56 protein-coding genes and 1 pseudogene are annotated in these 56,076 nt (G+C 71.5%); 39 read left to right on the top strand and 18 right to left on the bottom strand.

All coding sequences use genetic code 11. The annotated features are described in order from the left end of the window. The first annotated feature begins 417 nt into the window (after positions 1-417). Positions 418-843, top strand: a complete 426-nt coding sequence (locus tag I8N67_RS19750) for a hypothetical protein (RefSeq protein WP_200304474.1) — start codon at positions 418-420, stop codon at positions 841-843. A gap of 144 nt (positions 844-987) precedes the next feature. On the opposite strand, the gene I8N67_RS19755 is transcribed toward I8N67_RS19750, so the two are convergent. The 4 genes from I8N67_RS19755 to I8N67_RS19770 all read right to left on the bottom strand — a co-directional run bounded on the left by I8N67_RS19755 (position 988) and on the right by I8N67_RS19770 (position 5,801). Next, positions 988-1,728 carry a Clp protease N-terminal domain-containing protein gene (locus I8N67_RS19755; protein WP_200304475.1) on the bottom strand — a complete coding sequence of 247 codons (741 nt, stop codon included), beginning with the start codon at positions 1,726-1,728 and terminating at the stop codon, positions 988-990. A gap of 68 nt (positions 1,729-1,796) precedes the next feature. Next, positions 1,797-2,438 (bottom strand): LysE family translocator, encoded by a 642-nt coding sequence (locus tag I8N67_RS19760; protein WP_200304476.1) that lies wholly within the window; start codon positions 2,436-2,438, stop codon positions 1,797-1,799. Between the two features lie 304 nt (positions 2,439-2,742). Then, entirely contained in the window at positions 2,743-4,947 is a 2,205-nt protein-coding gene (locus I8N67_RS19765) for an FtsX-like permease family protein (protein WP_200304477.1), read from the bottom strand. Continuing rightward, complete coding sequence (locus I8N67_RS19770) at positions 4,941-5,801, bottom strand: ABC transporter ATP-binding protein (protein WP_234045965.1); 861 nt, start codon at positions 5,799-5,801, stop codon at positions 4,941-4,943. The genes I8N67_RS19765 and I8N67_RS19770 overlap by 7 nt, the downstream gene beginning before the upstream one ends. A 128-nt stretch (positions 5,802-5,929) precedes the next feature. On the opposite strand from I8N67_RS19770, the gene I8N67_RS19775 reads away from it, so the two are divergent. Next, complete coding sequence (locus I8N67_RS19775; protein WP_200304478.1) at positions 5,930-7,117, top strand: DUF2786 domain-containing protein; 1,188 nt, start codon at positions 5,930-5,932, stop codon at positions 7,115-7,117. Positions 7,118-7,171: 54 nt separating this feature from the next. On the opposite strand, the gene I8N67_RS19780 is transcribed toward I8N67_RS19775, so the two are convergent. From I8N67_RS19780 to rpmB, 4 genes are all read right to left on the bottom strand, one after another. Next, positions 7,172-7,738: a DUF4232 domain-containing protein gene (locus I8N67_RS19780; protein ID WP_200304479.1), complete on the bottom strand. Its 567-nt coding sequence runs from the start codon at positions 7,736-7,738 to the stop codon at positions 7,172-7,174. A 101-nt stretch (positions 7,739-7,839) separates the two neighbouring features. Next, the gene (locus I8N67_RS19785; RefSeq protein ID WP_200304480.1) at positions 7,840-8,364 is read right to left on the bottom strand and encodes a hypothetical protein; all 525 of its coding nucleotides are present in this window, start codon (positions 8,362-8,364) and stop codon (positions 7,840-7,842) included. A 242-nt stretch (positions 8,365-8,606) separates the two neighbouring features. After that, on the bottom strand, positions 8,607-8,912 hold the full coding sequence (gene rpsN / locus I8N67_RS19790) for a 30S ribosomal protein S14 (protein ID WP_200304481.1): 306 nt from the start codon (positions 8,910-8,912) through the stop codon (positions 8,607-8,609). A gap of 16 nt (positions 8,913-8,928) precedes the next feature. Then, a complete protein-coding gene (gene rpmB / locus I8N67_RS19795) occupies positions 8,929-9,165 on the bottom strand; it encodes a 50S ribosomal protein L28 (protein WP_200304482.1) in 237 nt (78 codons plus the stop codon). Between the two features lie 62 nt (positions 9,166-9,227). Between rpmB and rpmG the strand changes: the two genes are divergently transcribed. The 5 genes from rpmG (at position 9,228) to I8N67_RS19820 (ending at position 11,834) form a co-directional block, all read left to right on the top strand. After that, positions 9,228-9,392 (top strand): 50S ribosomal protein L33, encoded by a 165-nt coding sequence (rpmG, locus tag I8N67_RS19800; RefSeq protein WP_200304483.1) that lies wholly within the window; start codon positions 9,228-9,230, stop codon positions 9,390-9,392. Between the two features lie 7 nt (positions 9,393-9,399). Then, positions 9,400-9,657 (top strand): type B 50S ribosomal protein L31, encoded by a 258-nt coding sequence (locus I8N67_RS19805; RefSeq protein ID WP_200304484.1) that lies wholly within the window; start codon positions 9,400-9,402, stop codon positions 9,655-9,657. A gap of 5 nt (positions 9,658-9,662) precedes the next feature. Continuing rightward, on the top strand, positions 9,663-10,913 hold the full coding sequence (locus I8N67_RS19810) for a GTP-binding protein (protein ID WP_200304485.1): 1,251 nt from the start codon (positions 9,663-9,665) through the stop codon (positions 10,911-10,913). A gap of 6 nt (positions 10,914-10,919) precedes the next feature. Then, positions 10,920-11,153, top strand: a complete 234-nt coding sequence (rpsR, locus tag I8N67_RS19815; protein ID WP_200304486.1) for a 30S ribosomal protein S18 — start codon at positions 10,920-10,922, stop codon at positions 11,151-11,153. A gap of 414 nt (positions 11,154-11,567) precedes the next feature. Next, positions 11,568-11,834: a DUF397 domain-containing protein gene (locus tag I8N67_RS19820; protein WP_200304487.1), complete on the top strand. Its 267-nt coding sequence runs from the start codon at positions 11,568-11,570 to the stop codon at positions 11,832-11,834. A 105-nt stretch (positions 11,835-11,939) separates the two neighbouring features. Here the strand turns inward: I8N67_RS19820 and I8N67_RS19825 are convergent, their stop codons facing one another. Then, a complete protein-coding gene (locus I8N67_RS19825; protein WP_200304488.1) occupies positions 11,940-12,455 on the bottom strand; it encodes an ATP-binding protein in 516 nt (171 codons plus the stop codon). Between the two features lie 313 nt (positions 12,456-12,768). Between I8N67_RS19825 and I8N67_RS19830 the strand changes: the two genes are divergently transcribed. The 7 genes from I8N67_RS19830 (at position 12,769) to I8N67_RS19860 (ending at position 18,412) form a co-directional block, all read left to right on the top strand. Continuing rightward, a complete protein-coding gene (locus tag I8N67_RS19830; RefSeq protein ID WP_200304545.1) occupies positions 12,769-13,605 on the top strand; it encodes a Sco1979 family transcriptional regulator in 837 nt (278 codons plus the stop codon). 157 nt (positions 13,606-13,762) lie between these two features. Continuing rightward, positions 13,763-15,223 carry an aldehyde dehydrogenase family protein gene (locus I8N67_RS19835; protein WP_200304489.1) on the top strand — a complete coding sequence of 487 codons (1,461 nt, stop codon included), beginning with the start codon at positions 13,763-13,765 and terminating at the stop codon, positions 15,221-15,223. 61 nt (positions 15,224-15,284) lie between these two features. Further along, positions 15,285-15,548 (top strand): type II toxin-antitoxin system prevent-host-death family antitoxin, encoded by a 264-nt coding sequence (locus I8N67_RS19840; protein ID WP_200304490.1) that lies wholly within the window; start codon positions 15,285-15,287, stop codon positions 15,546-15,548. Next, entirely contained in the window at positions 15,545-15,796 is a 252-nt protein-coding gene (locus tag I8N67_RS19845; RefSeq protein ID WP_200304491.1) for a type II toxin-antitoxin system RelE/ParE family toxin, read from the top strand. The genes I8N67_RS19840 and I8N67_RS19845 overlap by 4 nt, the downstream gene beginning before the upstream one ends. Before the next feature lie 107 nt (positions 15,797-15,903). After that, positions 15,904-16,545, top strand: a complete 642-nt coding sequence (locus I8N67_RS19850) for a PadR family transcriptional regulator (protein ID WP_200304492.1) — start codon at positions 15,904-15,906, stop codon at positions 16,543-16,545. A 98-nt stretch (positions 16,546-16,643) separates the two neighbouring features. Further along, positions 16,644-17,654, top strand: coding sequence for an ATP-binding cassette domain-containing protein (locus tag I8N67_RS19855; protein ID WP_200304493.1), 1,011 nt, complete (start codon positions 16,644-16,646; stop codon positions 17,652-17,654). Continuing rightward, a complete protein-coding gene (locus tag I8N67_RS19860) occupies positions 17,651-18,412 on the top strand; it encodes an ABC transporter permease (RefSeq protein WP_200304494.1) in 762 nt (253 codons plus the stop codon). The genes I8N67_RS19855 and I8N67_RS19860 overlap by 4 nt, the downstream gene beginning before the upstream one ends. A gap of 143 nt (positions 18,413-18,555) precedes the next feature. Here I8N67_RS19860 and gad read toward each other — a convergent pair whose 3' ends face one another. Continuing rightward, complete coding sequence (gad, locus tag I8N67_RS19865) at positions 18,556-19,995, bottom strand: glutamate decarboxylase (RefSeq protein WP_200304495.1); 1,440 nt, start codon at positions 19,993-19,995, stop codon at positions 18,556-18,558. Positions 19,996-20,135: 140 nt separating this feature from the next. On the opposite strand from gad, the gene I8N67_RS19870 reads away from it, so the two are divergent. Then, positions 20,136-20,897: a MerR family transcriptional regulator gene (locus I8N67_RS19870; RefSeq protein ID WP_200304496.1), complete on the top strand. Its 762-nt coding sequence runs from the start codon at positions 20,136-20,138 to the stop codon at positions 20,895-20,897. A gap of 160 nt (positions 20,898-21,057) precedes the next feature. Then, positions 21,058-21,942 (top strand): DedA family protein, encoded by an 885-nt coding sequence (locus I8N67_RS19875; protein ID WP_200304497.1) that lies wholly within the window; start codon positions 21,058-21,060, stop codon positions 21,940-21,942. A 51-nt stretch (positions 21,943-21,993) separates the two neighbouring features. On the opposite strand, the gene I8N67_RS19880 is transcribed toward I8N67_RS19875, so the two are convergent. Both I8N67_RS19880 and I8N67_RS19885 read right to left on the bottom strand, forming a co-directional pair. Further along, positions 21,994-23,706, bottom strand: coding sequence for a threonine/serine exporter family protein (locus I8N67_RS19880; protein WP_200304498.1), 1,713 nt, complete (start codon positions 23,704-23,706; stop codon positions 21,994-21,996). Positions 23,707-23,862: 156 nt separating this feature from the next. Beyond that, entirely contained in the window at positions 23,863-24,354 is a 492-nt protein-coding gene (locus I8N67_RS19885; protein WP_200304546.1) for an inorganic diphosphatase, read from the bottom strand. Positions 24,355-24,433: 79 nt separating this feature from the next. Between I8N67_RS19885 and dacB the strand changes: the two genes are divergently transcribed. From dacB to I8N67_RS19940, 11 genes are all read left to right on the top strand, one after another. Beyond that, positions 24,434-26,059: a D-alanyl-D-alanine carboxypeptidase/D-alanyl-D-alanine endopeptidase gene (dacB, locus tag I8N67_RS19890; protein ID WP_200304499.1), complete on the top strand. Its 1,626-nt coding sequence runs from the start codon at positions 24,434-24,436 to the stop codon at positions 26,057-26,059. A 275-nt stretch (positions 26,060-26,334) separates the two neighbouring features. Further along, positions 26,335-27,459 carry an Rv3626c family coenzyme F420 biosynthesis-associated protein gene (locus I8N67_RS19895; protein ID WP_200304500.1) on the top strand — a complete coding sequence of 375 codons (1,125 nt, stop codon included), beginning with the start codon at positions 26,335-26,337 and terminating at the stop codon, positions 27,457-27,459. 194 nt (positions 27,460-27,653) lie between these two features. Next, positions 27,654-28,805: a tRNA lysidine(34) synthetase TilS gene (gene tilS, locus I8N67_RS19900; RefSeq protein WP_200304501.1), complete on the top strand. Its 1,152-nt coding sequence runs from the start codon at positions 27,654-27,656 to the stop codon at positions 28,803-28,805. Positions 28,806-28,897: 92 nt separating this feature from the next. Beyond that, positions 28,898-29,458 carry a hypoxanthine phosphoribosyltransferase gene (gene hpt, locus I8N67_RS19905; RefSeq protein WP_200304547.1) on the top strand — a complete coding sequence of 187 codons (561 nt, stop codon included), beginning with the start codon at positions 28,898-28,900 and terminating at the stop codon, positions 29,456-29,458. Positions 29,459-29,681: 223 nt separating this feature from the next. Then, entirely contained in the window at positions 29,682-31,697 is a 2,016-nt protein-coding gene (ftsH, locus tag I8N67_RS19910) for an ATP-dependent zinc metalloprotease FtsH (RefSeq protein ID WP_200304502.1), read from the top strand. Positions 31,698-31,878: 181 nt separating this feature from the next. Next, positions 31,879-32,484 carry a GTP cyclohydrolase I FolE gene (gene folE, locus I8N67_RS19915; protein ID WP_200304503.1) on the top strand — a complete coding sequence of 202 codons (606 nt, stop codon included), beginning with the start codon at positions 31,879-31,881 and terminating at the stop codon, positions 32,482-32,484. 63 nt (positions 32,485-32,547) lie between these two features. After that, a complete protein-coding gene (gene folP / locus I8N67_RS19920; RefSeq protein ID WP_200304504.1) occupies positions 32,548-33,414 on the top strand; it encodes a dihydropteroate synthase in 867 nt (288 codons plus the stop codon). Beyond that, positions 33,411-33,914: a nuclear transport factor 2 family protein gene (locus I8N67_RS19925; protein ID WP_200304505.1), complete on the top strand. Its 504-nt coding sequence runs from the start codon at positions 33,411-33,413 to the stop codon at positions 33,912-33,914. Before folP ends, I8N67_RS19925 begins: the two co-directional genes overlap by 4 nt. A gap of 278 nt (positions 33,915-34,192) precedes the next feature. After that, positions 34,193-34,552, top strand: a complete 360-nt coding sequence (folB, locus tag I8N67_RS19930) for a dihydroneopterin aldolase (protein WP_200304506.1) — start codon at positions 34,193-34,195, stop codon at positions 34,550-34,552. Then, positions 34,549-35,160, top strand: a complete 612-nt coding sequence (folK, locus tag I8N67_RS19935; protein ID WP_200304507.1) for a 2-amino-4-hydroxy-6-hydroxymethyldihydropteridine diphosphokinase — start codon at positions 34,549-34,551, stop codon at positions 35,158-35,160. The genes folB and folK overlap by 4 nt, the downstream gene beginning before the upstream one ends. A gap of 106 nt (positions 35,161-35,266) precedes the next feature. Next, positions 35,267-35,752: a DUF3180 domain-containing protein gene (locus I8N67_RS19940; protein WP_200304508.1), complete on the top strand. Its 486-nt coding sequence runs from the start codon at positions 35,267-35,269 to the stop codon at positions 35,750-35,752. A 57-nt stretch (positions 35,753-35,809) separates the two neighbouring features. Here the strand turns inward: I8N67_RS19940 and I8N67_RS19945 are convergent, their stop codons facing one another. Then, entirely contained in the window at positions 35,810-37,669 is a 1,860-nt protein-coding gene (locus tag I8N67_RS19945; RefSeq protein WP_200304509.1) for a phosphatidylglycerol lysyltransferase domain-containing protein, read from the bottom strand. Between the two features lie 209 nt (positions 37,670-37,878). Between I8N67_RS19945 and I8N67_RS19950 the strand changes: the two genes are divergently transcribed. Continuing rightward, positions 37,879-39,003: an alpha/beta hydrolase gene (locus I8N67_RS19950; protein ID WP_200304510.1), complete on the top strand. Its 1,125-nt coding sequence runs from the start codon at positions 37,879-37,881 to the stop codon at positions 39,001-39,003. Between the two features lie 279 nt (positions 39,004-39,282). Further along, positions 39,283-40,869: a hypothetical protein gene (locus I8N67_RS19955; protein WP_200304511.1), complete on the top strand. Its 1,587-nt coding sequence runs from the start codon at positions 39,283-39,285 to the stop codon at positions 40,867-40,869. Positions 40,870-40,915: 46 nt separating this feature from the next. On the opposite strand, the gene I8N67_RS19960 is transcribed toward I8N67_RS19955, so the two are convergent. Beyond that, the gene (locus I8N67_RS19960; RefSeq protein ID WP_200304548.1) at positions 40,916-42,244 is read right to left on the bottom strand and encodes a PH domain-containing protein; all 1,329 of its coding nucleotides are present in this window, start codon (positions 42,242-42,244) and stop codon (positions 40,916-40,918) included. 170 nt (positions 42,245-42,414) lie between these two features. Beyond that, on the bottom strand, positions 42,415-42,921 hold the full coding sequence (locus I8N67_RS19965) for a PH domain-containing protein (protein WP_200304512.1): 507 nt from the start codon (positions 42,919-42,921) through the stop codon (positions 42,415-42,417). Positions 42,922-42,952: 31 nt separating this feature from the next. Between I8N67_RS19965 and I8N67_RS19970 the strand changes: the two genes are divergently transcribed. Then, positions 42,953-44,113 (top strand): NADH-quinone oxidoreductase subunit D, encoded by a 1,161-nt coding sequence (locus I8N67_RS19970; protein ID WP_200304513.1) that lies wholly within the window; start codon positions 42,953-42,955, stop codon positions 44,111-44,113. A gap of 44 nt (positions 44,114-44,157) precedes the next feature. Here I8N67_RS19970 and I8N67_RS19975 read toward each other — a convergent pair whose 3' ends face one another. Next, positions 44,158-45,201, bottom strand: a complete 1,044-nt coding sequence (locus I8N67_RS19975) for an SAM-dependent methyltransferase (RefSeq protein ID WP_200304514.1) — start codon at positions 45,199-45,201, stop codon at positions 44,158-44,160. Positions 45,202-45,339: 138 nt separating this feature from the next. On the opposite strand from I8N67_RS19975, the gene I8N67_RS19980 reads away from it, so the two are divergent. Together I8N67_RS19980 and I8N67_RS19985 are read left to right on the top strand one after the other, a co-directional pair. Continuing rightward, positions 45,340-46,542: a sensor histidine kinase gene (locus I8N67_RS19980; protein WP_200304515.1), complete on the top strand. Its 1,203-nt coding sequence runs from the start codon at positions 45,340-45,342 to the stop codon at positions 46,540-46,542. 62 nt (positions 46,543-46,604) lie between these two features. Beyond that, complete coding sequence (locus I8N67_RS19985) at positions 46,605-47,276, top strand: response regulator (protein WP_200304516.1); 672 nt, start codon at positions 46,605-46,607, stop codon at positions 47,274-47,276. A 27-nt stretch (positions 47,277-47,303) separates the two neighbouring features. Here I8N67_RS19985 and I8N67_RS19990 read toward each other — a convergent pair. Together I8N67_RS19990 and I8N67_RS19995 are read right to left on the bottom strand one after the other, a co-directional pair. Next, a pseudogene (locus tag I8N67_RS19990) lies at positions 47,304-47,841 on the bottom strand (ArsR/SmtB family transcription factor); the annotation flags it as partial. 156 nt (positions 47,842-47,997) lie between these two features. Further along, entirely contained in the window at positions 47,998-49,242 is a 1,245-nt protein-coding gene (locus I8N67_RS19995; RefSeq protein WP_200304517.1) for a threonine aldolase family protein, read from the bottom strand. A gap of 208 nt (positions 49,243-49,450) precedes the next feature. Here I8N67_RS19995 and I8N67_RS20000 point away from each other — a divergent pair, with 208 nt between their 5' ends. The 7 genes from I8N67_RS20000 (at position 49,451) to I8N67_RS20030 (ending at position 55,991) form a co-directional block, all read left to right on the top strand. Then, positions 49,451-50,407 carry a Rossmann-like and DUF2520 domain-containing protein gene (locus I8N67_RS20000; RefSeq protein ID WP_200304518.1) on the top strand — a complete coding sequence of 319 codons (957 nt, stop codon included), beginning with the start codon at positions 49,451-49,453 and terminating at the stop codon, positions 50,405-50,407. Then, positions 50,404-51,396 carry a pantoate--beta-alanine ligase gene (gene panC, locus I8N67_RS20005; protein WP_200304519.1) on the top strand — a complete coding sequence of 331 codons (993 nt, stop codon included), beginning with the start codon at positions 50,404-50,406 and terminating at the stop codon, positions 51,394-51,396. Before I8N67_RS20000 ends, panC begins: the two co-directional genes overlap by 4 nt. A gap of 11 nt (positions 51,397-51,407) precedes the next feature. Beyond that, the gene (locus tag I8N67_RS20010) at positions 51,408-53,162 is read left to right on the top strand and encodes an L-aspartate oxidase (protein WP_200304549.1); all 1,755 of its coding nucleotides are present in this window, start codon (positions 51,408-51,410) and stop codon (positions 53,160-53,162) included. 5 nt (positions 53,163-53,167) lie between these two features. Beyond that, positions 53,168-54,163, top strand: a complete 996-nt coding sequence (nadC, locus tag I8N67_RS20015) for a carboxylating nicotinate-nucleotide diphosphorylase (RefSeq protein WP_200304520.1) — start codon at positions 53,168-53,170, stop codon at positions 54,161-54,163. A 14-nt stretch (positions 54,164-54,177) separates the two neighbouring features. Continuing rightward, positions 54,178-54,975, top strand: a complete 798-nt coding sequence (locus tag I8N67_RS20020) for a type III pantothenate kinase (RefSeq protein ID WP_200304521.1) — start codon at positions 54,178-54,180, stop codon at positions 54,973-54,975. 172 nt (positions 54,976-55,147) lie between these two features. Continuing rightward, a complete protein-coding gene (locus tag I8N67_RS20025; protein WP_200304550.1) occupies positions 55,148-55,786 on the top strand; it encodes a hypothetical protein in 639 nt (212 codons plus the stop codon). Positions 55,787-55,805: 19 nt separating this feature from the next. Continuing rightward, positions 55,806-55,991 (top strand): hypothetical protein, encoded by a 186-nt coding sequence (locus I8N67_RS20030; RefSeq protein ID WP_200304522.1) that lies wholly within the window; start codon positions 55,806-55,808, stop codon positions 55,989-55,991. Positions 55,992-56,076 lie beyond the last annotated feature (85 nt).

The raw sequence follows: 56,076 nt of genomic DNA on the forward strand, positions 1-56,076 counted from the left end.
GCTCTTGAACGCACTCCAGCGACAGCAGTTCCAGACCCTTCCACCTACTGCCTCCACAGCGCCTTCTGCTCCCTCCCTCCCTCCCTCCTTCCCTCCCTCCCTACATTCTGACGCAGCCCCGCCAGACCACGGCGATGGTTGGTTGGTTGGCACGGCTGCAGGAACTCACGGTGGTGTTCACTGTCCAGAAGTCAGCCCACGTCGTCCTCACGGAGGCGGGTTGCCAGATCTCGGACCGCCGCCGGTCTCGGGCTGTCCGAGACCGGCGGCGGTCCGATACCACGTGCCCTCGGCGCGTCTGACGGTCGCCCCGGGGGCGGAACAGATCCGCATAAACGGTCTTCCGAACCTGTGCGGCGTAGCCCTACGATCGGCCCATGACGTCACATCGGGCGGATGCCTCGTAGACCCCCGCGCGTGCTGAGGGCCACCGTGCCCGATGGGCAGAGCGATGGTGCGGTGAGCACATTGCTCATCAGCGCGTGCCCTGGGCCGCCGGCGTGTACCGCCGTGCACACGTACCTCTTCGTCGATGGCCTCGACTGGGTGGCGCGCAGCGACAGCAGGATGGCCGGCCTCGGCCCGAGGCAACTGCTCCGCCCGGGCGGACCGCTTTATCCGATGGATACGCCGTGCACGGTGGAGGTGGCGGCTCAGGAGCAGCCCGAGCCAGGGCCGGACAGGCTGACCGTCCGGATCCGGCTCCGGGGCGAGACGGTCATCTGGTCCGACCTGATGTACCCCGGCTTCGATGGCGGGGCCATCGAAGAGGTTCGCTTCCATCTGGAGCAGTACCTGGGCGAAGTCGAGCGAGCGTACGCGGCGTTGAAGGACCACCTCTGATCGCCGACGAGCTGCCATCGGTCGACCTTATTGATCGCCCTGCGGCCGCGGAGGCCGAGCCGGAGACGTCCGCGACCGCGCCGCGCCGCGCCCGCAGGCTTTCGGCCGAGGGCGACACCGCGAGGTGCGGTGAGTGCCTTTAACTCACTGGCCCTGCCCCTGACCCTGCCCCTCCACCACTGCCCGCAACGCCTCCGCCACGTTCGCCTCCGTGGCCTCCTTCGTCACGCCCAGGTCGCTGAGCACGCCCTTGCCGTTCTCGAACTCCAGGAGGGCGAGGAGGATGTGTTCGGTGCCGATGTAGTTGTGGCCGAGGCGGAGGGCCTCGCGGAAGGTGAGTTCGAGGACCTTCTTGGCGTCGGGGCCGTAGGGGATGAGTTCGGGGACCTCGTCGGCGGCCGGGGGGAGGAGGGCCGTCGCGGCGGCGCGAGCCGCCTCGGGGGAGACGCCCTGGGCGACGATCGCCTTGGCCCCGAGCCCCTCCGGCTCGGCGAGGAGCCCGAGGACGAGGTGGGCGGGGAGCCCCTCGGTGTTGCCGGCGGCCTTGCCCTCGTTGTGCGCGGCCGTGACCACGTTCCGCGCGCGTGGGGTGAAGCGGCTGAACCCCTGGCTGGGGTCGAGGTCCACGTCGGCCTTCGGCACGAACCGCTTCTGTGCGGCCTGCCGCGTCACCCCCATGCTCTTGCCGATGTCCGTCCAGGACGCGCCCGAACGCCGGGCCTGGTCCACGAAGTGGCCGATCAGATGGTCGGCCACGTCGCCGAGGTGGTCCGCGGCGATCACCGCGTCCTGGAGCTGGTCGAGTGGTTCCGGGTGGACCTTCTTGATGGCGTCGATGAGGTCGTCGAGACGGATGGAAGCCGAGGCTCGCGGGTTCGTCGTCATGCGTCAACCTTAGGTTGACACTCCAGGACTGTCAACCTTGAGTTGACAGTCGCCTTCGGTGTGCGGCCTCACTTCGGCGCCACCGCCAACCGCACCGCCAGCCCCGCGAACACCGTCCCGGTGAAGATATTCAGCCCCCGCGCCACCCGCCGGCTCCGGCGCAGCATCCGCGCGAGGCGGCCGGCGGCGAGCCCGACCGCGCCGTCCCACAGGAACCCCATCACCACGAGGGTGCAGCCGAGCAGCAGGAGTTGGCCCGACACATGCCCGCGGGAGGGGTCCACGAACTGCGGCAGGAACGCCACGTTGAAGAGGATCACCTTCGGGTTGAGGAGATTGGTGACCGCGCCCTGCCAGAACGCCCGCCGCAGACTCGCGCCCCCCAGGCCGCCCGCTGTCGCCCCCGGCTCGTCCCCCGGCACCGACCGGTCCCGGAACGCCTTCACCGCGAGGTACAGCAGATACGCCGCCCCCAGCCACCGCAGCACGTAGTAGAGGACCGGCAACGACTCGAACAGCGCCGACAGGCCCAGCGTCGCCGCCACCGTGTGCACCAGCATGGCGCTCGCCACCCCCGCCGCGGCCATCACCCCGACCACCGGCCCGCCCCGCCCGCCGACGGCCACGATGAACATCATGTCGGGCCCCGGCGTCACACAGAGAGCGAAGGCCGCGACGAGAAACGCTGCGTAGAGAGATGCATCAACCATGCGCCCATGCTTGGCAGTCCCAGCGGCAAAGGGCGACCCAATTTCCCACCCGCACACACCGGGGGGCGCGCAGCGCTCCACCAGGCGCGGGGAACTGCGCGCCCAGCCGCGAACTCACCCGCACCCGCCTCACCACAGTTCCCTCTCCCCCGGACGGCGCCCCCACAGCAGACGACGCCTTCACGGCCACCGCCGCCGAGCACCCCGCCGCTTTTAAGGGGCGCGGGGAACTGCGCGACCAGCCACGACCCCACCCGCACCCGCCTCACCACAGCACCTCCCACCCCGGACGCCGCCCCCCACCTCACCGCCGAACCGCACCCCCACCAACCGCCCCCACCGCAACAACCCCACACACCAAGGCACACCCCCCGACGACACCCCACGGCACCTCAACCCCCACCGGCGCCGACAACACCCCCAACGCCCCCGCCACCCCCGCCAAATTCACCGCGGTCACCCCCACCCCCAACAGCACACCCACCACAACCCCCACCAACCCCTCGCCCACCACAACCACCAGCACCTGCCTCCGCGTCGCCCCCGCGAGCCGCAGAGTCCGCAGCTCCCCGCCCCGCGCAGCCGTGTCCATCAGCAGCGTCCCGGCCAGCGAGATCCCCGCGTACACGAGGGCGATCCCCAGCACCACGAGGAACCCGAGCCGGGTCTCGGCCCCGGTGCCCGGCCGGTTCGCGGCCAGCCACTCCTCAGCCGTGCGGACCTGGACCTCCCCGCCACCGCCCCGAACCTTCCCGCCACCGCCCCGAACCTTCCCGCCACCGCCCCGACCTGCCCCGCCACCGCCCCGCAGCGCCGCCGCGACCACTCCCGGGTCGACCCCAGGCCCCACCCGCACCTCGACCCGGTCCACGACGCCGCCCCCGGCGTTCGCGGCGGTCACATACGCCCCGTTGTCCCCGGTCCCCCGCGCGAGCACCGCCACGATCCGCAGCCGTACCGGACGCCCGTCCCCGAGCCACACCTGCACGGACCGCCCCACCTCATGCCGCTCCCACTCCTCGTTCACGACGATCGAACGGTCGTCGAGATCCCGTACGTCACCGGCGACCACCGGCAGCCGCGACACCGACGCGAAGGCCCCCACATCCGTCACCGCCCGCGCGTCGGACCGCACGAGCGCGCTCCCCTCCTCCTTCACATACACAGCGGTGGAGGCGGACCCGGCCACGGTCGCCCCGACGATCCCCGCGCCGACGCCGGCGACAGCCCCCGGCGCGCCCCCCGTCACCACGAAGTCCGCCCGAGTCCGCGCCCCCACCTCCGCCCCCTTCGCCTCAGCCACCGTCCCCGCCGCCCCCAGCAGCGACCCGGCCAGCGCGACCGTCACCAGCACCGGGGCCGCGACGGCGGCGGTACGGCGTACGGACGTGGCCGCGTTCTCGCGGATCAGCAGGCCGCAGGCCCCGGGCAGAGCCGCTCCGGTCAGCCGTACGAGCGGACGGACGAGCAGAGGGGCGAGCGCGGCCACCGCCGTGATCAGGAGCATCGGCTGAGTCGTGTACGTCTTCCGCTTCAACAGCTCCGCCGGATCCGTCCCCAACTTCCAGGCCAGCAGCCCGAATCCGCCCGCCAGCAGGGCGAAACCGATCACCCGGCGCGAACGCGGCAGCACCCCCGTGTCCACGGACGCCTCCCGCAACGCCTCGACCGGCCCGATCCGGCCGGCCCGCCGCGCCGCCGCCCAGGCTCCCGCGAACGCCACCGACACACCCGTCCAGAAGGCCACGTGGTACGGCCACAGCACACCGCCCGGCACCGCGAACCAGCTCGGCGCCATCCCGCCGGCCACCAACTCCCGTACCAGCAGCGGCGCCCCGTACGCCCCCAGCGCACACCCCGCCGCCGAGGCCACGACCCCGACCGCCGCGGCCTCCCCGAGCAGCAGCCGCCGTACCTGCCCGGGCGTCGCGCCCGCCATCCGCAGCAGCCCGAACTCCCTTCTCCGCAGGGCCACCACGAAGGCGAACGTCGACGCCGTCACGAAGACCGACACGAACGCGGTGACCCCGGCCGCCGTCCCCAGCAGCGAGTTGACGGCGACGAGCGCCTCCTCGTCCCGCTCGTACGCGGGGTCCACGCGCCGCCGGTCGTCCCCCGTCAGCACCCGCGCCCGGCCGCCGACCACCGCCCGCACATCCGCGACGGCGGCGTCCACCCCGACCGCGTCCATGCCAGGGGTCCCATCCATCCGCACCGGCCCCAGTTCCCGCAGCTCCGCCACCAACCCGTCGTCCACAGGGTGTGGACGCGCCAGCTTCTTCGACACCCGGGCCGTGCCCGGCCCCCGCCGCACCTCCACCGTGAGCGTGTCCAGGCCCGCGACCACGACGGGGGAGGAGGCGAAGCGCTCCGGCGCACGCGCGGGCGGGTCGAGGGACGCGGCGAGCCCGAGCCCCATGGCCGCCATCACCCCGACCCCCAGCGCCACGGCGACGAACGAGCCGAGCAGCGCGGCCCACCGCGTACGCAACGACGACAAGGTCAGCACGTCACACCCCCGACCACCGCGTCGTCGCCCGCCCCCGCGGCGGCCGACTCCAGCCCCGCCATATGCGCGGCCACGCCCTCCGCCGACGGCCGGGCCAGCTCCCCGCTCACCCGCCCGTCGACGAGGAACACCACCCGATCCGCGTACGACGCGGCCACCGGGTCGTGTGTGACCATGACCGTGGTCTGCCCTTCCCGGTCGACCAACTCCCGTAGCAGGCACAGCACTTCACGGATGGTCGTGGTGTCCAGCGCCCCCGTCGGCTCGTCGCCGAACAGGACCGCCGGGCGGGTGATCAACGCCCGTGCCAGCGCGACCCGTTGCTGCTGCCCGCCGGACAGCTGGTCCGGCCGGTGCCCGGCCCGCTCGGCCAGCCCCACCCGGGCGAGCGACTCACGCACCGCCGCCCGGGAGGGCCGCCGGCGAGCGAGCCGCAGCGGCAGGGCGACGTTCTGCGCGGCGGTCAGGGCGGGGAGGAGGTTGAAGGCCTGGAAAACGAAGCCGATCCGCTCCCGGCGCAGCAGCGTCAGCCGCCGCTCGCTCAGCCCGGCCAGCTCCACCCCGTCGACGCGCACCGTCCCGCCCGACGGCCGGTCCAGCCCCGCCGCACACTGCAACAGCGTCGACTTCCCCGACCCCGACGGCCCCATCACCGCCGTGAACGTCCCGGCCCCGAAGGCGAGGTCCACCCCGTCGAGGGCGACGACCTCCCCGTACGACCGCCGCAGAGCCCGTACGCGTACGGCCGCGACCCCCGCGCCCCGCGCACCACCCCTCGCGCCCCGTGCACCACCCTCCGTGCCCGCCGGTTCCGCCCCAGCCGCGTTCATCTGCGCTGTCTCTGTCGTGGTCATGCCCCCAGCGAACCGTCCACGGCCCGCCCGCACACGACCACTGAAGGGCGTCCTCGGGGTATGCCCAGCCCTACCTCCGCACCCCCACCCCGGACCCACCCACACCCCGCCATGACACGATCGAACACGTGAGTACGACCAGCACGGTGGACCGCGCCTTCGAGACGGCCCTCTACGCCGACACCGACGCCGCCCTCGACACCGGCGCCTCGCTGCTCGCCGCCGACCCGGCGGCGGACGCGGAACTGGCCCGGTGCGGGCGGGAGTTCGTCGCCGGGGCCTGGCGGCGCGGCTGGCAGCCCGCCGACGTCGTACGGTTCGTGCGGCGTGAGCTGGAGGACGCCCACGTACGCCTGCTCGCGCGGCTCGTCGTGGACGAGGACGCGGCCGGGGACGGGCAGTCACCGCATCCGCGCTGGGCCGCCCAGCTCGACGAGGTCAGGGAGCTCGCCGAGCAGCCCGCCCGCACGGACCGCTTCACGCACGCCACCACCGCCCTGGAGCTGTACCGGCTGCTCCTGCGCCTGCCCTCCCTCGAACCGCTGGACCGCCCGCAGGCAACCGGCGCGAGCGCCTCGCACCACCCCGAGTCGCGCATGCTCACCCGTATCCGCGCGCTCCTCGCCAAGGCGGAGGCCACCGAGTACCCGGAGGAGGCGGAGGCGCTCAGCGCGAAGGCGCAGGAGCTGATGGCCCGGCACAGCATCGACGAGGCGCTGATCGCGGCGCGGGGCCACGGCAAGGACGCTCCCGGCGCCTGCCGGATCGGCGTCGACGCGCCGTACGAGACGGCCAAGGCGGTACTGCTCGACGCCGTGGCCCGCGCCAACCGCTGCGAGGCCGTCTGGAACGAGACCCTCGGTTTTTCCACGGTCGTCGGTTTCGAGGCCGACCTGGAGGCGGTCGAGCTGCTGTACACCTCGCTCCTCGTCCAGGCCACCACCGCGATGACCAAGGCGGAGGCCGCCCAGCGCAAGGGCGGCCGCAAGCGGACCAAGACCTTCCGGCAGTCCTTCCTGGCCGCCTACGCCCACCGCATCGGCGACCGGCTGGCGGCGGTCGCCGAGGCCCAGATCGCGGAGGCGGAGGCCGAAGCCGGGACGGCGGGCGGCCAAGGGGCGGGCGGGGCCCCCGAACCGGACCTCCTGCCCGTTCTCGCCGCCCGCGGCGTCGCCGTCCGCGACCAGTTCACCCGTATGTTCCCCGACACCGTCACCACCCGCGTCCGGGGTGTCACCGACGCTGCCGGATGGCAGCAGGGCCGCGAGGCGGCGGACCGGGCCCAGGTCAGGGCGCGGCCCCGGCTGCCGTCCTGACCCGGCGGCCGTGAGCCCCTGTGCTGCTGAGTCAGTGGCCCAACAGCCGTAACCTCAGTCGCCCACCGGCAGGAACGGCCCCACCGTCGCCTCCAACGTGCTCTCGGACTTCACCGCGACCTCGGGGTCGGGCCAGTCGAAGCTCTTGACCTCGCTGTCCCCGGGCAGCGTGAACTTCAGCTTGTCCACCTCGGCGCTCTTCACCGCGTCCCCGGCGACCCCGCGTACGTACGAGATGGTGAACGTCACCGCCTGGCCGTCCGCCAGCGTCACTTCGGTGTCCTCGGACACGCCCTCCTGCGGCTGGAGCGACCAGGACAGGTTGTCGGCGAACAGGTCGACCCTGGCGGTCCCCTTCAGCGTGCAGGCGGCCCCGCTCTTGTTGGTGACGGTGACCGGTACGGCCCCCTCGTCACCGGCGGCCGGCGCGGCACTGCTCGGCCCGACCTCGAAGCCGGCCCCCGCGGCCGTACAGGCGCCACCCTTCCCGCTCTCGGCGGTGGCCGTGGCAGTGGCGGTCTCACCACCGTCACCCCCGTCACCCCCGTCGTCACCGCCACAGGCGGTCAGCGTGAGGGCCGCGAGAAGGGCGGCGGCGGTGGCGATCGAAGCGGTGCGCATGGAGGGTCCCCGGGAGTTCGTGGCCGCTGTCGCGGCCATGCTGGAGGGTGTACGGACGGGCCGCGGAACCCGGAGGTTCCGCGGCCCGCGCAACACATGATCTACGACCCGGCGCTGACCGTCGGCAGATCCGTCGGCAGCCCCGACGGCAGCGACCCCTCCGCCTTCTGGAACGTCTCCTCGCCCACGCTGCCCTCCCACGTGATCGTGAGGGACTTGGCGCTGACGGAGTCGACCATGCCCTCGGTGCGGTCGTCGCTGCCGTCCTGGCACTTGAGGGCGATCATCTGCATGTTCGCCTCGTCGGAGACCTTGCCGCTGCACACCGAGGTGCCCACGAAGACGGCGACCTCCTCGCCGTTGACGAACAGGGCGACGGCCTTGCCGCCGGTCGTGGCCAGCCAGTTGCCCTGGAGCTCGGTCTTGGCGCCGGAGGAGTCCCCGGAGCCGCCGCTGTCCGCCGTGTCCGTCGGCGTCGGGGCGGCCGACGACTCCTTGGCCTCGGAGCCGGTGTCGTCACTGCTGCACCCGGTCAGCACGAGCGCGGCCGCCAGCCCGGCCGCCGCGGCCGCGACGCGCACGCGCCGACCGGCCGAGGACGCCCTGGTCACAGTCCTAGCCGTCATCGCCGTAGTCACGTGGAGGTCTCCCAAAGGTGTGGCCGGATCCGGTCGCCGCAGCGACAGCGGCAAGCTACCAGCAGTGCCTCTGCGGCAGATGGCCGGGAACTGGCCGGGAACTGTGAGAGCTACCGGAAAGGGGAGGGCTACCCGCGAACGGCGAGGGCCACCCGGGAACGGGGACGGCCACCCGCGAACGGCAAGGGCCACCCCCGAACGGTGATAGCTCCCCGGGAAACTCGTGAGAGCTACCAGGACGACTTGCGCACCCCCGGCAGGAACCCGGCGTGCGCCTGTTCCCTGAGGCTCACCCGGGACAGCCCGAACGTCCGGAAGTAACCGCGCGGCCGCCCGTCCACCTGGTCCCGGTTGCGTACGCGGGTCGCGCTGGCGTCGCGCGGCTGCCGGCCCAACTCCCGCCGGGCGGCGACGCGTTCGGCATCCGTCGAGGACGGCCGCCGGATGATCTCCTTCAGCTCGGCCCGCCGCTCGGCGTACCGGGCGACGATCTCCTGCCGCTTGTCGTTCTTCGCGATCTTGCTCTTCTTCGCCATCGGTTCCTCAGTCCCCTCAGACCTTGACGCCACGCGCGCGGATCCGCGCGACGGCGGCCTCGACGCCGATGACATCCACGGTCTTGATCCCCTTCGTGCTCAGCCGGAGGCGCACATGACGGTTCTCGCTCGCCAGCCAGTAGCGCTTGGACTGGATGTTCGGGTCGAAGCGGCGGGATGTGCGCCGGTGGGAGTGCGAGATGCGGTTGCCGAAGCCGGGCCGGGCGCCGGTCAGCATGCAGTGGGCGGACAAGGGTGATGCACCTCTCTCTGCTCAATAATGCAAATGGAAGTCATTTTCAGTAAGGTATCAGCATGGCACGCAACGAACTCCGGCCGGTCATCAAACTCCGGTCCACGGCCGGCACCGGCTTCACCTACGTCACCCGTAAGAACCGCCGGAACGACCCGGACCGGCTGACGCTGCGCAAGTTCGACCCGAAGGCCGGACGCCACGTCGACTTCCGAGAGGAGCGCTGATCCAGCGATGAAGAAGGACACCCACCCGTCGTACGGGCCCGTCGTCTTCCGTGACCGCGCCGCGAACCACACCTTCCTCACCCGCTCGACCATGACGAGCGAGAAGACGATCGAGTGGGAGGACGGCAACACGTACCCCGTGGTCGACGTCGAGATCTCGAACGTCAGCCACCCCTTCTACACGGGCACCGCACGAGTGCTGGACACGGCGGGGCGCGTGGAGAAGTTCGAGAAGCGCTACGGCGCCGGGAAGAAGCGGGGCTGACCGACGTGACCCAGCTGTCTGTCGCGATCGTCGGCGGCCTGCACGCCGACGCCCGGCGGGCCGCCGTCGAGGCGCTGCTCGCCGGGGTCCCGGGCAGCGTCGCGCTGCACCACGACCTGTCGACCGCCGCCGACGGTCCGGACGCCAAGGTCGTCCGGACCGTACGGGACGCGGCGGGCCTCATCTCCACCGGTGAGACCCCGCTCGTCAACGACTGCGCCTGCTGCGCCCTGCGCGAGGACCTCGTCCCCGAGCTGGAGCGCCTCGCCGACGCGGGCCTCACCCGGCTCGCCGTGGTCGAGCTCTGGGACTCGGTCGAACCCAAGGCGATGGCCGAGGTGGTCGCCGCGAGCGGCCTCCGCCTCACCTCGGTCATCACCGCCGTCGACCCCGCCCTCCTCCTCCCCTACCTCGGCAACGGCGACGACCTCGCCGACGGCGGCCTCGCCGCCGCCACCACCGACCAGCGCACCGTCGCCGACACCTTCGCCCGCCAGCTGGAGTACGCCCCGATCCTGGCGATCCTTGACTCGGAGGAGGCGGACGAGGAGGACCGCGCACTCCTGGCCCAACTCCACCCGACGGCAAGGAGGGTGCCGATCGGTGGCCGGTGGCGTGCCCCTGAAGTGGCCGGAGGCCCTGAAAGTGGCGCGGGGAACTGCGCGACCAGCCACCACGCACGCGCACTCGACGACGCACCGCAACCCCTACGGCGCTCCCCGGCCCTGCTCGCCGCAGCGCTCGCCGGTTTCGATGTGGACGCGGCAGCCGCCGCCCAGCACCCCGCCTGCGCCCTCCTCCCCACCGACGCCGACGAATCCGGCGTCACCACCCTCGTCTGGCACCGCCACCGCCCCTTCCACCCCGAGCGCCTGTACGACGCGCTCGAAGACCTCTGCTGCGCGGCCGCCCGCAGCCGGGGCCGCTTCTGGCTCGCCGAGCGCCCCGACACCCTGCTGCACTGGGACGCCGCCGGCGGCGCCCTGTGCGTGGAGTCGGCCGGCCCCTGGCTCGCCTCGCTCCCGGACGCCGCCTGGGACCTGGTCCCCCCGGTACGCAGGGCCGCCGCCGCCCTCGACTGGCACCCGGAACACGGCGACCGCTGCCAGCACCTGGTCTTCACCTCCCCGGGCCTGGACCGCCACGGACTCGAAGAGCTCCTGGAGTCCTGCCTGCTCACCGACGCCGAGTACGCCGCCGGGCGCGCCGCCTGGGAAAGGCTGCCGCGCCCCTTCGACACCTTCCTGGAGGTCTGAACCACCATGGCCCGCAAGCCGGAGCGCAAGCCCGCCAAGCCCCGCCCCAACCCCCTGGACCAGGCCAAGATCACCTACGTCGACTACAAGGACACCGAGCTGCTGCGGCGGTTCATCTCCGACCGGGGCAAGATCCGCAGCCGTCGGGTCACCCGCGTCACCGCCCAGCAGCAGCGACAGCTCGCCCGCGCCATCAAGAACGCCCGCGAGATGGCGCTCCTGCCGTACGCCTCAAGGTGACGGCACCCCGCTGACACCCCGCTGAGCACCGCCCCCCACCCCGCCCCGGGGAGGTCCACGACCTCCCCGGGGCCATCCGTTTCCCGCCATCCTGCGGACGGCGGCCCCGTCGCCGTGAACCTCGCGGACCCCCGCCCCGTACGGAGGGATGTGACGACATGAACCGCGGACGGCATGCACCACGCACCACGAACCGCCTGAACCACGGATGGAACGGCACCGCCCCCTCATACGTCTCTCCAGTGCTGTAACCACAGGAACACCCCGCGTGCACGTGCATCTGCCCGTGCAGAGGAAGGTGCATCCGCTCGCGCATCAGCACGTGAACGGAGCTATGATCCGGGGCAGTTGACCACTGCATCAATGGCCACACCAGAGCCAATGCACACCAATGCACCACCCGGGGAGCGACCTGTGGACCACGACGTGTACGGCGTGGATGACGTGTACAACGGCATGGCCGCGACGGAGCTGACGACGCTCCACGCGGTGGCCTGGCAGAAGAGTCGGCACAGCAACTCGCAGGGAAACTGCGTGGAGTTCGCGCGACTGCCCGGCGGTGAGGTGGCGGTACGGAACTCCCGCTTCCCCGACGGCCCGGCGCTCGTCTACACCCGCGCCGAGATCGAGGCGATGCTCCTGGGCATCAAGGACGGCGAGTTCGACCACCTGATCGGATAACGCACCGGGCAGCCCCGCCGGTCGGCGGGGTCCCGCCCCGGTCACACGTGAAGCGACATGGTGCGACACGCGTAGAACCGCGGCGCCGAAAAGCGCCGCGGTTCTTCAGTTGGCCGACGGACAGCCCCGCCCCGGCGTCACCTGGAACAGCGCCCACACCACCTTGCCGCTGAGCGCGCCGCCCAGCGGATGCCAGCCCCAGCTGTCCGCGAACGAGTCGACCAGGAAGAGCCCGCGCCCCGACTCCGCGGCGAAGTCGTCCGAGTCGCCCGCGACCGGACTGTCATGGCTGGGGTCGCGCACCGCGCACACCAGCCGCTCGGTCCAGCGCATCAAGTGCAGCCGTACGGGCGGGTCCTGGGCCGGGCGGAGTCCGTTGCCGGGGGACAGGCCGTGCCGCAGGGCGTTGGTGACGAGTTCCGAGACCACGAGACAGACGTCGTCGAAGCAGTCGCTCATCCGCCACTGGTCGAGCGTGCCCGTGGTGAACTGTCTCGCCTCACGCACCGCTTCGTAGCGGGGCGGCAGCGCGCAGGACGCGGCACTGGACACGGTCGCGGGATCAAGTGGCGGAAGTCCCTGCCGTAAGGGTTCGAGCATGGTCGATCCATTCGTCCCCATGCGAGGCACTCCCGGGTGTTCGCGGTCGTTGCGATGCAGCGGTGGCGCGGGACCATGGTTTCTGATGCGTACGGCAGATGCAAGGGCAGATGCACGTGCACGCGCCCGAATTGGACCCGCCGGTACCGCTTCCTGGACATTTCTTCTTCACCCCATTCCCACGTCCCCCGCGCCCCACCCGTCCCGGATGTTGAACAGTTTCCCTTTCTGTAACCGGACGAGTGCGGATCGGAGTGGTTTAGTGGCAGACTGCGGCCCTTGAAGAAGTTGGGGAGGCTGGACGAACGTGGGCGCCGGTGAATCGAGCGGGTCGGTGGTGAGGCGGATGCTGCTGGGCTCGCATCTCAGGCGGCTGCGCGAGGCGCAGGGGATCACGAGGGAGAAGGCCGGGTACTCGATCCGGTCCTCCGAGTCGAAGATCAGCCGAATGGAACTCGGCCGGGTCAGCTTCAAGACCCGTGACGTGGAGGACCTGTTGACCCTCTACGGAGTCACCGACGAGTCCGAGCGCACCTCGCTGCTCTCCCTGGCGAAGGAAGCGAACGTCGCCGGCTGGTGGCACAGCTACTCGGACGTCCTGCCCAGCTGGTTCCCCACCTACGTCGGCCTCGAAGCCGCGGCCCACTTCATCCGCTCGTACGAAGTCCAGTTCGTGCACGGCCTGTTGCAGACCGAGGCGTACGCCCACGCGGTCGTCGCCCGGGGGATGAAGAGCGCGACCGACGCCGAGATCGACAAGCGGGTGGCCGTACGGATGGAGCGCCAGAAGTATCTGGTCTCCGAGAACGCCCCCGAGTTCCACTGCGTCCTCGACGAGGCCGCGCTGCGCAGGCCTTACGGGGGCCGGGAAGTGATGCGGAATCAGCTCCAGCATCTGATAGACGTCTCGGAGCGCCCGAACGTACAGCTCCAGGTCATGCCGTTCAGCTTCGGCGGACACTCCGGCGAGAGCGGCGCCTTCACGGTGCTGAGCTTCCCCGAGACCGACCTCTCCGACGTCGTCTATCTCGAACAACTCACCAGCGCGCTCTACTTGGACAAGGGTGAGGACGTCGCCCAGTACGAGCGGGCGATCAAGCAGCTCCAGGACGACAGCCCGTCCGCGGCCGAGAGCCGGGATCTGCTGCGAGGGCTGCTCCAGCTGTCCTGAGTGTCCGCGGCTGTCCCGGGGGCGGCGTCCCTCCTTTGGGACCCTTCCCTTCCTGAGAGTCTTCACAGAGTCTCCCGAGTACTCTCCAACTCCCTTTACTCGTCAGTACGATGACGTGTGATCAATCATTGATCGATGCCGACTGATTGAGGATCACATGTCGTCCTACTTCACCGATCTGGCCCAGCAGTACATCGGTGGCGAGTGGCGCCCGGGCACTGGCTCCTGGGACATCATCGACTTCAACCCGTACGACGACGAGAAGCTCGCGTCGATCACGATCGCCACGGTCGACGAGGTGGACGAGGCCTACCGGGCCGCCCGGGCCGCCCAGAAGGAATGGGCCGAGGCCAACGCGTACGGGCGTCGCGCGGTCTTCGAGAGGGCGCTGCGGGTCATCGAGGAGCGCGAGCAGGAGATCACCGAGGTGATCATCGCCGAGCTCGGCGGTACGCGGCTGAAGGCGGGCTTCGAGCTGCACCTCGCCAAGGAGTTCCTGCGCGAATCGGTTCAGCTGGCGCTGCGCCCCGAGGGCAGAATCCTTCCTTCGCCGATCGACGGCAAGGAGAACCGCCTCTACCGGGTGCCGGTCGGTGTGGTGGGCGTCATCAGCCCCTTCAACTTCCCGTTCCTGCTCTCCATCAAGTCGGTCGCCCCGGCCCTCGCCCTCGGCAACGGCGTGGTGCTGAAGCCGCACCAGAGCGCCCCCGTCACGGGTGGCACGCTGGTCGCGAAGATATTCGAGGAGGCGGGCCTGCCGGGCGGTCTGCTCAACGTCGTCGTCACCGACATCGCGGAGATCGGCGACGCCTTCATCGAGCACCCGATCCCCAAGGTCATCTCCTTCACCGGCTCCGACAGGGTCGGCCGCCATGTCGCCACGATCGCCGCCCAGAACTTCAAGCGCACGATCCTCGAACTGGGTGGCAACAGCGCGCTGGTGGTCCTGGACGACGCGGACATCGACTACGCCGTCGACGCGGCCGTCTTCTCGCGCTACGTCCACCAGGGCCAGGTCTGCATGGCCGCCAACCGCGTTCTCGTGGACCGCTCGATCCAGGCCGAGTTCACCGAGAAGTTCGTGGCGAAGGTGAAGACGCTGAAGGTCGGCGACCCGCGCGACCCGCAGACGGTCATCGGCCCGGTCATCAACTCCTCCCAGGCCGACTCCCTCACCGGCGTCGTCGAGCAGGCCCTCGCGGAGGGCGCGACGGCGCTCGTCCACGGCAGCAGGACCGACAACCTGGTCGAGCCGTCCGTCCTCACCGGCCTCCCCGCCGGCTCCGCCCTCCTCCGGCAGGAGGTCTTCGGCCCGGTCGTCTTCCTCCTCCCCTTCGACAGCGAGGAGGAGGCCGTCCGCCTCGTCAACGACACCCCGTACGGCCTCAGCGGCGCCGTCCACACCGGGGACGTCGAGCGCGGTGTCGCCTTCGCCAAGCAGATCGAGACCGGCATGTTCCACGTCAACGACAGCACCGTCCACGACGAGCCCCTCGTCCCCTTCGGCGGCGAGAAGCACTCCGGCATCGGCCGCCTCAACGGCGAGATGACGGTGGACGCGTTCACCACCCAGAAGTGGATCTCGGTCCAGCACAAGCGGAGCTTCTTCCCGTTCTGACGGTCGCGGGTTCGGGACGGTACGGGTTTGGCAGACATGCGTCTAGGCGCACAGTAGAGGCATGTCTGCTACGTATCCCATCGCGGAGGCGCGGGGCAAGCTCGGGGAACTCGCCCGCCGGGCCGCCCAGCACGAGCACATCACCCTGACTGATCGCGGGGTTCCGGCCGCTGTCCTCATCTCCCCCGCCGAGCTGGAGGACCTTCAGGACGCTCTCGCCCTCGCCCGACTGGAGCGTGACCGCGCTCTCGGTCGCGCCGAGACTCCGCTACCGCATGACGAGGCCCGCCGCGCGCTGCTCGAAGCGGCGGGGAGGAGTGAGTGACCTGGCAGGTGTTGTGGGAACCGGCGGCTCTCAACTCGGCTGCCGGACACCTCAAGGGCGATCCGAACAGTGTCGACACGCTCCTGCGAGCCGCTGACCGGCTCGCCCAGGACGAGCGCCCCGAGGGTTCGCATGCTTGGGGCGCGGAGCATCGGCGCTCGCACCGTGCTCCCTGGCGCATCCTGTGCCGCATCGATCCGCAGACGCGCACACTCCATATCGAACACGTCGGCCGCACGGCCGCCTGACTTGACCGCGATCCTGGTCGGCGATCCTGGTCCGACGGCGTTCGAGCCAGTGGTGAACGGGCCGGGTGCGGGCCGGGGCTGATCCGCGCGGGTTCTACGCTGGCCCCATGTCAGCGATCCGTCTTCTCGTGCTCGGCGCCGTGCGCCAGCACGGGCGGGCCCACGGCTACCAGGTGCGCAACGACCTGGAGTACTGGGGCGCGCACGAGTGGTCCAACGCCAAGCCCGGCTCGATCTACCACGCCCTGAAGCAGATGGCGAAACAGGGGCTGCTGCTCGCGCACGAGACCGCCCCCTCCACCGCCGGCGGCCCCCCTCGCACCGAGTACGAGATCACCGAGGCCGGCACCGAGGAGTACCTCAAACTGCTGCGCGAGTCCCTCACCGCCTACGACCAGAAGCGGGACGTACTCTCCGCCGGGCTCGGCTGCATGGTCGACCTCGGCCGCGAGGAGGTGCTCGGACTCCTGGCGGAGCGGGTGCGGACCATCGGGGAGTGGCGCAAGGCCATCACCGAGTACTACATGCCCGAGGAGGGCCCCGGCCAGTTCGGCCACATCGGCGAGATCATGAACTTCTGGCTCGACTCCGCCGATTCGGGCGCCCGCTGGACCCAGGGCCTCATCGAACGCATCCGCGGCGGCGCCTACACCTTCGCGGGGGAGGGCGAGCCGTTCATCGGCGTCCTGGTCGAGGGGCAGGAGAACCCGTACGCGACGGGGGAGCGGCATCCGGGGGACGACCGCTAGGACGTTGGCTAATCAAGTTTGACTACGCTCCCTTGGGAGAGTTACCTTCGAAGCATCTAGTCAAGTTTGACTAATATTCCTGTCGAGGGGGAGGCCTCATGGCCGATTCGGCGATCACGGTCGAAGGAGCACGCAAGGCATACGGCGGCAAGCGAGCCAAGGGCGGAAATCGCGGCAACGGCGGCAAGGCGGCCCTCGACGGGCTCGACCTCGCGGTCGCGCGCGGCACCGTGCACGGCGTGCTCGGGCCCAACGGCGCGGGCAAGACGACCCTGGTCCGCGTCCTGTCGACTCTGCTGCGACCCGACGCGGGCCGCGTCGAGGTGGCGGGACACGACGTGGTGACACGCGCGCGTGAGGTGCGCTCCCGCATCGGTTTGCTCGGCCAGCACGCCGCGCTCGACGAGAAGCTCGGCGGCCGGCAGAACCTGGAGATGTTCGCCCGCCTCCATCACCTGGGCGCCCGCCACGCGCGCGTGCGGGCCGGTGAGCTCCTGGCGCGCTTCGGTCTCGCCGACACCGGCCGCAAGGCCGTCAAGCAGTACAGCGGCGGCATGCGCCGCCGCCTCGACCTCGCCGCGTCCCTGATCACCGAACCGGAGGTGCTCTTCCTGGACGAGCCGACCACCGGCCTCGACCCGCGCGGCCGCGCCGAGGTCTGGGACTCCGTCCGCTCCCTGGTCGGCGGCGGTACGACGGTCCTGCTCACCACCCAGTACCTGGAGGAGGCCGACCAGCTCGCCGACCGCATCTCGGTCGTCGACCACGGCCGGGTCGTCGCCGACGGCACACCGGACGACCTGAAGACCCTCACCGGCGGCGACCGCATCGACGTCGTCCTGCGCGACGCCGGCCAACTGGGCGCCGCCGTCGCCCTGCTGCCCGTACCGAAGGACGACATCTCCGTGGACGCCGACCGCCGCCGCCTCAGCTCCCCGGTCGCCGACCGTATGACGGCCCTCTCCGGAGTCGTCCGCGCCTTGGCGGACGCCGGCGTCGAGGCCGAGGACATCGCCCTGCGCCGCCCGACCCTGGACGAGGTGTTCCTGCACCTCACCGTGGACGACAGGGCCGGCGACCACCCGGAGAAGGAGGCCGCACGAGCATGAGCACCTACGCACTGACCGATTCCTGGACCATGACCCGCCGCGAACTCGCCCACTGGGCGCGGCAGCCGGTGCAGGTGCTCGTCGGGCTGGTCTTCCCCGTGATGCTGCTGCTGATGTTCGGCTACCTGGTCGGCGGCGGCCGCGGAGTGACCGGCGACTACCTCGACTACCTGGTCCCCGGCATGCTCGCGCTCACCATGGCCTTCGGCCTGGAGGGCACGATGCTCGCCGTCACCCAGGACCTCAACAAGGGCGTGATCGACAGGTTCCGCGCGATGCCGATGACCAACGGCGCGGTCCTAGTGGGCCGTTCGGCCGCCGACATGCTCCAGTCGGCTCTCGGCCTGGCCGTCCTGATCGCCGTCGCCGCCGCACTCGGCCGGCGTACCCACGGCGGCCCCGCAGCCCTCCTCGGCGCGCTCGGCCTGCTCCTCCTCTTCCGCTTCGCCATGCTCTGGATCGGCATCCACCTGGCGATGGTGGCCGGCAGACCGGAGCTGGTGACAACCGTCCAGATCCTCGTCTGGCCGGTCGGCTTCCTCTCCAACGCCTTCGCCACCCCCGCCTCGATGCCCGGCTGGCTGGGCACGGCCGTCGAATGGAACCCCATGTCCCACACCGCGACGGCCGTACGGGACCTGTTCGACGGCGGCGCCGTGGACGCGGCACACGTATGGTCGGCGATCGGCTGGCCACTGGCCCTGCTGGCGGTCTTCTTCCCACTGGCGGTAAGGCGTTTCGCCATGCTGAGCAAGTAATAAGTGGGCCCGTCCGGCGTTTGAGGACGAGGCCGTCCAGGCCGAAAAGTGGGTCTGGGGGCGCAGCCCCCAGATGCGGGATGGGACGGGTAGGGGCGGAGGGGGCGAAAAAAGCCCACCAGCCCCCTCCCGGCTCCCACCCCCTAGTGATGAAACCCGGTAGCCGCCCCCGTGTCACGCGTCAACGGCCCCGACTGCCGCCGAAGTTCACGCAGCAACAGCCCGAGATCCTCCACGAACAACTCCGCGAGATCGGAGGAGAACCCGTTCCGGCACACCACCCGCAGCACGGACAGATCCCGCCGGTTCTCCGGAAAGGTGTACGCCGGCACCAGCCACCCCTTCTCCCGCAGCCGCCGGGACACATCGAACACGTCGAACGCGGTCACACCGTCCGCCGTGGTGAAGGCGAACACCGGCAACTGGTCCCCCCGGGTGAGCAGCCGGAAGTCCCCGAACTTCGCGACCTGTTCCGCGAGGCCCAGCGCGACATCCCGCGTGGACTGCTGCACCGCCCGGTACCCCTCACGTCCGAGCCGCAGGAAGGTGTAGTACTGCGCGACGACCTGCGCCCCCGGCCGGGAGAAGTTGAGCGCGAACGTGGGCATGTCGCCGCCGAGGTAGTTGACCCGGAAGACGAGCTCCTCGGGCAGCTCGGCGGCGGACCGCCAAAGGGCCCAGCCCACGCCCGGATACACGAGCCCGTACTTGTGCCCGGAGGTGTTGACGGACGCCACCCGGGGCAGCCGGAAGTCCCACACCAGCTCCTCGTCGAGGAAGGGGGCGACCATGGCGCCGGACGCCCCGTCGACATGCACCGGCACATCCAGCCCGGTGCGCTCCTGGAGGTCGTCGAGCGCCGCGCACAACTCGGCGATCGGCTCGTACGAGCCGTCGAAGGTGGAGCCGAGGACGCCGACGACCCCGATGGTGTTCTCGTCGCAGAGCGCGGCGGCGGCCGCCGGATCGAGGTGGAACCGGTCGCCCTCCATGGGCACCTGCCGGGCCTCCACCTCCCAGAAATTGCAGAACTTGTCCCAGCAGACCTGGACGTTGACGCCCATGACGAGGTTGGGCCGGGCCTGAGCCGAGGGATAGCGGCCGGCGTTCCGCCGGGCCCACCGCCGCTTCAGAGCCATCCCGGCGAGCATGCAGGCCTCGCTGGACCCGGTGGTCGAACAGCCGACGGCGGCGGCCGGGTCGGGCGCGTTCCACAGATCGGCGAGCATCGACACGCACCGCCGCTCCAGCTCGGCCGTGCGCGGGTACTCGTCCTTGTCGATCATGTTCTTGTCCTGGCACTCACCCATCAGCACCCCGGCCTGCGGCTCCATCCAGGTGGTGACGAAGGTGGCCAGGTTCAGCCGCGAGTTGCCGTCCAGCATGAGTTCGTCATGGACCAGTTGATACGCCGTCGAAGGGGCCAGCGGGGCGTCCGGGAGCCGGTGCCTGGGCGGCGCCTCGGTCATGCCGCCGACAGGGTTGGCCTGGCCGTAGAAAGGGTTCACGGCGAGCCGGTGCCGGTCGTCCCGGTCCCGCCCCTCGTCCTGCCGGGCGGCGCTGTCCCATCGGTGCAGTGGCATGTCTTCGACGGTAGGTCCGCCCCGGGGCACCCGCACGTTCACCCGGCAAACGGACTTGCACCTCACGCGACGTGAGGCCCCAGCCTGGAACACGTACCGAGAAGGAAGAAGGACACAGAAACAGAAAGGGGAGCGGAAGCATGGGCTACACCGTGGGGCAGGTCGCCGGATTCGCCGGCGTCACGGTGCGGACGCTGCACCACTACGACGAGATCGGCCTGCTCGTACCGAGCGAGCGCACCCACGCGGGTCACCGCCGCTACGGCGACGCCGACCTCGACCGGCTCCAGCAGATCCTGTTCCACCGGGAGCTCGGCTTCCCCCTCGACGAGGTCGCGACCCTGCTCGACGACCCGGAGGTGGACCCACGGGACCACCTGCGCAGACAGCACGAGGTGCTGACCGCCCGGATCGAGAAGCTGCAGCAGATGGCCGCGGCCGTGGAGCACGCCATGGAGGCACGCAGAATGGGCATCAACCTCACGCCCGAGGAACGGTTCGAGGTCTTCGGGGACAAGGACCCCGAGCAGTACGCCGAGGAGGCTGAGCAGCGCTGGGGAGGCACGGAGGCGTACGCCGAATCGCAGCGCCGCACCGCCTCGTACACCAAGGAAGACTTCAAGCGCATGCAGGCCGAGGTGGCCGACTGGGGCGAGCGCTACGACGCCCTGATGACCGCCGGCGAGCAGCCGACCGGCGAGGCGGCCATGAACATGGCCGAGGAGCACCGGCAGCACATCTGCACCTGGTTCTACGACTGCCCGTACGAGATGCACCAGGGACTCGGCGAGATGTACGTCTCCGACGATCGTTTCAAGGCGTTCTACGACGCCACGCGCCCCGGTCTCGCCGAGCATCTGCGGGAGGCCATCACCGCCAACGCGGCCCGGCGGCGCCCCTGACCGCACGGCCGGCCCCACAGCTTGGTCTCAGTGCGGCCACAGGGCACTCTGGAGGAACCGGTGGAACCTAGGGGGGTGACCGTGCGTTGATAGCTTTGGTCACCCCTGTGGGTTCGCCCACCGGACCGCAATTCCCCTCACCCCCCAGGAGCCCGGAACCGTGACGACGATCGCCCTCGGACCGAGCTGGCTGGATCCGGATTATCTGCTCGACTCGTTCGGTATCTGGGGCCTGCTCCTGATCGTGTTCGCCGAGTCAGGGCTCCTCATCGGCTTCTTCCTGCCGGGTGACTCGCTGCTCTTCACGGCGGGCATGCTGATCACCGCCAAGACGCTGGACTTCCCGCTGTGGCTGGCCATCGTGCTGATCTGCGCCGCCGCGATCCTGGGCGACCAGGCGGGCTACATGTTCGGCAAGAAGGTCGGCCCGTCCCTCTTCAAGCGGCCGGACTCCCGCCTCTTCAAGCAGGAGAACGTCACCAAGGCCCACGAGTTCTTCGAGAAGCACGGTCCGAAGTCCCTGATCCTGGCCCGCTTCGTGCCCATCGTGCGCACCTTCACGCCGATCATCGCCGGCGTCAGCGGCATGCGGTACCGCACGTTCCTGACCTACAACATCGTCGGCGGCGTCCTCTGGGGCGCGGGCGTCACCCTCCTCGGCTCCTGGCTCGGCCAGATCGAGTTCGTCCACACGAACATCGAGGCGATGCTGCTCCTCATCGTCCTCATCTCGGTCCTCCCGATCGTCTTCGAACTCCTGAAGGCGAGGAAGGCCAAGAAGAACCGCCCCGAGCCCCCGGCCGCCGCGGCCCCGATGTTGGACGACGCGACCACCCAGCTCCGCCGCATCCCCTCGGCCGACGACAACCAGCCCTACCAGCAACAGCAGTACGACCCCAACCAGGGCTACCAGAACGAGGGCTACCACCAGGACTACGGCTACCAGCAGCAGCCGTACGCCGACCAGTACCCGCAACAACAGCAGTACCCCCAGAACCAGAACCAGGGCTACCCGTACGGCGGCCAGGACAACTCCCAGTACTGATCAGCGAGGTCGGGGATCCGCGCCCTGAAGGGGCGCGGGCCATAAGGCGCCTCAGAATCCCCTGGTCCGCTTCGCCGACTTCCGCCCGGCCCGAGCCGCCCCCGGCAAGAACAACCGGAACAACTCGGACCCGAGATTCACCCCGATCGCGATGGCCATGGCCAGCGCCGCCGCCTTCGTCAGCGACACCAACCCCGCGTCCACATCGTTCTGCGCGAACGCCAACAGCCCGAAATACGTCGCGGACCCCGGCAGCAACGGCCCGATCGCAGCGGTCGTATAGGGCAGCGCGGAAGCGAATCGATACCGCGACAGCAGCTGCCCGAACAGCCCCACCACACCCGCCGCGACGGCCGTGGAGGCGACCGGCGAGATCTCGCCCACGTCGTGCATGGCCCCGTACACGACCCAGGCGACACCCCCGTTGAGGGTCACCGCCAGCACGGTGGATCGTTCCTGCTGAAGCAGCACCGCGAAGGTCAGCGACAACAGCATCGACGCGCCGAGCTGCCACAGGGGCCGCTCCGCGCTGCCGAGCGCCGCGTCCGGGTTGAGCTGGGCGCCCAGTTTCACGCCGAAGTAGAGCACCAGCAGGACGCCCACCACGATGCCCACGAAGAGGTACATGACCTCGAGCAGCCGGGCCGACGCGGTGATGTAGTAGCCGGTCAGCCCGTCCTGCACACCCGCGACGAGCGCCCGCCCGGGCAGCAGCGCGAAGAGCCCACCGGTGATGACGGCGGACGCCGCCACATCCACGTGCGCCACGGTCAGCGCCACCCCGATCGCGGCCGGCGGCATCGCCGCGACCAGGAACTGGTAGAACTCCGGCAGCCCGCGCCCCGAGCACACCCAGGCCAGCCGGTCGCCGAGCATCGCGCCCAGCGCGGCGGCGACGAAGACGACGACGCCACCGCCGACCAGCATGGAGGCGGCCCCCGCGAGCAGCCCGCTCGCCCCGGTCAGCACCCAGCCGGGGTACGGGTGCCGGTTGCGCCGTATCTCGGCGAGCCGCCGGTACGCCTCCTCCAGGGAGATCGCGTTCTCCAGGTCGCTGAGGTCGTCCACCAGCAGGAAGACGGCCGCGAGCCGGGTGTAGTCGGTGACCCGGCGCCGTACGATCCGGGACGCCGTGACCGGGTCCTCCACGAGCGACGGCTGGTAGGTGATCGACAGCTGGGTGAAGGTGACGGTCGGCTCGCAGCGGTCGAGGCCGAAGGACCGGCAGACGGCGAACATCGCCGCCTCCACGTCCTCCGCGCCCTCGCCGCCCGCGAGCAGCAGCTCGCCGATACGCAGGGTGAGGTCGAGCACACGCGGTACGGCGGGCCCCGTGTCGCCCTCCGCGCGCGCCGGCGGCTCCGGCGCGGGCCGCTCCGCCACCGGCATCCGCAGCATCGTGCGCATCCGGTCCTGCCAGGGCACGTCCTTGGTCAGGCTGACGACGGGAATCCCGCTGGGCGGCGTGAAGGCGACCGGCGCGTGCCGCACGCTGTAGGTGCGCGGCGTACTGAACGCGGACCCCTCCTGGTCCCCGGGCACCGGCTCGGGCGGCGCCAGCCCCTCCGGCAGGGCGAACTCGGAGGTCGTCTGCGACTCCGACTCCACCCCGGTGGCCGGCACGTCGAGCCCGGCGGGAATCACGAACTCGGACGTCACCGACGACTCGCCGTCACCCCCGACAGCGATACCCGCCGGCAGCACCGGCACGAAGGCCCCGCTCGCCTCGTCCGACACCGGCTTGCGGTCCTCCGGTTCCGTCACTCCCACTCCGCCGCGCTCCCTGTACGACACCTCCGGTACGCCTCAGTATGCGCACCGGCACGTACTGATACGCGAACGGGCCGCGCGCCCCTCAAGGGGTCGCACAGCCCGTTCGCGAAAGACAACCGGCGGGAAAGCCGGGGGAAGACGAGGGGGTCAGTGACCGCCCGTCTCCTTGAACCGCTTGTACGACTTCTCGACCTCGGCCTCGGCCTCGATACGGCCGACCCAGTCGGCGCCCTCCACGGACTTGCCGGGCTCCAGGTCCTTGTAGACCTCGAAGAAGTGCTGGATCTCCAGGCGGTCGAACTCCGATACGTGGTGGATGTCACGCAGGTGCTCCACCCGGGGGTCGGTCGCCGGGACACACAGCAGCTTGTCGTCGCCGCCGGCCTCGTCGGTCATCCGGAACATGCCGATCGCGCGGCACTTGATGAGGCAGCCAGGGAAGGTCGGCTCATCCAGGATGACCAGCGCGTCCAGCGGGTCGCCGTCCTCGCCGAGCGTGTTCTCGACGAAGCCGTAGTCGGTCGGGTAGGCGGTCGAGGTGAAGAGTCGACGGTCCAGGCGGATCCGACCGGTCTCGTGGTCCACCTCGTACTTGTTCCGCGAACCCTTCGGGATCTCGATCGTGACGTCGAACTCCACCGGTGACTCCTCCATGATCAACACATAGTTCTGGTGGTTAAGTGTCCCTCACGCCGGAGTGTGATCGCGAAAGGGGCTGGTGGTCGTGGTTGAGCCGAAGGTCTGGCGGGCCGCGAGACCGCATGTGGAGCGGGTCGCGCGCGCCGTGAAACCGGGGCTCGTGCGCGCCGCGCGCGCCGTGAAGCCCGGTGCCGCGCGCCTCGCACAGCTGGTGAAACAGGGCGCCGTGCGCGCCGCGCGCGCCGTCACAGCACGCTCTTCGCAGCTCACGACCCTCCAGTACACCGCCGGCGCGGCCACCCTGGGGCTGGTGCTCTCGGCCGGGGCGGTCGCCACCGCCGGACCGTGGGACTCATCCGGTCAGCGTACGGCCGAGCAGGACTGGGCGGCATCGCGCGGCGGCGAGGGTGGCACAGATCACGGACGTACTTCCGGTACGTCCTCCGGTACGTCGGCGGGGGCGCCCAAGCCCGCGCCGAGCGCCCCCGCCGTGCTGGCCGGCCTCGACGGCGCCTCCGGCGCGGGGTCCGCACCCGGCGGCGCCGTCCTGGCCGACGTCCTCGATCCGCTGCTGGACGCCCCGGTGCTCGGCCCCACCCTCGCGGCCGCCGTCGTCGACGTCGCGACCGGCGAGCCGCTCTACGCCAAGGGCGCCGACGAGGCGCTGACCCCCGCCTCCACCACCAAGATCGCCACCGCAGCCGCGGTCCTCTCGGCGGCCGGCCCCGACCACCGCATCGAGACCCGTACGGTCCTGGAGCCCGACTCCGCCGACGTCGTCCTCGTCGGCGGCGGCGACCCCACTCTCACCGCCCACAAGGACGCGGACGGCTACGCGAGCCTGCGCACCCTCGCCGACGACACGGCCGCCGCCCTCGAGAAGCGTCACCTGAACGAGATCACCCTCACCTACGACGACTCCCTCTACGCCGGGCCCGAGCTCCACTCCATCGGCGTCGACGGCAACCTGGCCCCCGTCACCGCCCTGATGGTCGACGAGGCCCGTCTCGACGACTCCACCAGGGGCACGGCCCTCCGCTCCACCGCCCCGGCGTCGGACGCGGCCGACGAGTTCGCGGCCCTCCTGAAAAACCGGGGCATCGAGACCAAGACGCAGGGCGGCTCGAAGGCGACGAAGAACGCCGAGCGGCTGGCATCCGTCTCCTCCGCCCCCCTGTCCACCCTGGTCGAGCGCATGCTCACCAACAGCGACAACGACATCGCCGAGGCCCTGGCCCGCCAGGTCGCGCTCGCGGCGGGGGAGCAGCCGAGCTTCGAGGGCGGCGCGGCGGCGATCAAGAAGGAACTCAAGAAGCTCGAAGTCCCCCTCGACGGAGTCGAGTTCGCCGACGGCAGCGGCCTGAGCCGGGGCAACCGACTCACCGCCGAGCTCCTCACCACCCTTCTCGCCAAGTCCGCGGCCCCGTCCCACCCCGAACTCCGCCCTGTCCTCACCGGCCTCCCGGTAGCCGGCTTCACGGGCACCCTCAGCACCCGCTACACCACCGACACCTCCGGCACCGGCGTCGTACGCGCCAAAACCGGCACCCTGACCGGCGTGAACACCCTCGCCGGCACCGTCGTGGACGCCGACGGCCGCCTCCTCACCTTCGCCTTCCTCGCCACCGCCACCACAGACCGAGAAGCCGCCCCCAAGGCCCTGGACAAAGCAGCCTCAGCCCTGGCCACCTGCGGCTGCCCCTGACCCCCGCCCCAAAGGGGCGCGGGGAACCGCGCGAGCAACCACGACGAGCCCGCACCCGAAACGCAACGGGCACCCCTCCCCCCTAGGGGCGCGGGGAACTGCGCGAGCAACCACGACGAGCCCGCACCCGAAACGCAACGGGCACCCCTCCCCCCCCCCAGGGGCTCGGGGAACGGCGCGAGCAACCACGACTCACCCGCACGGACCAGACGACCCAAGGCACCCACCCCCTCACGGCCTGCCCCAAGCGGCAGCGCTCCCGTACGGTTGACGACATGACTCGTATCGGTGGTGCCGAGATGGTCGACTGGAATCTCGCGGTGGCGACCGCGACCCGGCTCGTACGGCCGGGCCCCGAGGTGAGCCGCGACGAGGCCCGTGCCATCGTCGCCGAGCTCCGCCGGCACGCGAAGGCGTCGGAGGGACACGTCCGCGCGTTCACGCGGATGCTGCCCGAGACGGGTGACGACACCCCGATCCTCGTCGTCGACCGCCCGGGCTGGGTCCGGGCGAACGTCGCCGGCTTCCGGGAGTTGCTGAAGCCGCTGCTGGACAAGATGCAGGAACGTCGCGGCAGCACCCCGGGCGGGGCCGTGCTGGGCGCCGTCGGCGGCAAGGTCACCGGCGTGGAGCTGGGCATGCTGCTGTCGTTCCTCGCCTCCCGGGTCCTCGGCCAGTACGAGACGTTCGCCCCGGCGACCCGCGAGCTCCCCGCGGGGGAGAACGGCGGCGGCCGACTGCTGCTGGTCGCCCCGAACATCGTGCACGTGGAGCGCGAACTCGACGTACAGCCCCACGACTTCCGTCTCTGGGTCTGTCTGCACGAGGAGACGCACCGGACCCAGTTCACGGCGGTGCCCTGGCTGCGGGACCACCTTGAGGGTGAAATCCAGTCGTTCCTGGGGGAGACCGAGGTCGACCCCACGACCTTCCTGGAGCGCGTCAGGGAGGCCGCCCAGTCACTCGCGGGTGGCCGGCCCGAGGGAGAGGTGGGCGACGACGGTCACTCGATCGTGGAGTTGGTGCAGTCGCCCGCCCAGCGCGAGATCCTCGGCCGGCTGACGGCCGTCATGTCCCTTCTGGAGGGCCACGCCGACTTCGTGATGGACGGCGTCGGCCCCGCCGTCGTGCCGTCGGTCGCCGAGATCCGCGAGAAGTTCCAGCAACGGCGCGCGAAGGGCGCCTCCCGCCTGGACCTCGCCCTGCGCAAGCTGCTCGGCCTGGACGCCAAGCTCAGGCAGTACAAGGACGGCGAGCGTTTCGTGCGAGCGGTCGTCGAACAGGTCGGTATGGACGGTTTCAACCGGGTGTGGACCTCCCCGAACACCCTGCCGACGAAGGCGGAGATCGCCAAACCGGCGGACTGGGTCGCGCGGGTGCATCGCAAGGCCGAATCGTGAGCCCTGCGTGAGCGTGGTGAACGAATCCGGCCGACGGCAGGCAAACGCCCCTCCAATCACCCGTCCGAGGGACCGTGAGCGATGGGTAGGCGTGCGATGCTCGGGGAACGGCCCAGTTCTGTCACCATCTACACACTCTGAGTGACCGAACTCGGGCCAACCCCCCCCCGACAATTTCATGAAGGGAACCGGACATGGGTCCCCACCCCGCGGTCGCGGCGATACGCCTGGCGGTCCGCCGCGTACTCCATGACCTCCTCACCGAACACCACACGAAGACCACCCTTCACGCGCCCGCCCACGCGACCTCCGGCGCGCCGTCCAGCGCGGGCGCACCACCGGCGCCCGCGCCCCCCGAGGCCGTACGCCCCGCCGCCGTGCCTGCGGGGACCACGCTCACCGGGTCCGCGCCTCCCGGCTCCGGCGGGTCCGGGCAGCCGCTCGTGCTCGTGGCGTGCTCCGGCGGCGCCGACTCCATGGCGCTCGCCTCCGCCCTCGCCTTCGAGGCGCACAAGCTCGGCGTCCGGGCCGGCGGTATCACCGTCGACCACGGTCTGCAGCCCGGCTCCGAGCTGCGCGCCGAGGAAGTCGTGCTGCGCCTCAGGGAGCTCGGCCTGGACCCGGTCGAGTCCGTCGCCGTGACCGTCGGCCGCGAGGGCGGCCCCGAGGCCGCCGCCCGTGACGCGCGCTACGCCGCCCTGGACGCCGCTCTCGAACGCCACGGCGGAGCCGCCGTCCTGCTCGGCCACACCCGCGACGACCAAGCCGAGACAGTCCTGCTCGGCCTCGCCCGCGGCTCCGGCATCCGCTCCCTCTCCGGTATGGCCGCGGTCTCGGGGGCCGACGGCCGCTACCGCCGTCCCTTCCTCGGGATCGACCGGCAGACCGCCCGCAAGGCCTGCATGGTCCAGTCCCTGCCCGTCTGGGACGACCCGCACAACGCCGATCCCGCCTACACCCGGTCCCGGCTCCGGCACGAGGGCCTGCCCGCCCTGGAGAAGGCGCTGGGCAAGGGCGTCGTAGAGGCCCTCGCCCGTACGGCCCACCTCTCCCGTGACGACGCCGACGCCCTCGACACCTGGGCCCGCCAGGCCGAGGCCTCCGTCCGCGACGCCGCCGGTCTCCTGGAGTGCGCCAAGCTCTACGCCCTGCCGCCCGCCGTACGCCGCCGGATCCTGCGCCGCGCCGCCATCGAGGCCGGTGCCCCGGCCGGTTCCCTCTTCGCCCGGCACATCGAAGAGGTCGACCGTCTGATCACCGGCTGGAGAGGCCAGGGAGCCATCAATCTCCCCGGCCGGGTCGTCGCCCAGCGGCAGGGTGGCAGACTGGTGATTCGGCAAGGCTGAGACCGGACGCCGACGGGCCCGTCACACGGGCCCCCGGCCCCTCGTACGGGACGGGTGTCCGGGAGCGGCCCTGGGACGACCGACCGAAAGTGATGCGGGTGGACGCGAACGACATGGGTGCCGACCTCAAAGAGGTACTCATCACCAAGGAAGAGATCGACGCGAAGCTGGTTGAGCTGGCCGCGAAGGTCGACGCGGAGTACACGGGCAAGGATCTGCTCCTCGTCGGAGTCCTCAAGGGCGCGGTGATGGTCATGGCGGACCTCGCCCGGGCGCTGTCCACCCCGGTCACCATGGACTGGATGGCCGTGTCCTCCTACGGCGCGGGCACCCAGTCCTCCGGTGTGGTGCGGATCCTCAAGGATCTCGACACCGACATCAAGGGCAAGCACGTCCTGATCGTCGAGGACATCATCGACTCCGGTCTGACCCTGTCCTGGCTGCTGTCCAACCTCGGCTCGCGCGAGCCGGAGTCGCTCAAGGTGTGCACCCTGCTGCGCAAGCCGGACGCCGCCAAGGTCGCCATCGAGGTCGAGTGGGTCGGCTTCGACATCCCCAACGAATTCGTCGTGGGCTACGGCCTCGACTACGCGGAGAAGTACCGCAACCTCCCGTTCGTCGGTACGCTCGCGCCCCACGTCTACGGCGGCTGAAACGCCTCCGTCACGCGGACGGGAACGCCCTCGTCACGAGGGCGGGCCAGTCTCGTAGGACGCTCGGGAACCCCAGCGGGTTCCGCGCCGTTGAAGCATGCGAGGACGGGATTGCCATCAGTCCCCTGCGGCTTCGGCCGACAAAGCTGGGGTACCGTCCGAAGAACAGTCTTTTATCAAACTCACTATGGCAGGAGGGACGGGGCGGTACCGCTCCGTATGGATGGACGTGAAGCGATACTTCCGTGGGCCAGTCATGTGGATCGTGCTGGCCGTCCTTGCCGTGGTCGTGTTGATGCAGGTCGTCGGCTCGTCCGGCGGCTACAAGACGGTGGACACCGGCCAGGTTGTCCAGGCGATCAATGACAACAAGGTCAAAGAAGCCAAACTGACCACCGGCGAAGAGCAGGTCATCAAGGCCCAGCTCAAGGACGGCGAGAAGATCGAGGGCAGCTCGAAGATCCAGGCGAGCTACATCGGCGATCAGGGCGTGACCCTCGCCAACACCCTGCAGGACAAGTTCCAGAACAAGCAGATCCCGGACGGCTACACGGTCTCGCCGACCAAGCAGAACGCTTTCGTCGGCATCCTGCTGTCGCTGCTCCCCTTCGTCCTCATCGTGGTCGTCTTCCTGTTCCTGATGAACCAGATGCAGGGTGGCGGCTCCCGGGTCATGAACTTCGGGAAGTCCAAGGCCAAGCTCATCACCAAGGACACCCCGAAGACGACGTTCTCGGACGTCGCCGGCGCGGACGAGGCCGTCGAGGAACTCCACGAGATCAAGGAGTTCCTGCAGGAGCCCGCCAAGTTCCAGGCCGTGGGCGCCAAGATCCCGAAGGGCGTGCTGCTCTACGGCCCGCCCGGTACGGGCAAGACGCTGCTCGCGCGTGCCGTCGCGGGCGAGGCGGGCGTCCCCTTCTACTCGATCTCCGGTTCCGACTTCGTCGAGATGTTCGTCGGTGTCGGTGCCTCCCGGGTCCGTGACCTGTTCGAGCAGGCCAAGGCGAACGCCCCGGCGATCGTCTTCGTCGACGAGATCGACGCGGTCGGCCGCCACCGCGGCGCCGGCCTCGGCGGTGGTCACGACGAGCGCGAGCAGACGCTGAACCAGCTGCTCGTCGAGATGGACGGCTTCGACGTCAAGGGCGGCGTGATCCTCATCGCCGCGACGAACCGCCCGGACATCCTCGACCCGGCGCTGCTGCGTCCGGGCCGCTTCGACCGGCAGATCGCCGTCGACCGCCCGGACATGCAGGGCCGGCTGGAGATCCTCAAGGTTCACCAGAAGGGCAAGCCGGTCGCGCCCGACGTCGACCTGTCCGCCGTCGCCCGCCGCACCCCCGGTATGACGGGTGCCGATCTCTCCAACGTCCTGAACGAGGCCGCGCTCCTGACGGCCCGCAGCGACAAGAAGCTGATCGACAACCACATGCTGGACGAGGCGATCGACCGTGTGGTCGCGGGCCCGCAGAAGCGGACCCGGATCATGTCGGACAAGGAGAAGAAGATCACCGCGTACCACGAGGGCGGACACGCCCTGGTCGCGGCGGCCTCGCCGAACTCCGACCCGGTCCACAAGATCACCATCCTGTCCCGGGGCCGTGCCCTCGGTTACACGATGGTGCTGCCGGACGAGGACAGGTACTCGACCACCCGCAACGAGATGCTCGACCAGCTCGGGTACATGATGGGCGGCCGGGCGGCCGAGGAGCTGGTCTTCCACGACCCGACCACGGGCGCCTCGAACGACATCGAGAAGGCCACCAACCTGGCCCGCGCGATGGTCACCCAGTACGGGATGACCGAGCGTCTCGGTGCGATCAAGTTCGGCGGCGACAACAGCGAGCCGTTCCTCGGGCGTGAGATGGGTCACCAGCGCGACTACTCGGAAGAGGTCGCCGCGCTGGTCGACGAAGAGGTCAAGAAGCTCATCGAGAACGCGCACAACGAGGCCTGGGAGATCCTGGTCGAGAACCGCGACGTGCTCGACAACCTGGTGCTCCAGCTGCTGGAGAAGGAGACGCTGGGCAAGGAGCAGATCGCCGAGGTCTTCGCCACCATCGTCAAGCGTCCGCCCAGGCCCGCCTGGACCGGCTCGTCCCGCCGCACCCCCTCCACCCGTCCGCCGGTGCTCTCTCCCAAGGAGCTCGCACTGACGAACGGCGCCAATGGCGCGACGTCGGCGATCACCGCCAAAGCCGCGGCCGAGGTGACCCCGGAGGAGCAGCCCGAGAGCTGACACCCACCCGGTGAGAACCGGCCACCGGAAGCTCTGCCTCCCGGACCCACGGTCGCCTCACCAGGCCCCGAATGGATACCGCGCCCCCCTGGTTTTAGCCTGGGGGGCGCGGCATTTTCGTATGGCCGAAACGTGAGACGCGTAATCCGTATGCGTCGCAGGCTCAGGAGCGAGGCATCCCATGACCGACCCCGTGACGCTGGACGGCGAAGGCAGCATCGGCGAGTTCGATGAGAAGCGTGCCGAGAACGCCGTACGCGAACTGCTGATCGCGGTCGGCGAGGACCCCGATCGGGAGGGGCTCAGGGAGACGCCGGGGCGGGTGGCGCGGGCGTACAAGGAGATCTTCGCGGGGCTGTGGCAGCAGCCGCAGGATGTGCTGACCACGACGTTCGATATCGGCCACGACGAGATGGTGCTGGTCAAGGACATCGAGGTGTACTCGACCTGTGAGCACCATCTGGTGCCGTTCCGGGGGGTGGCCCACGTCGGGTACATCCCGGCGACCAGCGGCAAGATCACCGGTCTGTCCAAGCTGGCGCGGCTCGTGGACGTCTACGCCCGCCGGCCTCAGGTGCAGGAGCGGCTCACCACACAGATCGCCGACTCGCTGATGGAGATCCTGGAGCCGCGCGGGGTGATCGTCGTCGTCGAGTGCGAGCACATGTGCATGTCGATGCGGGGCATCCGCAAGCCCGGCGCGAAGACCATAACGTCGGCGGTGCGGGGGCAACTGCGGGACGCGGCGACCCGCAACGAGGCGATGAGCCTCATCATGGCCCGCTGACCGGAGGCCCCATGAGCCGGGAGCGGCGGATCGCCTCCGCTCCCGGCGCTTAGGCTTGGCGTCATGAGTAACCAGCACCGGCGCGGCCGTGTGGCCGGAATGCCTCTGTGGGACCGTTGCGCGGTCATGGGCGTCGTCAATGTCACCCCGGACTCCTTCTCCGACGGCGGACGCTGGTTCGACACCACGGCGGCGGTCAAGCATGGTCTCGCGCTGGTCGGGGAGGGCGCGGACCTGGTGGACGTCGGCGGTGAGTCGACCCGTCCCGGGGCCGCCCGGGTCGACGAGGCGGAGGAGCTCAAGCGGGTCGTCCCCGTCGTGCGGGGGCTGGCCGCCGAGGGTGTCGCCGTCTCTGTGGACACCATGCGCGCCTGTGTCGCCGAGCGGGCGCTCGCGGCCGGTGCCGTCCTCGTCAACGACGTCAGCGGCGGTCTCGCCGACCCCGCGATGATCCCGGTCGTGGCCGGCTCGGGCGCCCCCTTCGTGGTCATGCACTGGCGGGGCTTCCTGGAGGGCGGCAACGTCAGGGGCGTCTACGAGGACGTCGTCGCCGAGGTCGCGAGGGAGCTCCACGCGCGCGTGGAGGCCGTCCTGGAGGGCGGTGTCGCGGCGGACCGCGTCATCGTCGACCCGGGCCTCGGCTTCTCCAAGGACGCCGAGCACGACCTCACCCTCCTCGCCCACCTCGACCGGCTGCACGGCCTCGGCCACCCCCTGCTGGTCGCCGCCTCCCGCAAGCGGTTCCTCGGCCGCGTCCTGGCGGGCCCGGAGGGCTCCCCGCCGCCCGCGCGGGAGCGCGACGCCGCCACGGCCGCCGTGTCGGCCCTGGCCGCCCAGCAGGGCGCCTGGGCGGTCCGGGTGCACGAGGTGCGAGCCACCGCCGACGCCGTGCGCGTCGCCCGCGCGATCGAAGGGGCGCGGGAGCGGTGACCTCTGCCCACACCGACGTCGAACAGGTCGAACTCGCCAACACCGCCTTCTACGAGGCGATGGAACAGGGCGACTTCGACACGCTGTCCTCGCTCTGGCTGGACCCCGCCGACCTGGGGGTGGACGAGGAGTACCACGACCCCGCCGAGACCGGCGTGATCTCCTGCGTGCACCCCGGCTGGCCGGTCCTCACCGGTCGCGGCGAGGTGCTGCGGTCGTATGCGCTGATCATGGCGAACACGGAGTACATCCAGTTCTTCCTCACCGATGTGCGTGTGTCGGTCACCGGTGACACCGCTCTCGTCACATGCACCGAGAACATCCTCAGCGGGGGTCCGGCGCCGGACGGGAGCGATGAGCTGGGGCCGCTCGTGGGGCAGCTGGTGGTCGCCACGAATGTGTTCCGCCGCACATCCGACGGCTGGAAACTCTGGTCGCACCACGGCTCTCCCGTACTGACCGAATCCGATGACGACGAGGGCGAGGAGTCACCTTCCTGAGTCGGTGGGCGGTCCTCAAGGGCCAAGGAGTGATTGGGAACACGGGACCGCGGGTAGGGGCGGCTTCCGACCCGTGAGCCCGCCGTGTTCCCCGGGGAAACGCTCGGTGAACCCTGCCTGTACGGGGGTCGGACCGAGCTTTCGCGGGTGCGGCGCTGTCAGTGCCCGCAGGTAGATTCGAGAGTGGCCGGTGTGGCGAACGCACACACGAGACACCGGTGGACCACGGCCGGGGTGTCCCCGGAAAGCACCGCCCGACGACTGCAGGAGTGATTCGCGTGGATCGTGTCGCGCTGCGCGGCCTCTCGGCCCGTGGACACCACGGGGTGTTCCCGCATGAGCGCGAGGAGGGCCAGACCTTCGTCGTGGACCTGACGCTCGGCCTGGACACCCGCCCCGCCGCGGCCGACGACGACCTGGCGAAGACCGTGCACTACGGCATCGTGGCGGAGGAGGTCGTGGGCATCGTCGAGGGCGAGCCGGTGAACCTCATCGAGACGCTCGCCGAGCGCATCGCCCGGGCGTGCCTGAAGCACGACGGGGTCCAGGAGGTCGAGGTCAGCGTCCACAAACCGAACGCGCCGATCACGGTCCCCTTCGACGACGTGACCGTCACCATCACCCGGAGCCGAGTATGACCGCGTTCTTCACCGAGGGTCAGAGCGACCCGACCGTACAGCCGGTGCCCGCCTCCGTCGTGCGGAAGGTCGACGAGGCCGACACGACCCTGCACAACCCCCGGCGGGCCGTGATCTCCCTCGGCTCGAACCTGGGCAACCGGCTGGAGAACCTCCAGGGCGCCATCGACGCGCTGGAGGACACCCCGGGCCTGCGCATCAAGGCCGTCTCCCCGGTGTACGAGACGGAGCCGTGGGGGGTGGCGCCGGGCAGCCAGCCGTCGTACTACAACGCGGTCGTCGTCCTGAAGACCACCCTGCCGCCGTCGTCCCTCCTGGAGCGGGCCCAGGCCGTCGAGGAGGCCTTCCACCGGGTCCGGGACGAGCGCTGGGGCCCGCGCACGCTGGACGTGGACATCGTGGCCTACGCGGACGTCGTCTCCGACGACCCGGAGCTGACGCTGCCGCACCCGCGCGCCCACGAGCGGGCCTTCGTCCTCGCCCCCTGGCACGACGTCGAGCCGGAGGCGCAGCTCGCCGGCCGCGGTCCGGTCGCCGGGCTCCTCGCCGACATCACCCGGGAGGGCGTGTCGCCCCGCGCCGACCTGGAACTCCAGCTGCCCCAGTAGTCGTTAAGGTCTACCGGGTCGGGATCATCACCGGCGCCGTCGGGACCTCACCCGGCGGGCGTGGATCCCGGCGTCCGTGGACCATCGGGCTCGTCGAAGGGGCATCGTGAAAGAGCTGCGCATCAGGACGCTGGCCACGGTGTTCGTCGTGGCCGGGGTGCTGTCCTGGGCCGGGGCCCGGCTGTGGAACTCGGTGGGCACCCTGCCCAGCGTCCCGCTGGCCGCGCCCATCGTGCTCGCCCTGATCGCCGCCGTCCTCACCGCCACGGCGCTCTCCCTGCGCAACCGGCTCAAGGACCAGCGGGAGCGCCAGGCCGGCGCCAAGGGGGTCGACCCCCTGATGGCCGCCCGCGCGGTCGTCTTCGGCCAGGCCAGCGCCCTCGTCGCCGCCCTCGTCTCCGGGATGTACGGCGGCGTGGGCGTCTTCCTCCTGGAGTACCTGGACGTCCCGGCCCGCCGTGACCAGGCCATCTACGCCGGCTTCTCGGTCCTCGCGAGCATCGCCGTCGTCGTCGCCGCCTTCTTCCTGGAGCGCGTCTGCAAGCTCCCGGAGGACGACGACACGAACGGCGGGGCGGCGCGGGCGGCTTAGGGCCCTTGGTCTGTCTGTGGGGTGTCGGGTGGTCCGGACCGTCCGTGGGTGGTCCGGTCAGGCCGCTCGTATGTTCTGTTCGGTCATGCCTTGTTCCGCCACCGCGTGGGCGCACGGGGCCGGGGTCTTCGCGCGGCGGCGCAGGACGCGGGGGAGGGCGAGGTTGACGAAGCCCTCGGCCCGCATGGCGGCCAGCCCGATGCGGGGCAGGTCGCGGGAGGCGGCGTAGACGACGAAGCGCGGCTCCCAGCGGGGGCGGAACTTGGCGTTGAACTTGTACAGCGACTCGATCTGGAACCAGCGGGAGAGGAAGACCAGCAGGCCGCGCCAGGCACGCAGCACCGGGCCGGCGCCGATCTTCTCGCCGCGGGCCAGGGCCGAGCGGAACATCGCGAAGTTCAGGGAGACCTGCTTCACGCCCAGGCGGGGGGCCGCCTGGAGGGCCGCGACGATGAGGAGTTCGTTCATACCGGGGTCCGCCGAGCGGTCGCGGCGCATCAGGTCGAGCGAGGCGCAGTCCGGGCCCCAGGGCACGAAGTGGAGTACGGCCTTCAGGTCGCCGTACGGGCCGGGGGCCTCGTCCGCCTTGTGGGCGGTGGCGATCAGACAGTCCCCGTCGGACGGGTCGCCGATGCGGCCGAGCGCCATGGAGAAGCCTCGCTCGGTGTCGGTGCCGCGCCAGTCCTCGGCGGCACGGCGGATGCGGTCCAGCTCCGCCTCGCCGAGGTCACGGACGCGCCGTACCCGGGTCTCGTAACCGAGCCGCTCGATGCGCTTCACCATCTGACGCACGTTGCGCATCGCGCGTCCGGCGAGGGAGAAATCCGCGACGTCCACCACCGCCTCGTCGCCCAGTTCGAGGGCGTCGAGGCCGGTCTCGCGGGTCCACACCTCGGCGCCCGTCTCCGAACAGCCCATGACGGCCGGGGTCCAGGAGTGGGCCTTCGCCTCGTCCATGAAGCGTTCGATCGCGCCGGGCCAGGCCTCGACGTCGCCGATCGGGTCGCCGCTGGCGAGCATCACCCCGGAGACGACGCGGTACGTCACCGCCGCCTTGCCGCTCGGCGAGAAGACCACCGCCTTGTCGCGGCGGAGCGCGAAGTGGCCGAGCGAGTCGCGGGCGCCGTGCTTCTCCAGCAGGGCCCGCAGCCGAACCTCGTCGTCGGCGGTGAGCCGGGCCGCCGGGTGTTCGGGACGGAAGGCCAGGTAGATGGTGGTGATGGCGGTCAGCAGACCGAGGGCGCCCAGGGAGAAGGCCACCGTCCAGGACGTGTCGCCGGCGTAGTCGACCGGGCCCTCGAAGCCGAACAGGCCGTAGATGACGTGTTCGAGACGGTCGGCGAGGCTCGGGTCGCCGACCATGCGCCCGGGGTGGGCGCTGACGACGGCCAGGCCGAGGGCGATCGAACCGGCCCCCATGACGATGAAGTTGGCCAGTGCCCGCCAGCGGCTGCGCGGGTCGGGCAGGGCGGTGAACTCGTCGCGGTGCCGCAGCAGCGGGACGAGCAGCGCCAGGGAGACGAGAGCGCCGACGAGCGAGTGGCGGTAGGTGAACTGGGCGATCGCCCCGGCCGGCAGCAGGATCGCGGCCGCCCGCCACGCCCGCCGTTTCCGCCGCCGCAGACCGTGGGCGAGCAGGAGCAGCAGGACGCCGGTGCTCAGCGCCAGGGCCGCAGCGAACGGGCCGAGCGCGCCGGGCAGCACCTCGGCCAGCGTGTGCATACGGCTGTGCCGGAAGCGGGGGAACACGCCCGCGGCGATGTCCACGAGCCCGACCAACGTGCAGGCCCTGGCGACCAGGGCGGGCACGACGTCGGCGCGCGGCCCGCGCAGGACGCGTCGCACGCCGTTCAGCCGCGCGCCGCTCAGCCGATTCGACGGTGGCCGACCCGATCGGAGCGGAACCCAACCCGACATTTCACCATCTGTCCTGACAGACATCGCATCCCGTAGTTCCGCGAGAGAGCTTGGATCCGGTGCCTTTTCCGGCATCCGGCGACATTGCGCCCTTTAGGACGGCGACTTGAGGACGGAGGTTCACTCGCCGTCGAAAAGCTGTTCCCAAGGGCAGGGAAAGAAAGGGTCGCGGAGAAGCGTGGCGAGGAAGGGACGACGGGGGCAACCCGATGGGTCTTACGAGCAACAAGGTGCTGGCGTTGGCGGTTCTGTCCGCCGTGCTGCTGTTCATCGGCACGGTCTGGCTGTGGCCGAGGCTGGCCCGCCGGGGCCGGCGGGCCGTCGGCGGACGGATCGGCGTACTGCTGGCCACGCAGATCGCCGTATTCGCGTCGGTCGGCCTCTCCGCGAACCAGGCCTTCGGGTTCTACGCCAGCTGGGCCGACCTGCTCGGCCGCGAGACCGGCCAGGGTGTGGTCGTCGACCATGACGGGGCCGACGCCGGTGGCCCGTTGCGGGTCGTCGGCACCCAGCGGGTGAACGTGACGGGTGGCGCCCGCCCCGCGGTCGGCGGCCAGATCCAGAAGGTCGAGATCGTCGGCCGTACGACACGGATCGCGAGCCCGGCGTACGTGTATCTGCCGCCGGAGTACTTCCAGCCCGAGTACCGCACCCGCACCTTCCCGGCCGCCGTCGTCCTCACTGGCTACCCGGGCACCGCCGAGGCGCTCATCAAGGGGCTGCACTTTCCGCGGACGGCCCACAAGCTGGCCCAGGGCGGTGAGGCGCAGCCGATGATCCTGGTCATGCTGCGGCCGACCGTGGCGCCGCCGCGCGACACCGAGTGCGTGGACGTCCCGGGCGGGCCACAGACCGAGTCCTTCTTCGCCAAGGATCTGCCGGACGCCGTCGGCCACCACTACAGGGTGGGGAAGAGGCCCGGGAGTTGGGGCATCATCGGCGATTCCACCGGCGGTTACTGCGCGCTGAAACTCGCCGTCCACCACCCGGGCGTGTACGCCGCCGGCGCGGGCCTCTCGCCGTATTACAAGGCGCCGAACGACGCGACGACCGGTGATCTCTTCCAGGGGAACAGGACGCTGCGGAACGAGGCCGACCTGTTCTGGTATCTGAAGCACCGTCCGGCCCCCGATACGTCTCTGCTGGTCACCAGCAGCAAACAGGGGGAGACCAACTACAAGGCCACGCTCGACTTCATCGACCTGGTGAAGAGCGCCGAGCCGACGCGTATCTCGTCGATCGTCCTCGACAGCGGCGGGCACAACTTCAACACGTGGCGACGGGAGATCCCGGCGACGTTGCAGTGGATCAGCGGGCGGTTGAGCGACCGGTGAGCGAGGGCGGAGGGGTCCTGGCGAACGCGGCGACCGCCGACGGCGCCTGCTCGAATGCGCGGCGGTGGCCGCCCGGGAATTCCCCGGTGGCGGAAAGAGGCAGATGTGGCCAAGGCGTATCTGGATTCAACGGCGTTGATCCAGTAGAGGAGTCGCCGGTGGGCGCATTGGTGCACCGGCGGTGAGGGAGCTTGTGAGGGTTTGTGAGAGGTTAGGGGGCGGCTGAGTTTTTACGGCCCGGGGCACCATCATTCGCCTACGCGCGGTAAGTTTCTGGCCATGCCACGTGGACGTCACCGCCATTCACCGCCTCTGCACAGGCTGCTGCCCCCCACGGCGATCGCAGGCGTCTCGCTAGTCTGCGCTCTCGGGCCCTGGGTGTTCTCCGAGCCGGCGGTGCTCCGGGTCGCCGCCGCGGTCGCCGCGGCGACCGCGGCCGTGGGCGCGGCGGTCATGCGCCGATGGGACGTCGAGGCGGGCAAACGCGTCGCCGACCTCACGCGCGCGCGGGCGAGCGACGAGTGGCGTCACGAGGAGCGGGCCGCCGAACTGGAGACCGACCTCGACGAGTCGCGCGAGCTGCGCAACAAGCTGGAGCACAAGCTCCGCGCCAAGCGCACCGAGCTCGCGGGCCTCCGCAACGAGCACGCCGCGCTGCTGCGCCGCTACGCCACCGCCGAGACGGAGCGCGCCAGCGCCCTCGAAGTACGGCGCCTGCTGGAGCTTGAGGCGACTGCTCCGGAGGGGGCGCGGGCGCTTCCGGCGGCGGAGGCGGGCGCGGACGCGGACGCTGACGTGGACGCGGTCGCGGTCGCGGGTGACGGGGCCGAGGATGTCGTAGAGGTGGAAGGTGACGTCGAGGAGGCGGGCTCCGGGGTGGAGAGGCTGGCCCCCGCGGTCTTCTCGCCCACCGGTTCCGCGCTGTTCCTGCGGGCGAACTCGGCGTTGGACCGGATCATCAATCAGCGGGGGGCGGTGACGGAGGAGGCCGAGGCGGAGGCCGGGGCCGAAACCGATGCGGAGGTCGAGGCGGAGGTTGAGGCCGAGGTCGAGGTCGAGGTCGAGGCGGAAGCCGATGCCGACACCGAGGCTGTCACCGACGTCGAGGCTGAGGCTGAGTCCGAAGTCCTCATGACCGAGGATGAGGACGAGGACGAAGACGGGGACCAGGACCAGGACGCGCCCGAGGCCGAGATCGAGCCCACCGACGAGCCCACCGACGAGCCCACCGACGAGCCCACCGCCGAGTCCCCCAAGGACCCCGCGTCGAAGAGCGGTCCCGTCAAGGACCGTTCACCCAAGGGCGACCCGGACGGGCCGACCGACGGCGGTACCCGGCAGGGACGTTCCGCCGAGCCGCAGCCCGAGCCGGTCCCGGTGCTCACCGCGGAGGAGGACGACCCGGCGGGGAAGTCCGTGGCGGTCGGCGGGCACGAGCGCGCGACCGCCGAGCCCGTACCTACGGCGTCCGTACCCACGGCGTCCGTGCCGGCGCAGGTGGAGCACGTCGAGCAGGTGGCCGAGCGGGCGCTGCCCGCGTTGCCGGCGGTGCGGCCGGGCGGTCACTTCACGGTGCCCACCGCCGTGGCCGTCGTGCCGGCCGTGCCGCAGCGGCGGACGGCCATCGAGGGCGGGTTCGACTTCTTCGGTACGCAGAAGGGCGCGGACGCCCTCGAGGCCATCCACAACGAGGACCTCGCCGACGTGGTCGGCCAGGAGGCGCTCGCGCTGCACAAGGCCGAGTCCGAGGCGCAGTTCAAGCGCGCCGACGACCTGTCCCGGGCAGTCGGCCAGGTCATCGACCTCACGGCCCACGACGAGACGGAGCAGATCGACGTACAGAGCCTGCGTACGGCGGCGTCCTAGCCGTCACCTCACCGGCCGGGACCGAACGCCGGGGCCGCTGGGCCCGCTAGGCCATCCACCGATCCGGCCGCGCCTCCCGCCGCCCCGTCCGTGACCGCTCCGCCTGCGCACGCAACAGCTCCGCCGCCTCGGCGGCGTCGCGCAGCCGGGCGGTCACGGTCTTGTTGGCGCCGGTGTCGACGTGGACGTCGGCGAGCCCCTTGTACCGCTTCCAGGGCCCCTGCGACAGCCGTACGCTCTGCACCTTCGCGTGCGGCACGAGGTCGAGGCGGCGCAGCAGCAGTCCGTTCCGCGCGGCGAACACGGTGTCGCTGACGGCGAGTCCGTACCCCCGCCACCACAGCGGTACGCACCACCGGGCGCGCCGGGGCGGCCGTACGAGGGCCGTCGCGTCCGGCACGGACACCCCCGGCAGCACACGGGCGATCACCGACTCGGCGACCTCGCGCGGTGCGACGGGGATGAGGAGGGAGTTCGAGGACCCGGCCACGTCGAGTTCGACGCGGACCCATCCGCGGCGCCGCCACAGCAGCGGTTCGACGACGCGTACGGTCTGCACGCGTCCGGGCGGCACCGTCTCGTGGGACCGGTCGAGGAGGCCGTGATCGATGCGGAGCCCGTCGGGGGACTCGCCGACCGTCCAGTCGTACTCCGCGACGAACCGCCCCACACTGCTCGCCCCGGCCGCGCCGAGCAGCGGCAGCCCGGTCGCGAGGACGGTCCACACGCTCTCCGTGGTGAACCACAGCACGGCGGGCACCACGACCGCGGCCACCAGGGTTCCCCAGGTGGCGCCGGTCAGCACCAGCGACATCACCAGCACGCCCGCCGGGACCTTCAGCAGCTGCCGGGCCGGCGCCTCGCCGACCTCGTGCGCCGTCTCGGGCGCGAAACCGGCGGCGCGGGCGAGGAGTTCCGCCCGCAGCGCGCCGGCGTGGGCCTCGCCGAGGTACGCCAGCTCGTCCTTCTTGTCGGTCCCGACGACATCGAGTTTGAGCTTGGCGACGCCCGCGATCCGGGCCAGCAGCGGCCGGTTGACGTCGATGGCCTGAATGCGTTCGAGGCGGATGTGGGCGGTGCGGCGGAACAACAGGCCGGTACGGATGCGCAGTTCGCTGTCGGTGACCGCGAAGTGGGTGAACCACCAGGTCAGAAAGCCGTACAGGGCAGCGGCCGGGATCAGCACCGCGAGCCCGATCAGCAGGGTCGTGGTGTCGAGGCGCGTGAGCTGCCGCTGCGCCCCGTCCGGATCGTGCACCGCCCAGCCGATGAGCACCGCCACCGGCGCCCAGGCCCGCCGCAGCGGCGTCACCGGATGCAGCCGGTGCTCGACGACCTCGACCACCGGCTTCTCGCCCGGCGCGTCCCCGGCCACCGCCCCGGCCCCCGGCCCCGACCCCGCCTGCGCCCCCTCGGCCGGTTCCGCCCGCACGACCTCGGTCGCACCGGCCTCGGCTGCACCGGCCTCTGCAGCCCCAGCGGCCCCTATGACCTCCACGGCCTCCACGGCCCCTACGGCGTCGTCCGCGTCCCGCGTCGGCCCGGTCACAGCCCCGCCGATCGGGCCTCGCCCAGCTGGGTCAGCCGGTCGCGCAGACGTTCGGCCTCGGCGGGGTCGAGGCCCGGGATGCACGCGTCCGTGGCCGCCGCGGCCGTGTGCAGCTGCACGCTGGCCAGCCCGAAGTGCCGTTCGACCGGCCCGGAGGTCACCTCGACCAGCTGCATGCGCCCGTACGGCACGACGGTCTCCTCGCGCCAGAGCACGCCCCGGCTGATCAGCAGGTCGTCCGCCCGTTCGGCGTACCGCCACGAGCGCCAGTTGCGGCCCAGCATCGGCCAGCCCCACAGCAGCAGGCCCAGCGGCAGCAGCGCGAAGGCCGCCCAGACCGGTCCGGCCAGCCAGGCCGGCAGCAGGGCCGTACCGACGGTGATCGGTCCGAGCCACACCACCAGCAGCAGCCGCCGCATCCGCAGCAGGCCGGGCGGCAGTCCGGTCCAGACCGGCTCGCCCTCGGCGCGCTCGGCGCCGTCTTCCAAGGTCCCCGTCTCCATTCCGCCAGCGTACGTACGACAGACTGTGTGCATGACTCCTCCGACGGAGACCCGAGAGACGACGGTCGGTATCGGCGGTGCCGCCGAGAGCACGGACATGGTGCTCAACATCGGGCCGCAGCATCCGTCCACGCACGGTGTGCTGCGCCTGCGGCTCGTCCTCGACGGCGAGCGGATCCGGCACGCCGAGCCGGTCATCGGCTATATGCACCGGGGCGCGGAGAAGCTCTTCGAGGCGCGTGACTACCGCCAGATCATCATGCTCGCCAACCGCCACGACTGGCTCTCCGCCTTCTCCAACGAACTCGGCGTCGTCCTCGGCGTCGAACGCATGCTCGGCATGGAGGTGCCCGAGCGCGCGGTCTGGATGCGCACACTCCTCGCGGAGCTGAACCGGGTCCTGAACCACCTGATGTTCCTGGGTTCGTACCCGCTGGAGCTCGGCGGCATCACCCCGGTCTTCTACGCCTTCCGGGAGCGTGAGGAGCTCCAGAACGTCATGGAGGAGATCTCCGGCGGGCGCATGCACTACATGTTCAACCGCGTCGGTGGCCTCAAGGAGGACCTCCCGGCCGGCTGGCCCTCACGCGCGCGGGCCGCCGTCGCCGACGTCCGCTCCCGCATGGGCGTCTTCGACGACCTCGTCCTCGGCAACGAGATCTTCCGGGGGCGTACGCGCGACGTGGGCGTCCTCACGCCGGAGGCCGTGCACGCGTACGGCGTCAGCGGCCCGATCGCCCGTGCCTCCGGTATCGACTTCGACCTGCGGCGCGACGAGCCGTACCTGGCGTACGGGGAGCTCCAGGACGTCCTGAAGGTCGTCACGCGCGAGGAGGGCGACTGCCTCGCCCGCTTCGAGTGCCTCCTGGAGCAGACCCACAACGCCCTCACCCTCGCCGACGCCTGCCTCGACCGCCTCGCCGAACTCCCGCCCGGCCCCATCAACCAGCGCCTTCCCAAGGTCCTCAAGGCCCCCGAGGGCCACACCTACGCCTGGACCGAGAACCCCCTCGGCATCAACGGCTACTACCTCGTGAGCAAGGGCGAGAAGACCCCGTACCGCCTGAAGCTCCGCTCCGCCTCCTACAACAACATCCAGGCCCTCACCGAACTGCTGCCGGGCACGCTCGTGGCGGACATGGTGGCGATCCTGGGGTCGCTGTTCTTCGTGGTGGGGGACATCGACAAGTAGGTCCCGAGTACACGAGCCGCCGAGCGGGTCCGGAATTCAAACCGTCACTCGCCGAGCGGGTCCGGAATTCCAACCGACTGCACCAGCCACCCGAAGTCGCCCAGCCCGCCCGGCGCGGTCAGCTCAGCCGCCTCGCCGGCGCCCGCGAGGGCCCGTACGTACGCCGTGGGGTCGGTGGTCGCGAGGGACAGCGGCGGGCGGCCCCCGGTGACCCCGAGGGCACGCAGCGCGTCCCGCTGGGTCAGCAGCCGGGCCCCCGGCAGCGCGCACGCGTCCAGCGCCACATGCGCGGTGATGTCGCAGGACCCGTCCGGTACCGGCGCGGTCTCCCGCCCCTCCCGGAACCCCGTGAGCGTCCCGAAGGGCGGCCGGGCGCCGGCGAGATGCGCGTAGTCGACGGCGACGGCGAGCCCGCGGCCCACGCCCGCCACGGCCGCGGCCCACGCCCGGTCCCGGGGCAGCCCGATCTCGGCCCGCAGCCCCTCCTCCCGGGCCGGCGGCCACCACCGCCCCAGCCACTGGGCCTCCGCCCCGCCGACCGGCTCCCCGAGCCGCTCGCTCCCGTCCTCCCGTACGAGAACCAGCCGTGGTACGCCCGCCGCGTCCACCTCGGCGACCTCCAGGGGCACGTTGTCCAGCCACTCGTTGGCGAACAGCAGCCCGGTGATCCTCTCCGGCGGCTCGGCGAGCCACTCGACGCGGTGATCGAGACCGTCCGGCCGGCCGGCGAGTTCGACGGCGTACGCGCGCGTGCGGCCGGCCACGTCGGCGGGGAGCGCGCCCAACACCCCGCTCACCAGTTCGCCCCGCCCGGCCGCCATGTCCACGAACCCCAGCTCGCCCGGCCGCCCCAACGCCTCGTCCACCCGGCACAGCAACCGCGCCACGGCACCGGCGAAGAGCCAGGACGCGTGCACGGAGGTCCGAAAGTGCCCGGCGGGCCCCTCGGGCCGCAGGTAGAACCCGCCGGGCCCGTACAGAGCCTCCTGGGCCGCGCCGCGCCAGCAACGCCATTTCCCCGCCTGCGCCCCCTCAGGAGCGCGGGGAACCGCGCGACCTGTCGCGTGCGACCCGCAGCCGCGATCCAACGCATCCTCCCGAGTTTCGTAGGCGCCCCGTCATTGCCTCAGGCTAGGCCTCCTCCACCTTGGGGAGTACGTGGCCTCGTCATGGATCGACCCTCCGGTTGACCCCGGCACACCACCCACGTCCCTACGCTGGGTCACGTGCAACGCCTCTATGACTTCCTCCGCCGGCATCCGACATGGGTCGACGGCTTCTGGGCCGTCGTCCTGCTCGGGGTGACCCTGGTGAGCGGACCGATCGACCGGGACGAAGCGGCGGACATGAACGAGTCCGCGTTCGTGGTGATCACGCTGGCGCTGTGCCTGTCGATCGCCCTGCGGCGCCGCCTGCCCGAGAAGATGCTCATGCTGGCCGCCGCCGCGGGCATCGCGCAGCTGATCCTCGACGTGCCGAGAATCCCGGCCGACTTCGCGATGCTGGTGGTCATCTACACGGTCGCGGCGGACGGCGCCCGCTGGGCCTCCTGGTTCGCCCTGGGCGGCGGCCTCTGCGCGGCGTCGCTGGGGCAGTTGCGCTGGACCGACGAGCAGACGACCACCGTGGGCAACGCGGTGTTCGCGGTGGTCCTGACCGTGCCGTTCGCCCTGGCCTGGGTGCTCGGTGACTCGCTGCGCACCCGCCGCGCGTACTTCGCGCAGCTGGAGGAGCGGGCCGCCCGGCTGGAGAGGGAGCGCGAGGCGCAGGCCAAGGTCGCGGTCGCCGCCGAGCGCGCCCGGATCGCCCGGGAACTGCACGACGTCGTCGCCCACAACGTCTCCGTGATGGTCGTCCAGGCCGACGGCGCCGCGTATGTCCTGGACGCCGCCCCCGACCAGGCGAAGAAGGCCCTGGAGACCATCTCCTCCACCGGCCGCCAGGCCCTCGCCGAGATGCGCCGCCTGCTCGGCGTCCTGCGCACCGGTGAGCACCAGGAGGTCGGCGAGTACGTCCCACAGCCCGACGTCGAGCAGATCGACGACCTCGTCGAGCAGTGCCGGGTGGCCGGTCTGCCCGTCGACTTCAAGATCGAGGGCACCCCGCGTCCGCTGCCCAGCGGTGTGGAGCTGACGGCGTACCGCATCGTCCAGGAGGCCCTCACCAACACCCGCAAGCACGGCGGCCCGAACATCAGTGCGAGCGTCCGGCTGGTGTATTTCGACGACGGCCTCGGTCTGCTCGTCGAGGACGACGGCAAGGGCGCGCCCCACGAGCTGTACGAGGAGGGTGGCGCCGATGGGCAGGGGCACGGGCTCATCGGGATGCGTGAGCGGGTCGGTATGGTCGGCGGCACGCTGGACGCGGGCCCCCGCCCCGGCGGCGGCTTCCGGATCAGCGCCCTGCTGCCCCTGAAGCCCGCACACTGACACGGTCATGCCACTGGCTGACACCTGTAACGGACATGGACACGGAAACGGAAGAGGACCCGATGGCGATCCGCGTAATGCTCGTCGACGACCAGGTGCTGCTGCGCACCGGGTTCCGGATGGTGCTCGCCGCACAGCCGGACATGGAGGTCGTGGCCGAGGCGGGCGACGGCGTCGAGGCCCTGCAGGTGGTGCGGTCGACCGACGTCGACGTGGTCCTCATGGACGTCCGGATGCCGAAGCTGGACGGCGTCGAGGCCACCCGCCGCATCTGCGCCGAGCCCGACCCGCCGAAGGTGCTCATCCTGACCACCTTCGACCTCGACGAGTACGCCTTCTCCGGGCTGAAGGCCGGCGCCTCCGGCTTCATGCTCAAGGACGTGCCGCCGGGTGAGCTGCTGACCGCGATCCGCTCCGTGCACAGCGGCGACGCCGTCGTCGCGCCCTCCACCACCCGCCGGCTCCTCGACCGGTTCGCCCCGATGCTGCCGAGCACCGGCGCGGAACCCCGCCACAAGGAGCTGGCACGCCTCACCGAGCGCGAACGCGAGGTGATGATCCTCGTCGCCCAGGGCCTCTCCAACGGCGAGATCGCCGCCCGCCTCGTCCTGTCCGAGGCCACGGTCAAGACCCACGTCGGCCGCATCCTCACCAAGCTGGGCCTGCGCGACCGCGTCCAGGTCGTCGTCCTGGCGTACGAGACGGGACTGGTCCGGGCGGGCGGACAGGGCTGAGCCCACCGCCCGGCACGGCCCCGGCGGCTACCGCAGCACGCCTTCCAGGAAGTCGCTCCCCAGCCGGGCCACCACCGCCACGTCCAGCTGGTGCAGGACGTACCGCCCCCGTCGTCGTGTCGTGAGCAGGTCCGCCTTCTTGAGGACGGCCAGGTGCCGGGATATCTCCGGCGGGGGTCATGCCGAGCAGCTGGGCCAGCTCGCCCGTGGTGTGGGCACTGCGGGCCAGCTTGCGGCACAGGCGCATGCGGACGGGGTGGGAGAGCGCGGTCAGGCGCAGGGCGAGCCGCTCGACCGAGGGCGGGGCGGTGGGCTCGGCGGCGCTCACCGGGTACCGGATCACCGGCTGCCAGCCGAACCGGTGCAGGACGGTGAGGTGGGGCCGGCCGAGACTGGTCGGGACGAGCAGCAGGCCGCCGTCGCCGGTGTTCGTACGGCCCTCGACGAGCTTGTCCACGGTGACCAGCGCCGCGCCCTCCTCCAGCGCCATCGAGGGCGACACGGCGGCCAGCGCCTCCGCCAGGCGCTTGTGGCGCAGCAGCTCGGTCTTGTGTGATGTCGATGCGCACGCTCATGACCTCATGGTGCACCCGGCCACTGACAACACCCCCAGCCGTACGGCGAGATCCAGGCCCGGCCTCTCCAGGGGCACGCCCGAGCGCCGCCGGCCCCTCTCCCCGGCAAGCCCGAGCGCCGCCGGCCTCCCCCTCCCGGAGCACCCCTACGCGCCGCCGCTCTCCCCCACTTCACCCACCAGCGCCACGAAGTCCGCCGCCGCCTTGTGCACGTCCTGCGCCGTCCACTCCAGCGCCGCCGCCCGCACCTCCACCTCGGTGACGGCCGGCCCGGGCCCGCCCTGGTCCCAAGGGCGGGCGAACAGCAGCGTGTTCGTCCGCTCGCCCTGCCGGACGGCGGCCTCCGCGAGGACGTCGACGTCGTACGGCAGCCAGACCTGGAACTCGTTGGTGTGGGGCTCCTCCGGATGCACCCGGGCCCACGGCACGCCCGCCGCCGCGAAGCCCTCGCGCAGCGCGGCGGCGACCACGCGCGCGTGGAGCACGTATTCCGGCAGCCGGGGCAGCTCGCGCTCCAGGCCGAGGAGGGCCGACAGCGCGGTGGGGAACTGGTGGAAGAGCTGGCCGCCGTACCGGTGCCGCCAGGCCTTCGCCTCGTCGACGAGCGTCCTGGGGCCGGCGATCGCGGCCCCGGCGTAGGCGTCGAGGGACTTGTAGAACGACACGTAGACGCTGTCCGCGAGGCCCGCGATCTCGTCCAGGGGGCGGCCGAAGTGGGTCGTGGACTCCCACAGGCGGGCCCCGTCGAAATGGACCACCGCGTCCCGCGCGCGTGCCGCCTCGGTGAGCTCGGTCAGCTCCTCCCAGGAGGGCAGGACGAAACCGGCGTCCCGCAGGGGCAGTTCGAGCATCAGCGCGCCGAAGGGCTCGTCGAAGTCGCGTACCTCGTCGGCGGTCGGCAGCCGGGGCGCGCTCGTCAGCCGGACCGGGCGCAACCCGCTGACCTGGCTGAACGCGTTCCGTTCGTGCACCTCGGGGTGGGCGAGCGAGTGCAGGGCGACGGTCGGGTTCCCGGTGCGGGCCGCCCAGCAGCGCAGGGCCACCTGCTGGGCCATGGTGCCGGTCGGGAAGAACGCGGCGGCCTCCATACCGAGCAGCGCGGCCGTCCGCTCCTCCAGAGCCTCGACGACCCCGTTGCCGTAGAGGTCCGCCGGCTCGTCCAGGTCGTACACCTCCCCGGCCGCGTCCAGCAGCGCCAGCCGCTCCCGGATCGACGCCAGCGCGCTCGTCCGCGACAGCACCCGCTCCGCCGCCCGGTGCGCGGCCCGCCGCCGCTCGTACCGCAGCGCGGCCGGGGACTTCTCGGCCGGCCCTTCGCCGGTCGTCCCCTCCGCCCCGGAAGCCGCCCCGGAAGCCGTCCGCCCGTGTGCCTCTTCCGCCGTATCGCTCATCCCGGAATCATCCCCCGGGCCGACCTCGCCCGGCACGTGGACTTCCCGGCCGCCGGCCCGCCACCCGGCGCGCGGACCCGACCCGCGGAAACGGTCCACGGATACCCACAGCCTGTGGACAACCGAACGCCCCTCGAACCAATCGCGTTAACATGACGAGAAATCGTCCGGTACCCCGAGCGGACTGGAACGGGAAGGCCACCACCGAGTGAGTACATTCCAGCAGCCAGAGCCGAAGGACCGCCCCGCGCGGCTCACCGTCGGTGTCGTCGGCGCCGGCCGGGTCGGTCCCGCGCTGGCGGCGTCACTGCGACTGGCCGGACACCGCCCGGTGGCCGTCTCCGGGGTCTCCGACGCCTCCCGGCGACGCGCCGCCGAGCTGCTGCCCGACGTACCGCTGATGCCCCCCGCCGACGTGCTCCAGCGCGCCGACCTGGTCCTGCTGACCGTCCCGGACGACGCCCTGCCGAGCCTCGTGGAGGGCCTCGCCGAGACCGGCTCCGTACGCCCGGGGCAGCTGCTGGTGCACACCTCCGGGCGGTACGGCGCGAAGGTGCTGGACCCCGCGCTGCGGGCCGGGGCGCTGCCGCTGGCGCTGCACCCCGCGATGACGTTCACGGGCACTCCGGTGGACGTGCAGCGGCTCGCCGGGTGCTCCTTCGGGGTCACGGCGCCCGACGCGTTGCGACTGGCCGCCGAGGCCCTGGTGATCGAGATGGGCGGCGAGCCGGAGTGGATCGCCGAGGCGAACCGGCCGCTCTACCACGCGGCCCTCGCCCTCGGCGCCAACCACCTGGTGACCCTGGTCGCCCAGTCCATGGAGCTGCTGCGCACGGCCGGCGTCGAGGCCCCCGACCGCATGCTCGGCCCGCTGCTGGGCGCCGCCCTGGACAACGCCCTGCGCTCCGGGGACGCGGCCCTCACCGGCCCCGTCGCACGCGGCGACGCCGGCACGGTCGCGGCGCATGTCGCCGAGCTGCGCGCGCACGCCCCCGCGACCGTCGCCGGGTATCTGGCGATGGCCCGCGCGACCGCCGACCGGGCCCTCGCCCACGGCCTGCTCAAGCCGGAACTCGCCGAGGACCTCCTCGGGGTACTCGCCGACGGAACCGACGGAACCGACGGGACGGCCGGGACCGCCGGGACCGAAGGGAACGCCGGATGACCGCCACCGTGCTGCGCACCGCCGACGAGCTCCACGCACGCGCGCGTGGCGGCCGCCGGGCCGTCGTGATGACCATGGGTGCCCTGCACGAGGGCCACGCCACGCTGATCCGCACCGCGCGTGAGATCGCGGGCCGCGAGGGCGAGGTCGTCGTCACCGTCTTCGTCAACCCCCTCCAGTTCGGCGCGGGCGAGGACCTGGACCGCTACCCCCGCACCCTGGACGCCGACGTCAAGCTCGCCGAACAGGCGGGCGCGGACGCGGTGTTCGCCCCCCGCGTCGACGAGGTCTACCCCGGCGGCGAACCCCAGGTCCGCATCACGGCCGGCCCCATGGGGGAGCGCCTGGAGGGCGCCGCCCGCCCCGGGCACTTCGACGGAATGCTCACCGTCGTCGCCAAGCTCCTGCACCTCACCCGCCCCGACGTGGCGCTCTACGGCCAGAAGGACGCCCAGCAGCTCGCCCTGATCCGCCGCATGGTCCGCGACCTGAACTTCGGCATGGAGATCGTCGGCGTGCCGACCGTCCGCGAGGCCGACGGCCTGGCCCTGTCCAGCCGCAACCGGTACCTGTCCCCCGAGGAGCGCCGTACGGCCCTGGCGCTCTCCCAGGCGCTGTTCGCGGGCCGCGACCGGCACGCCGCCCAGGAGGCGCTGCGCGCGCGTGCCCGCGAAGTGCCCGCCACGCGCGCGCGTGCCGAGGCCCTCAGCGCGATCGGCGAGTCCCGCGCGGCCGCCGACGCCCACGCGATGGCGAAGTCCGCGCCCGGCGGCCCCGTCGCCGTCCGCGCCGCCGCCCGCCTGGTCCTCGACGAGGCCCTGCGCATGAAGCCGCCGCTCGCCCTGGACTACCTGGCCCTGGTCGACCCGGCCGACTTCACCGAGATCCCGGCCGGCTTCACCGGAGAAGCCGTCCTCGCCGTCGCGGCCCGGGTGGGGACGACCCGGCTGATCGACAACATTCCCCTGACCTTCGGAGCCGCCTCGTGAGCAGCACAGGCATACGCCCGCCCGTCGCCCACCACCACCCTCGAACGAGAGCGCTTCACGCTCGCCCCTGCTTGCACGCGCCCGCACCGGGCTGGTCCGTCGCCGCCGACGTCGTGGTCGTCGGCTCGGGCGTCGCCGGCCTCACCGCCGCGCTGCGCTGCGAGGCCGCCGGCCTGAACACGGTCGTCGTCACCAAGGCCCGCCTCGACGACGGCTCCACCCGCTGGGCCCAGGGCGGCATCGCCGCGGCGCTCGGCGAGGGCGACACCCCCGAGCAGCACCAGGACGACACACTCGTGGCCGGCGCGGGCCTGTGCGACGAGGAGGCCGTACGGCTGCTCGTCACCGAGGGCCCCGACGCCGTACGCCGTCTCATCGCGACCGGCGCCCACTTCGACGAGTCCGAGGCGGGCGACCTGGAGCTGACCCGCGAGGGCGGCCACCACCGCCGCCGCATCGCCCACGCGGGCGGCGACGCCACCGGCGCCGAGATCTCCCGGGCCCTCGTCGAGGCCGTACGCGCGCGTGGGCTGCGCACGGTGGAGAACGCGCTCGTGCTGGACCTCCTGACCGACGCCGACGGCCGCACCGCCGGTGTCACCCTGCACGTCATGGGCGAGGGCCAGCACGACGGCGTGGGAGCCGTCCACGCCCCCGCCGTGGTACTCGCCACCGGCGGCATGGGCCAGGTCTTCTCCGCCACCACCAACCCGTCCGTGTCGACCGGCGACGGCGTGGCCCTCGCCCTGCGCGCGGGCGCCGAGGTCTCCGACCTCGAATTCGTCCAGTTCCACCCGACCGTGCTGTTCCTCGGCACGGACGCGGAGGGTCAGCAGCCGCTCGTCTCCGAGGCGGTACGCGGCGAGGGCGCCCACCTGGTCGACGCCGACGGCGTGCGCTTCATGGTCGGCCGGCACGAGCTGGCGGAACTGGCGCCCCGCGACATCGTCGCCAAGGGCATCATGCGCCGCATGCAGGAGCAGGGCGCCGAACACATGTACCTGGACGCCCGGCACTTCGGCGCCCACATGTGGGAGCACCGCTTCCCGACGATCCTCGCCGCTTGCCGCGCCCACGGCCTCGACCCCGTCACCGAGCCCATCCCGGTCGCCCCGGCCGCCCACTACGCCTCCGGCGGCGTCCGCACCGACTCCCAGGGCCGGACGACCGTCCCCGGCCTCTACGCCTGCGGCGAGGTCGCCTGCACCGGCGTCCACGGCGCCAACCGGCTCGCCTCGAACTCCCTCCTGGAGGGCCTGGTCTACGCCGAGCGCATCGCCGACGACATCGCCTCGGCCCACGCCGGAAACGGCCTCCACGCGCGCGTGCCCGCCCCCGTCCCGTACGCCGAGAAGCCCGCGCACCCGCTGCTCGCCCCGGAGATACGGTTCGCGATCCAGCGGACCATGACCGAGGGCGCCGGCGTCCTGCGCTCCGCGGACTCCCTCGCGACCACCGCCGCGGCCCTGGACCGGCTGCACGCCGAGGCCCGCGACGCCCTCCACGAGAACGGCAAGACGGCCGAGCCCGGCGTCGACACCTGGGAGGCCACCAACCTCCTGTGCGTGGCCCGCGTCCTGGTCTCCGCCGCCCGGCTGCGCGAGGAGACCCGCGGCTGCCACTGGCGCGAGGACGAGCCCGACCGGGACGACGCCCGGTGGCGCCGCCATATCGTCGTACGGCTGAATCCGGACCGGACGCTCGCCGTACACACCACCGATACCGCAGACTTCCCCCCGACCCGGCAGCACCAGCAGGAGCAGTGACAGACGTGAGCACTCCCGACCTTCCCCTCGCCCAGAGCGGCGGCTGCGGCGACGGCTGCGCCTGCGGCGCCGACGACGGACTCAGTGGCGAGGCATACGACGTGTACGCAGAGTGCGGGCTCGATCCCGCGCTCGCCCAGCTCCTGGCCGACGCCGGACTCGACCCTGTCGAGGTCGAGGACATCGCCAACGTCGCCATCCAGGAGGACCTCGACCACGGCGTGGACGTGACCACGGTCGCGACCATCCCCGGGGACGCCCGCGCCACCGCCGACTTCACCGCCCGCGAGGGCGGAGTCGTGGCGGGCCTGAGAATCGCCGAGGCGGTCCTCTCGGTGGCCTGCTCCGACGAGTTCGAGGTCGAGCGGCACGTCGACGACGGCGACCTCGTCGAGGCAGGCCAGAAGCTCCTCAGCGTCACCGGAGCCACCCGCGACCTCCTCACCGCCGAACGCAGCGCCCTGAACCTCCTGTGCCGCCTCTCCGGCATCGCCACCGCCACGCGCGCGTGGGCGGACACCCTGGAGGGCACGAAGGCGAAGGTGCGCGACACCCGGAAGACGACACCGGGGCTCAGGTCCCTGGAGAAGTTCGCTGTCCGCTGCGGCGGCGGGGTCAACCACCGCATGTCCCTCTCGGACGCCGCGCTGGTCAAGGACAACCACGTGGTCGCCGCGGGCGGCGTCGCCCAGGCCTTCACGGCCGTGCGCGAGATGTTCCCCGAGGTGCCCATCGAGGTGGAGGTCGACACCCTCCACCAGCTCCGCGAGGTCGTCGACGCGGGCGCCGACCTGATCCTCCTGGACAACTTCACCCCGACCGAGTGCGCGGAGGCCGTCGCCATCGTCCACGGCCGGGCGGTGCTGGAGGCCTCCGGCCGCCTCACGCTCACCAACGCGAAGGCGTACGCGGACACGGGCGTCGACTACCTGGCGGTAGGGTCACTGACCCACTCGTCCCCCATCCTGGACATCGGCCTCGACCTGCGCGCGGCCGAGTAGGGGCGGGGACGGCCATGCTGCTGACCATCGACGTGGGCAACACCCACACCGTCCTCGGTCTGTTCGACGGCGAGGACATCGTCGAACACTGGCGCATCTCCACGGACGCGCGCCGCACCGCCGACGAACTGGCGGTCCTCCTCCAGGGCCTCATGGGCATGCACCCGCTGCTCGGCGACGAACTGGGCGACGGCATCGACGGCATCGCGATCTGCGCCACCGTCCCGTCCGTCCTGCACGAGCTCCGCGAGGTGACCCGCCGCTACTACGGCGACGTCCCGGCCGTCCTCGTCGAACCCGGCGTCAAGACGGGCGTGCCGATCCTCACCGACAACCCCAAGGAGGTCGGCGCCGACCGCATCATCAACGCCGTCGCCGCGGTCGAGCTGTACGGCGGCCCGGCCGTCGTCGTCGACTTCGGTACGGCGACGACGTTCGACGCCGTCAGCGCGCGCGGGGAGTACGTCGGCGGGGTCATCGCCCCCGGCATCGAGATCTCCGTCGAGGCGCTCGGGGTCAAGGGCGCCCAGCTCCGCAAGATCGAGGTCGCCCGGCCGCGCAGTGTGATCGGCAAGAACACGGTCGAGGCCATGCAGTCCGGGATCGTCTACGGGTTCGCCGGGCAGGTCGACGGGGTCGTCGGACGCATGGTCCGCGAACTCGCCGACGACCCCGAGGACGTGACCGTCATCGCGACGGGCGGCCTGGCGCCCATGGTGCTGGGCGAGTCCTCGGTGATCGACGAGCACGAGCCATGGCTGACGCTGATCGGGCTGCGACTGGTGTACGAGCGGAACGTGTCGCGGCTCTGAGGCCTTCGGGTTCTCGCTCCCGCGGATCTTCGCAGGGCGGGCCGGCACCTTCAGGCGGGTAGGGGCGGCGGGGGCGAAAAACCCCCGCGCCACACACACCCATCGCACCTCTTTTGTCTGATTAGCGCGTATCTTTCCGTCCATGCCCACGCCCCACGGAACCCGCGGCGGCATGGCGTTCGGCGCGGAGGAGCTTCGTGTGCTCCGCCGTGCCCTCGCCCTCGCCCTCAACCCCAGCCCCGCCTCGGCGGAGGACGTCCAGGACTGCCTCCGGCTCGCCGAGTCCGTCGACGAGGCGACCCGCGAGAACGCCCGTCTGAGGGCCTTCCTGCTGGCCGACCTCGCCCGCTACCGCGCCGCACTCCCCGGCACGGTGACGGGCTACGCGACGCTCCTTCAGGAGGCCCTGGACGCCGGGTACCGCCCCCGCCCGGACGACCTCGCCGCGCTGCGCGCCCTGCGCGGCAATCCGGCCGTGGCGGCGCTCCTGGAGCGCTGCCGCCCCCTCGCGGAACAGGACGTGCGCGCCCGCTTCGCGCGGCGCGCGCCCGCACCGGTGGCCGCCGTCCCGGCCTCCCGCTCCCGGCTCCGGCTGACCGCCCTCCCGGGCGGCCTCCTGGAGCGGGCGGACCCGAATCCCGCCCGCCCGGCGCGTCCCGCCCGGCCCGCCGAGAAGCCCGGCCCCGTACCCCGTCCGGACGCTCCGCAGCCGGGCCGCCGTCCCGTCCCCACCCCCGGCGAGGTCTTCCCGCCCAAGCGGAAACCCGCGGCTCCGCCCGCCAACCCGCCCCAGCAACTGGCCGCCGTCTAGCCCTGGCTACCCTGGACGCATGGACTACGTCTCCGCGCTGCTGCCCCCCTTCGTGATGGCCGTGCTGTTCATCGGCGTCATCAGGGTGATCGTGAAGAGCCAGGGCGGCCCCAACAAGGCCAAGGAGGACGCGGCCGTCGACGCGGCGCTCGCGCGCGCGGAGAAGGCCCGCCGGTCCTCCGACCCCAGGGACACCGGCGCCTGACGCCCGGCACCGCGCCCCATCGGCGTACGGCTCGTATGTTTTTCGAGTCGTACGCCCTTTTTGCACCCTTTCTCCCCCCTCTCCG

It is taken from the genome of Streptomyces adelaidensis, from assembly GCF_016598475.1.
In the GTDB taxonomy this organism is placed as follows: domain Bacteria; phylum Actinomycetota; class Actinomycetes; order Streptomycetales; family Streptomycetaceae; genus Streptomyces; species Streptomyces adelaidensis.

What these genes read in the sequence shown, in the direction of transcription:
- I8N67_RS19755 (WP_200304475.1), bottom strand. Translation starts at nt 1,728, where the DNA reads ATGACGACGAACCCGCGAGCCTCGGCTTCCATCCGTCTCGACGACCTC.
- I8N67_RS19760 (WP_200304476.1), bottom strand. Translation starts at nt 2,438, where the DNA reads ATGGTTGATGCATCTCTCTACGCAGCGTTTCTCGTCGCGGCCTTCGCT.
- I8N67_RS19770 (WP_234045965.1), bottom strand. Translation starts at nt 5,801, where the DNA reads ATGACCACGACAGAGACAGCGCAGATGAACGCGGCTGGGGCGGAACCG.
- I8N67_RS19780 (WP_200304479.1), bottom strand. Translation starts at nt 7,738, where the DNA reads ATGCGCACCGCTTCGATCGCCACCGCCGCCGCCCTTCTCGCGGCCCTC.
- I8N67_RS19785 (WP_200304480.1), bottom strand. Translation starts at nt 8,364, where the DNA reads ATGACGGCTAGGACTGTGACCAGGGCGTCCTCGGCCGGTCGGCGCGTG.
- rpsN (WP_200304481.1), bottom strand. Translation starts at nt 8,912, where the DNA reads ATGGCGAAGAAGAGCAAGATCGCGAAGAACGACAAGCGGCAGGAGATC.
- rpmG (WP_200304483.1), top strand. Translation starts at nt 9,228, where the DNA reads ATGGCACGCAACGAACTCCGGCCGGTCATCAAACTCCGGTCCACGGCC.
- I8N67_RS19805 (WP_200304484.1), top strand. Translation starts at nt 9,400, where the DNA reads ATGAAGAAGGACACCCACCCGTCGTACGGGCCCGTCGTCTTCCGTGAC.
- rpsR (WP_200304486.1), top strand. Translation starts at nt 10,920, where the DNA reads ATGGCCCGCAAGCCGGAGCGCAAGCCCGCCAAGCCCCGCCCCAACCCC.
- I8N67_RS19825 (WP_200304488.1), bottom strand. Translation starts at nt 12,455, where the DNA reads ATGGGGACGAATGGATCGACCATGCTCGAACCCTTACGGCAGGGACTT.
- I8N67_RS19835 (WP_200304489.1), top strand. Translation starts at nt 13,763, where the DNA reads ATGTCGTCCTACTTCACCGATCTGGCCCAGCAGTACATCGGTGGCGAG.
- I8N67_RS19840 (WP_200304490.1), top strand. Translation starts at nt 15,285, where the DNA reads ATGTCTGCTACGTATCCCATCGCGGAGGCGCGGGGCAAGCTCGGGGAA.
- I8N67_RS19850 (WP_200304492.1), top strand. Translation starts at nt 15,904, where the DNA reads ATGTCAGCGATCCGTCTTCTCGTGCTCGGCGCCGTGCGCCAGCACGGG.
- I8N67_RS19855 (WP_200304493.1), top strand. Translation starts at nt 16,644, where the DNA reads ATGGCCGATTCGGCGATCACGGTCGAAGGAGCACGCAAGGCATACGGC.
- I8N67_RS19860 (WP_200304494.1), top strand. Translation starts at nt 17,651, where the DNA reads ATGAGCACCTACGCACTGACCGATTCCTGGACCATGACCCGCCGCGAA.
- gad (WP_200304495.1), bottom strand. Translation starts at nt 19,995, where the DNA reads ATGCCACTGCACCGATGGGACAGCGCCGCCCGGCAGGACGAGGGGCGG.
- I8N67_RS19870 (WP_200304496.1), top strand. Translation starts at nt 20,136, where the DNA reads ATGGGCTACACCGTGGGGCAGGTCGCCGGATTCGCCGGCGTCACGGTG.
- I8N67_RS19895 (WP_200304500.1), top strand. Translation starts at nt 26,335, where the DNA reads ATGACTCGTATCGGTGGTGCCGAGATGGTCGACTGGAATCTCGCGGTG.
- tilS (WP_200304501.1), top strand. Translation starts at nt 27,654, where the DNA reads ATGGGTCCCCACCCCGCGGTCGCGGCGATACGCCTGGCGGTCCGCCGC.
- hpt (WP_200304547.1), top strand. Translation starts at nt 28,898, where the DNA reads ATGCGGGTGGACGCGAACGACATGGGTGCCGACCTCAAAGAGGTACTC.
- ftsH (WP_200304502.1), top strand. Translation starts at nt 29,682, where the DNA reads ATGGACGTGAAGCGATACTTCCGTGGGCCAGTCATGTGGATCGTGCTG.
- folE (WP_200304503.1), top strand. Translation starts at nt 31,879, where the DNA reads ATGACCGACCCCGTGACGCTGGACGGCGAAGGCAGCATCGGCGAGTTC.
- folP (WP_200304504.1), top strand. Translation starts at nt 32,548, where the DNA reads ATGAGTAACCAGCACCGGCGCGGCCGTGTGGCCGGAATGCCTCTGTGG.
- folK (WP_200304507.1), top strand. Translation starts at nt 34,549, where the DNA reads ATGACCGCGTTCTTCACCGAGGGTCAGAGCGACCCGACCGTACAGCCG.
- I8N67_RS19945 (WP_200304509.1), bottom strand. Translation starts at nt 37,669, where the DNA reads ATGTCGGGTTGGGTTCCGCTCCGATCGGGTCGGCCACCGTCGAATCGG.
- I8N67_RS19950 (WP_200304510.1), top strand. Translation starts at nt 37,879, where the DNA reads ATGGGTCTTACGAGCAACAAGGTGCTGGCGTTGGCGGTTCTGTCCGCC.
- I8N67_RS19955 (WP_200304511.1), top strand. Translation starts at nt 39,283, where the DNA reads ATGCCACGTGGACGTCACCGCCATTCACCGCCTCTGCACAGGCTGCTG.
- I8N67_RS19965 (WP_200304512.1), bottom strand. Translation starts at nt 42,921, where the DNA reads ATGGAGACGGGGACCTTGGAAGACGGCGCCGAGCGCGCCGAGGGCGAG.
- I8N67_RS19970 (WP_200304513.1), top strand. Translation starts at nt 42,953, where the DNA reads ATGACTCCTCCGACGGAGACCCGAGAGACGACGGTCGGTATCGGCGGT.
- I8N67_RS19985 (WP_200304516.1), top strand. Translation starts at nt 46,605, where the DNA reads ATGGCGATCCGCGTAATGCTCGTCGACGACCAGGTGCTGCTGCGCACC.
- I8N67_RS19995 (WP_200304517.1), bottom strand. Translation starts at nt 49,242, where the DNA reads ATGAGCGATACGGCGGAAGAGGCACACGGGCGGACGGCTTCCGGGGCG.
- panC (WP_200304519.1), top strand. Translation starts at nt 50,404, where the DNA reads ATGACCGCCACCGTGCTGCGCACCGCCGACGAGCTCCACGCACGCGCG.
- I8N67_RS20020 (WP_200304521.1), top strand. Translation starts at nt 54,178, where the DNA reads ATGCTGCTGACCATCGACGTGGGCAACACCCACACCGTCCTCGGTCTG.
- I8N67_RS20025 (WP_200304550.1), top strand. Translation starts at nt 55,148, where the DNA reads ATGGCGTTCGGCGCGGAGGAGCTTCGTGTGCTCCGCCGTGCCCTCGCC.
- I8N67_RS20030 (WP_200304522.1), top strand. Translation starts at nt 55,806, where the DNA reads ATGGACTACGTCTCCGCGCTGCTGCCCCCCTTCGTGATGGCCGTGCTG.